At 69.5% G+C, this 52,892-nt stretch carries 65 protein-coding genes and 2 tRNA genes (2 of these 67 cut by a window edge); 39 read left to right on the plus strand and 28 right to left on the minus strand.

Features of this window, described 5'->3' with window-relative positions:
- Nucleotides 1-851: the 5' portion of a DUF192 domain-containing protein gene (locus EPL04_RS14225; protein ID WP_134671861.1), read on the minus strand. The gene continues 616 nt to the left of window position 1, outside the view; the window shows 851 of its 1,467 coding nt (coding positions 1-851); the start codon lies at nt 849-851; the stop codon falls past the left edge of the window.
- Between the two features lie 167 nt (nt 852-1,018).
- Nucleotides 1,019-1,231 carry a hypothetical protein gene (locus EPL04_RS14230; RefSeq protein ID WP_134671862.1) on the minus strand — a complete coding sequence of 71 codons (213 nt, stop codon included), beginning with the start codon at nt 1,229-1,231 and terminating at the stop codon, nt 1,019-1,021.
- A 177-nt stretch (nt 1,232-1,408) separates the two neighbouring features.
- On the opposite strand from EPL04_RS14230, the gene EPL04_RS14235 reads away from it, so the two are divergent.
- The 7 genes from EPL04_RS14235 (at nt 1,409) to EPL04_RS14265 (ending at nt 6,021) form a co-directional block, all read left to right on the plus strand.
- Entirely contained in the window at nt 1,409-1,993 is a 585-nt protein-coding gene (locus EPL04_RS14235) for a thymidine kinase (RefSeq protein WP_134671863.1), read from the plus strand.
- A 7-nt stretch (nt 1,994-2,000) separates the two neighbouring features.
- Nucleotides 2,001-2,654, plus strand: coding sequence for a YIP1 family protein (locus EPL04_RS14240; protein WP_134671864.1), 654 nt, complete (start codon nt 2,001-2,003; stop codon nt 2,652-2,654).
- 61 nt (nt 2,655-2,715) lie between these two features.
- Nucleotides 2,716-2,979, plus strand: coding sequence for a hypothetical protein (locus EPL04_RS14245; RefSeq protein ID WP_134671865.1), 264 nt, complete (start codon nt 2,716-2,718; stop codon nt 2,977-2,979).
- Nucleotides 2,980-3,049: 70 nt separating this feature from the next.
- Nucleotides 3,050-3,745, plus strand: a complete 696-nt coding sequence (locus EPL04_RS14250) for an SDR family NAD(P)-dependent oxidoreductase (protein WP_134671866.1) — start codon at nt 3,050-3,052, stop codon at nt 3,743-3,745.
- 86 nt (nt 3,746-3,831) lie between these two features.
- Nucleotides 3,832-4,662: a ZIP family metal transporter gene (locus tag EPL04_RS14255; RefSeq protein WP_134671867.1), complete on the plus strand. Its 831-nt coding sequence runs from the start codon at nt 3,832-3,834 to the stop codon at nt 4,660-4,662.
- A gap of 74 nt (nt 4,663-4,736) precedes the next feature.
- Nucleotides 4,737-5,000, plus strand: coding sequence for a YgaP family membrane protein (locus EPL04_RS14260; RefSeq protein WP_134671868.1), 264 nt, complete (start codon nt 4,737-4,739; stop codon nt 4,998-5,000).
- Nucleotides 5,001-5,058: 58 nt separating this feature from the next.
- A complete protein-coding gene (locus EPL04_RS14265; RefSeq protein WP_134671869.1) occupies nt 5,059-6,021 on the plus strand; it encodes an A/G-specific adenine glycosylase in 963 nt (320 codons plus the stop codon).
- Nucleotides 6,022-6,048: 27 nt separating this feature from the next.
- Here EPL04_RS14265 and EPL04_RS14270 read toward each other — a convergent pair whose 3' ends face one another.
- The 9 genes from EPL04_RS14270 to mbhE all read right to left on the minus strand — a co-directional run bounded on the left by EPL04_RS14270 (nt 6,049) and on the right by mbhE (nt 13,604).
- A complete protein-coding gene (locus EPL04_RS14270; RefSeq protein WP_134671870.1) occupies nt 6,049-6,639 on the minus strand; it encodes a helix-turn-helix domain-containing protein in 591 nt (196 codons plus the stop codon).
- Between the two features lie 66 nt (nt 6,640-6,705).
- Nucleotides 6,706-7,380, minus strand: coding sequence for a class I SAM-dependent methyltransferase (locus tag EPL04_RS14275; RefSeq protein WP_134671871.1), 675 nt, complete (start codon nt 7,378-7,380; stop codon nt 6,706-6,708).
- 63 nt (nt 7,381-7,443) lie between these two features.
- Nucleotides 7,444-7,776 carry a monovalent cation/H(+) antiporter subunit G gene (gene mnhG / locus EPL04_RS14280; protein ID WP_134671872.1) on the minus strand — a complete coding sequence of 111 codons (333 nt, stop codon included), beginning with the start codon at nt 7,774-7,776 and terminating at the stop codon, nt 7,444-7,446.
- 121 nt (nt 7,777-7,897) lie between these two features.
- A complete protein-coding gene (locus EPL04_RS14285; RefSeq protein WP_134671873.1) occupies nt 7,898-8,194 on the minus strand; it encodes a monovalent cation/H+ antiporter complex subunit F in 297 nt (98 codons plus the stop codon).
- Nucleotides 8,184-8,804 (minus strand): Na+/H+ antiporter subunit E, encoded by a 621-nt coding sequence (locus EPL04_RS14290; protein WP_167599490.1) that lies wholly within the window; start codon nt 8,802-8,804, stop codon nt 8,184-8,186. Before EPL04_RS14290 ends, EPL04_RS14285 begins: the two co-directional genes overlap by 11 nt.
- Nucleotides 8,804-10,411, minus strand: coding sequence for a complex I subunit 5 family protein (locus tag EPL04_RS14295; RefSeq protein WP_134671874.1), 1,608 nt, complete (start codon nt 10,409-10,411; stop codon nt 8,804-8,806). The genes EPL04_RS14290 and EPL04_RS14295 overlap by 1 nt, the downstream gene beginning before the upstream one ends.
- 1 nt (nt 10,412) lies before the next feature.
- Nucleotides 10,413-10,754: a sodium:proton antiporter gene (locus tag EPL04_RS14300; RefSeq protein WP_134671875.1), complete on the minus strand. Its 342-nt coding sequence runs from the start codon at nt 10,752-10,754 to the stop codon at nt 10,413-10,415.
- Nucleotides 10,755-10,791: 37 nt separating this feature from the next.
- Nucleotides 10,792-11,256, minus strand: coding sequence for an MnhB domain-containing protein (locus EPL04_RS14305; RefSeq protein WP_134671876.1), 465 nt, complete (start codon nt 11,254-11,256; stop codon nt 10,792-10,794).
- Nucleotides 11,253-13,604, minus strand: coding sequence for a hydrogen gas-evolving membrane-bound hydrogenase subunit E (gene mbhE / locus EPL04_RS14310; protein ID WP_134671877.1), 2,352 nt, complete (start codon nt 13,602-13,604; stop codon nt 11,253-11,255). The genes EPL04_RS14305 and mbhE overlap by 4 nt, the downstream gene beginning before the upstream one ends.
- Before the next feature lie 122 nt (nt 13,605-13,726).
- Here mbhE and EPL04_RS14315 point away from each other — a divergent pair, with 122 nt between their 5' ends.
- From EPL04_RS14315 to EPL04_RS14325, 3 genes are all read left to right on the plus strand, one after another.
- Nucleotides 13,727-14,056, plus strand: a complete 330-nt coding sequence (locus EPL04_RS14315) for a hypothetical protein (RefSeq protein ID WP_134671878.1) — start codon at nt 13,727-13,729, stop codon at nt 14,054-14,056.
- 123 nt (nt 14,057-14,179) lie between these two features.
- Nucleotides 14,180-14,884, plus strand: a complete 705-nt coding sequence (locus EPL04_RS14320; RefSeq protein WP_134671951.1) for an RNase P subunit p30 family protein — start codon at nt 14,180-14,182, stop codon at nt 14,882-14,884.
- Nucleotides 14,868-15,479, plus strand: a complete 612-nt coding sequence (locus tag EPL04_RS14325) for a class I SAM-dependent methyltransferase (RefSeq protein WP_134671879.1) — start codon at nt 14,868-14,870, stop codon at nt 15,477-15,479. Before EPL04_RS14320 ends, EPL04_RS14325 begins: the two co-directional genes overlap by 17 nt.
- 1 nt (nt 15,480) lies before the next feature.
- Here EPL04_RS14325 and EPL04_RS14330 read toward each other — a convergent pair whose 3' ends face one another.
- Complete coding sequence (locus tag EPL04_RS14330; protein WP_134671880.1) at nt 15,481-17,739, minus strand: PGF-CTERM sorting domain-containing protein; 2,259 nt, start codon at nt 17,737-17,739, stop codon at nt 15,481-15,483.
- Between the two features lie 202 nt (nt 17,740-17,941).
- A complete protein-coding gene (locus EPL04_RS14335; protein ID WP_134671881.1) occupies nt 17,942-18,100 on the minus strand; it encodes a ribbon-helix-helix protein, CopG family in 159 nt (52 codons plus the stop codon).
- A 135-nt stretch (nt 18,101-18,235) separates the two neighbouring features.
- Here EPL04_RS14335 and EPL04_RS14340 point away from each other — a divergent pair, with 135 nt between their 5' ends.
- Both EPL04_RS14340 and psmA read left to right on the plus strand, forming a co-directional pair.
- Nucleotides 18,236-18,715, plus strand: coding sequence for an Rpp14/Pop5 family protein (locus tag EPL04_RS14340; RefSeq protein WP_134671882.1), 480 nt, complete (start codon nt 18,236-18,238; stop codon nt 18,713-18,715).
- 4 nt (nt 18,716-18,719) lie between these two features.
- Nucleotides 18,720-19,484, plus strand: coding sequence for an archaeal proteasome endopeptidase complex subunit alpha (gene psmA, locus EPL04_RS14345; protein WP_134671883.1), 765 nt, complete (start codon nt 18,720-18,722; stop codon nt 19,482-19,484).
- A gap of 70 nt (nt 19,485-19,554) precedes the next feature.
- On the opposite strand, the gene EPL04_RS14350 is transcribed toward psmA, so the two are convergent.
- The gene (locus tag EPL04_RS14350) at nt 19,555-20,352 is read right to left on the minus strand and encodes a succinylglutamate desuccinylase/aspartoacylase domain-containing protein (RefSeq protein WP_134671884.1); all 798 of its coding nucleotides are present in this window, start codon (nt 20,350-20,352) and stop codon (nt 19,555-19,557) included.
- A gap of 45 nt (nt 20,353-20,397) precedes the next feature.
- Nucleotides 20,398-21,060, minus strand: coding sequence for a DUF7344 domain-containing protein (locus tag EPL04_RS19075; protein WP_209019637.1), 663 nt, complete (start codon nt 21,058-21,060; stop codon nt 20,398-20,400).
- Nucleotides 21,061-21,275: 215 nt separating this feature from the next.
- Between EPL04_RS19075 and EPL04_RS14360 the strand changes: the two genes are divergently transcribed.
- Entirely contained in the window at nt 21,276-21,860 is a 585-nt protein-coding gene (locus tag EPL04_RS14360) for a MaoC family dehydratase (protein WP_134671885.1), read from the plus strand.
- A gap of 6 nt (nt 21,861-21,866) precedes the next feature.
- Here EPL04_RS14360 and EPL04_RS14365 read toward each other — a convergent pair whose 3' ends face one another.
- A complete protein-coding gene (locus EPL04_RS14365) occupies nt 21,867-23,057 on the minus strand; it encodes an MFS transporter (RefSeq protein ID WP_134671886.1) in 1,191 nt (396 codons plus the stop codon).
- A 96-nt stretch (nt 23,058-23,153) separates the two neighbouring features.
- Complete coding sequence (locus EPL04_RS14370; RefSeq protein WP_134671887.1) at nt 23,154-23,636, minus strand: DUF309 domain-containing protein; 483 nt, start codon at nt 23,634-23,636, stop codon at nt 23,154-23,156.
- 145 nt (nt 23,637-23,781) lie between these two features.
- Between EPL04_RS14370 and sugE the strand changes: the two genes are divergently transcribed.
- From sugE to EPL04_RS14385, 3 genes are all read left to right on the plus strand, one after another.
- Nucleotides 23,782-24,102 (plus strand): quaternary ammonium compound efflux SMR transporter SugE, encoded by a 321-nt coding sequence (gene sugE / locus EPL04_RS14375; RefSeq protein WP_134671888.1) that lies wholly within the window; start codon nt 23,782-23,784, stop codon nt 24,100-24,102.
- Between the two features lie 168 nt (nt 24,103-24,270).
- Complete coding sequence (locus tag EPL04_RS14380; RefSeq protein ID WP_134671889.1) at nt 24,271-24,528, plus strand: HalOD1 output domain-containing protein; 258 nt, start codon at nt 24,271-24,273, stop codon at nt 24,526-24,528.
- 66 nt (nt 24,529-24,594) lie between these two features.
- Nucleotides 24,595-25,365: a PHP domain-containing protein gene (locus EPL04_RS14385; protein WP_134671952.1), complete on the plus strand. Its 771-nt coding sequence runs from the start codon at nt 24,595-24,597 to the stop codon at nt 25,363-25,365.
- 207 nt (nt 25,366-25,572) lie between these two features.
- Here EPL04_RS14385 and EPL04_RS14390 read toward each other — a convergent pair.
- Nucleotides 25,573-25,656: transfer RNA gene (locus EPL04_RS14390), tRNA-Leu, on the minus strand.
- A gap of 237 nt (nt 25,657-25,893) precedes the next feature.
- On the opposite strand from EPL04_RS14390, the gene EPL04_RS14395 reads away from it, so the two are divergent.
- The 5 genes from EPL04_RS14395 (at nt 25,894) to EPL04_RS14415 (ending at nt 29,860) form a co-directional block, all read left to right on the plus strand.
- On the plus strand, nt 25,894-26,802 hold the full coding sequence (locus EPL04_RS14395; protein ID WP_134671890.1) for a prohibitin family protein: 909 nt from the start codon (nt 25,894-25,896) through the stop codon (nt 26,800-26,802).
- A gap of 27 nt (nt 26,803-26,829) precedes the next feature.
- Nucleotides 26,830-27,258, plus strand: a complete 429-nt coding sequence (locus EPL04_RS14400) for a hypothetical protein (protein WP_134671891.1) — start codon at nt 26,830-26,832, stop codon at nt 27,256-27,258.
- A 101-nt stretch (nt 27,259-27,359) separates the two neighbouring features.
- Entirely contained in the window at nt 27,360-28,157 is a 798-nt protein-coding gene (locus EPL04_RS14405; protein ID WP_134671892.1) for an inositol monophosphatase family protein, read from the plus strand.
- A 64-nt stretch (nt 28,158-28,221) separates the two neighbouring features.
- Nucleotides 28,222-28,683 carry an Lrp/AsnC family transcriptional regulator gene (locus EPL04_RS14410; RefSeq protein WP_134671893.1) on the plus strand — a complete coding sequence of 154 codons (462 nt, stop codon included), beginning with the start codon at nt 28,222-28,224 and terminating at the stop codon, nt 28,681-28,683.
- 52 nt (nt 28,684-28,735) lie between these two features.
- Nucleotides 28,736-29,860 carry a DUF63 family protein gene (locus EPL04_RS14415; RefSeq protein ID WP_134671894.1) on the plus strand — a complete coding sequence of 375 codons (1,125 nt, stop codon included), beginning with the start codon at nt 28,736-28,738 and terminating at the stop codon, nt 29,858-29,860.
- On the opposite strand, the gene EPL04_RS18845 is transcribed toward EPL04_RS14415, so the two are convergent.
- The 4 genes from EPL04_RS18845 to EPL04_RS14430 all read right to left on the minus strand — a co-directional run bounded on the left by EPL04_RS18845 (nt 29,857) and on the right by EPL04_RS14430 (nt 35,351).
- A complete protein-coding gene (locus tag EPL04_RS18845) occupies nt 29,857-30,030 on the minus strand; it encodes a hypothetical protein (protein ID WP_167599487.1) in 174 nt (57 codons plus the stop codon). The two genes, EPL04_RS14415 and EPL04_RS18845, sit on opposite strands and share 4 nt — an antisense overlap.
- Before the next feature lie 100 nt (nt 30,031-30,130).
- On the minus strand, nt 30,131-31,867 hold the full coding sequence (locus EPL04_RS14420) for a YcaO-like family protein (RefSeq protein ID WP_134671895.1): 1,737 nt from the start codon (nt 31,865-31,867) through the stop codon (nt 30,131-30,133).
- A 104-nt stretch (nt 31,868-31,971) separates the two neighbouring features.
- Nucleotides 31,972-32,796 carry a transcriptional regulator TbsP gene (gene tbsP, locus EPL04_RS14425; RefSeq protein ID WP_134671896.1) on the minus strand — a complete coding sequence of 275 codons (825 nt, stop codon included), beginning with the start codon at nt 32,794-32,796 and terminating at the stop codon, nt 31,972-31,974.
- A 449-nt stretch (nt 32,797-33,245) separates the two neighbouring features.
- Nucleotides 33,246-35,351, minus strand: a complete 2,106-nt coding sequence (locus EPL04_RS14430) for a hypothetical protein (protein ID WP_134671897.1) — start codon at nt 35,349-35,351, stop codon at nt 33,246-33,248.
- 103 nt (nt 35,352-35,454) lie between these two features.
- Here EPL04_RS14430 and glyA point away from each other — a divergent pair, with 103 nt between their 5' ends.
- Together glyA and folD are read left to right on the plus strand one after the other, a co-directional pair.
- Nucleotides 35,455-36,702: a serine hydroxymethyltransferase gene (gene glyA, locus EPL04_RS14435; protein WP_134671898.1), complete on the plus strand. Its 1,248-nt coding sequence runs from the start codon at nt 35,455-35,457 to the stop codon at nt 36,700-36,702.
- A gap of 89 nt (nt 36,703-36,791) precedes the next feature.
- Nucleotides 36,792-37,685, plus strand: a complete 894-nt coding sequence (gene folD, locus EPL04_RS14440; protein WP_134671899.1) for a bifunctional methylenetetrahydrofolate dehydrogenase/methenyltetrahydrofolate cyclohydrolase FolD — start codon at nt 36,792-36,794, stop codon at nt 37,683-37,685.
- Nucleotides 37,686-37,690: 5 nt separating this feature from the next.
- Here folD and EPL04_RS14445 read toward each other — a convergent pair whose 3' ends face one another.
- Both EPL04_RS14445 and EPL04_RS14450 read right to left on the minus strand, forming a co-directional pair.
- Nucleotides 37,691-38,077, minus strand: coding sequence for a hypothetical protein (locus EPL04_RS14445; protein ID WP_134671900.1), 387 nt, complete (start codon nt 38,075-38,077; stop codon nt 37,691-37,693).
- Between the two features lie 46 nt (nt 38,078-38,123).
- Nucleotides 38,124-38,846 (minus strand): DUF7117 family protein, encoded by a 723-nt coding sequence (locus EPL04_RS14450; RefSeq protein ID WP_134671901.1) that lies wholly within the window; start codon nt 38,844-38,846, stop codon nt 38,124-38,126.
- Nucleotides 38,847-38,957: 111 nt separating this feature from the next.
- Between EPL04_RS14450 and EPL04_RS14455 the strand changes: the two genes are divergently transcribed.
- From EPL04_RS14455 to EPL04_RS14485, 7 genes are all read left to right on the plus strand, one after another.
- The gene (locus EPL04_RS14455) at nt 38,958-39,209 is read left to right on the plus strand and encodes a hypothetical protein (RefSeq protein ID WP_134671902.1); all 252 of its coding nucleotides are present in this window, start codon (nt 38,958-38,960) and stop codon (nt 39,207-39,209) included.
- 112 nt (nt 39,210-39,321) lie between these two features.
- Nucleotides 39,322-39,759, plus strand: coding sequence for a DUF7528 family protein (locus EPL04_RS19455; protein WP_134671903.1), 438 nt, complete (start codon nt 39,322-39,324; stop codon nt 39,757-39,759).
- Nucleotides 39,760-39,805: 46 nt separating this feature from the next.
- A complete protein-coding gene (locus EPL04_RS14465; RefSeq protein ID WP_134671904.1) occupies nt 39,806-40,732 on the plus strand; it encodes a DUF1028 domain-containing protein in 927 nt (308 codons plus the stop codon).
- Nucleotides 40,733-40,802: 70 nt separating this feature from the next.
- Nucleotides 40,803-42,119 (plus strand): 3-phosphoshikimate 1-carboxyvinyltransferase, encoded by a 1,317-nt coding sequence (gene aroA / locus EPL04_RS14470; RefSeq protein WP_134671905.1) that lies wholly within the window; start codon nt 40,803-40,805, stop codon nt 42,117-42,119.
- A gap of 121 nt (nt 42,120-42,240) precedes the next feature.
- On the plus strand, nt 42,241-42,861 hold the full coding sequence (locus EPL04_RS14475) for a trimeric intracellular cation channel family protein (protein ID WP_134671953.1): 621 nt from the start codon (nt 42,241-42,243) through the stop codon (nt 42,859-42,861).
- Nucleotides 42,862-42,956: 95 nt separating this feature from the next.
- The gene (gene aroC / locus EPL04_RS14480; RefSeq protein ID WP_134671906.1) at nt 42,957-44,159 is read left to right on the plus strand and encodes a chorismate synthase; all 1,203 of its coding nucleotides are present in this window, start codon (nt 42,957-42,959) and stop codon (nt 44,157-44,159) included.
- Between the two features lie 79 nt (nt 44,160-44,238).
- Complete coding sequence (locus EPL04_RS14485; RefSeq protein WP_134671907.1) at nt 44,239-46,287, plus strand: hypothetical protein; 2,049 nt, start codon at nt 44,239-44,241, stop codon at nt 46,285-46,287.
- Here EPL04_RS14485 and EPL04_RS19365 read toward each other — a convergent pair.
- The gene (locus tag EPL04_RS19365) at nt 46,284-46,418 is read right to left on the minus strand and encodes a DUF7503 family protein (RefSeq protein ID WP_280178003.1); all 135 of its coding nucleotides are present in this window, start codon (nt 46,416-46,418) and stop codon (nt 46,284-46,286) included. The two genes, EPL04_RS14485 and EPL04_RS19365, sit on opposite strands and share 4 nt — an antisense overlap.
- Nucleotides 46,419-46,614: 196 nt before the next feature.
- Here EPL04_RS19365 and EPL04_RS14490 point away from each other — a divergent pair, with 196 nt between their 5' ends.
- Genes EPL04_RS14490 through EPL04_RS14505 form a run of 4 tightly spaced genes read left to right on the plus strand, consistent with a single transcriptional unit; the run spans nt 46,615 to nt 48,535 of the window.
- Nucleotides 46,615-46,929, plus strand: a complete 315-nt coding sequence (locus tag EPL04_RS14490) for a HalOD1 output domain-containing protein (protein ID WP_167599488.1) — start codon at nt 46,615-46,617, stop codon at nt 46,927-46,929.
- A 1-nt stretch (nt 46,930) separates the two neighbouring features.
- Nucleotides 46,931-47,521, plus strand: a complete 591-nt coding sequence (locus EPL04_RS14495) for a DUF7504 family protein (protein ID WP_134671908.1) — start codon at nt 46,931-46,933, stop codon at nt 47,519-47,521.
- A gap of 53 nt (nt 47,522-47,574) precedes the next feature.
- Entirely contained in the window at nt 47,575-47,847 is a 273-nt protein-coding gene (locus tag EPL04_RS14500) for a hypothetical protein (protein ID WP_134671909.1), read from the plus strand.
- Between the two features lie 55 nt (nt 47,848-47,902).
- Complete coding sequence (locus EPL04_RS14505; protein ID WP_134671910.1) at nt 47,903-48,535, plus strand: uracil-DNA glycosylase; 633 nt, start codon at nt 47,903-47,905, stop codon at nt 48,533-48,535.
- Nucleotides 48,536-48,542: 7 nt separating this feature from the next.
- Here the strand turns inward: EPL04_RS14505 and EPL04_RS14510 are convergent, their stop codons facing one another.
- On the minus strand, nt 48,543-48,743 hold the full coding sequence (locus EPL04_RS14510) for a hypothetical protein (RefSeq protein WP_134671911.1): 201 nt from the start codon (nt 48,741-48,743) through the stop codon (nt 48,543-48,545).
- A gap of 58 nt (nt 48,744-48,801) precedes the next feature.
- Nucleotides 48,802-49,170 (minus strand): hypothetical protein, encoded by a 369-nt coding sequence (locus tag EPL04_RS14515; RefSeq protein ID WP_134671912.1) that lies wholly within the window; start codon nt 49,168-49,170, stop codon nt 48,802-48,804.
- Nucleotides 49,171-49,314: 144 nt separating this feature from the next.
- Here EPL04_RS14515 and EPL04_RS14520 point away from each other — a divergent pair, with 144 nt between their 5' ends.
- From EPL04_RS14520 to EPL04_RS14530, 3 genes are all read left to right on the plus strand, one after another.
- Nucleotides 49,315-50,070: a TIGR04282 family arsenosugar biosynthesis glycosyltransferase gene (locus EPL04_RS14520; protein ID WP_134671913.1), complete on the plus strand. Its 756-nt coding sequence runs from the start codon at nt 49,315-49,317 to the stop codon at nt 50,068-50,070.
- Nucleotides 50,071-50,112: 42 nt separating this feature from the next.
- A tRNA-Ser gene (locus tag EPL04_RS14525) sits at nt 50,113-50,195 on the plus strand.
- 393 nt (nt 50,196-50,588) lie between these two features.
- A complete protein-coding gene (locus tag EPL04_RS14530; RefSeq protein ID WP_134671914.1) occupies nt 50,589-50,909 on the plus strand; it encodes a DUF5785 family protein in 321 nt (106 codons plus the stop codon).
- Here the strand turns inward: EPL04_RS14530 and udk are convergent.
- Nucleotides 50,906-51,646 (minus strand): uridine kinase, encoded by a 741-nt coding sequence (gene udk / locus EPL04_RS14535; protein WP_134671915.1) that lies wholly within the window; start codon nt 51,644-51,646, stop codon nt 50,906-50,908. The two genes, EPL04_RS14530 and udk, sit on opposite strands and share 4 nt — an antisense overlap.
- 122 nt (nt 51,647-51,768) lie before the next feature.
- Between udk and EPL04_RS14540 the strand changes: the two genes are divergently transcribed.
- Nucleotides 51,769-52,530 carry a GTP cyclohydrolase III gene (locus EPL04_RS14540; RefSeq protein WP_134671916.1) on the plus strand — a complete coding sequence of 254 codons (762 nt, stop codon included), beginning with the start codon at nt 51,769-51,771 and terminating at the stop codon, nt 52,528-52,530.
- 95 nt (nt 52,531-52,625) lie between these two features.
- Nucleotides 52,626-52,892, plus strand: the 5' end (the start) of a protein-coding gene (locus EPL04_RS14545) for a CBS domain-containing protein (RefSeq protein ID WP_134671917.1). It continues 345 nt past the right edge of the window; only the first 267 of its 612 coding nucleotides appear in the window; it begins with the start codon at nt 52,626-52,628; its stop codon lies beyond the right edge, outside the window.

Below are 52,892 nucleotides of genomic sequence, written 5' to 3' on the forward strand. Positions count from 1 at the left end.
GCCGCCGCGCTCACGGCCGACTCGCCGTCGGCGTCGTACCCTCGCACCGAGACGTAGTACTCGCCCGGCTTCACGTCGTCTGCCGGACGTACCACCGCCGAGACGGTCGTCGACTCGCCGGGCGCGAGCGGTTCGGTCGAGAGCCACTCGGCGTTGCCCTCGCTGAAGTTGACGTTCTCCCCCGACGACTGGTCGACGATCGCCCAGCCGGCTGGTACCACGACGCCGACGGCGGGCGCCGTGCTGTCGGCCTCGCCGTCGTTTCGCAGGGTCACGTCCATCGTGACGTTCTCGCCCTGCGCGACGGTGTCGGCGACGCCGGTCTCGAGTGTCAGGTTCGCCTCGGCCCGATCGACCGGGAACGTCACGACCGTTGTGTCGGACCCGCCCCCGGCGTCGCTGGCCCGCGCCGAGACGTAGTACTCGGTCGGCGCCTCGTCGGCCGCGAGCCGGAACGTCGCCTCGACGGTCATCGACTCGCCGGGCGCGAGCGACTCGGTCGAGATCCACGCCCGCTCGGACTCGCTGTAGGTGACGTTCTCCCCGGCCGACTGGTCGACGACCTCCCACTCGCCCGGCACGCTGACCAGTTCGATCGCCGGACTCGCGGCCGGCTCGTCGCCGTCGTTCGCGAGCGTGAACGTGGTCGTGACGTTGTGATCGGGCACGATCACGTTCGACCCCGACGCGGTCAGGTTCAGCCCGTCCGCCGACGTCTGGACCGCCGCCGGTCCGGCCCCGTCGGCGTCGCTCTGGCTCACGACCGACCCCTGTACCCCCAGCGCCCCCATCGACACCGCCAACAGCACTGCGAACACGACTGCGAAAACTCTCCCCCGATTCGTTGTCATTTCCCCAGCACCACAGACAATACATCCGCATATAGTGATTCGGCATGTTCTCACCCAGCAGTCTTTCAGAATAAAGCGGTCGCTCGGCGACGCCGGCGTTCGCGCCCGAGACGGTCGTGCGACGCGGTTCCCGCCCTCGACACCGCCCGGCCCGACGCGCCCGTCGCTTACCGCCGCGGGCCGGTCGGGGCGTGGACTCGCAGGGCGCCGGCGGGCAGCGAGGCGTCCGAGTTGAGCCGGACGAACCCGCAGTCCCGACAGTAGACGGCGCCGGCGTCGCTCGACGCTCGCTCGCCGTCGGCGTCCGCGGGCACGCTGAAGTAGCGGTCGACCGACCCGTCGAGCGATCGGCCGCAGTCCGAGCAGACGTCCGCCCGCATACGTGCCCGCTCGACGCCGCGGGGCTTCAGTATACGCCGCCTGCGACGGTCCGTAAGTGGGTAACCACTCCCTGTGACCGCGCGCCGACGCCGGGGCGGGTCGGGCCGTCCCCGATATCGCCGGCGACGCGGCCGAATCGACAACAGTTTTGAGGCAGGCTTGAGCGCACTCTCGACGTGCACAAGATAACGAACAGCGGGTGGGTCGAGGTCGTCACTGGGTGCATGTTCTCCGGGAAGACCGAGGAACTGCTCCGCCGGCTCCGCCGGGCCGAGATCGCCGGCCAAGAGGTCGCGGTGTTCAAGCCGGCTCTCGACGACCGCTACGGTGACGCCACCGTGGGCTCGCACAACGGTCGCCAGTGGGACGCGACCGTGGTCGACGCCGAGGCGGGCGTCTGGGAGATCGCCGAGAGCCTCAACGGCGAGCAGGTGGTCGCGATCGACGAGGCGAACTTCTTCTCCGAGGAGTTGGTCGAGGTCTGCGAGGCGCTTGCGGCCGACGACCGCAGAGTGATCGTCTCGGGCACCGACCAGACGTTCCGGGGCGAGCCGTTCGAGCCGGTGCCGCGGCTCATCGCGCTCGCTGAGTACGTCGACAAGTATCAGGCCATCTGTGCGGTCTGTGGCGAGCCCGCGACCCGAAACCAGCGGCTCATCGACGGCGAACCCGCCCACGTCGAGGACCCGACCATCATGGTCGGCGCCGAGGAGTCCTACGAGGCGCGATGTCGCAACTGTCATACCCTTCGAACCGAGTAGTTCGACTGTGACCCAATGGGTCGAGAACCCCACGGGCGGGCGCGACCGCGGGCCGGCCGCGATCGCTCGCGCGTGGATCGAGGTACTGCGTGCACCCACCCGGTTCTTCGAGCGCGGCGTGGCCCCCGGCGATCAGGCGCCGGGACTGGTGTTTGCGATGACGGTCGTGCTCGTCGAGGAGGCGACCCGGTTCGCGCTGGTCCCGGGCGCGGCGCCGGTCATCGGCGGTCAGCCCGGCCTCTCGGCACTGCTCGGCCTGCTGTTGGCGGTCCTGTTCGTCGCGCCCGCCGCCCTCCACCTCACCGCGGCGCTCCAGACGCTGTTGCTCATCGCGGCGGTCCCCGATCGGGGCGGAATCAGCGAGACGGTGCAGGTCATCGGGTACGCGACCGCCCCTTGCGTGCTCGCCGGCGTCCCGAGCCCCACGCTCAGGGCCGCCTGCGCGATATACGGCTCGGTGCTGTTCGTGATCGGACTCCGGACCGTCCACGCCACCTCGACGCTCCGGGCGGTGCTCGCGGGCGCGATCCCGGCGGCGCTGGTGTTCGGCTACGCCTTCCGGGGGATCGCGGCGTTCGAGGAACTGCTCGTCGTGCGGGGCGACGAGATCTGTCTGCGCGCGGTCGAACTCGGATTCGAACTCTGCCTGCCGGTGGCGTGAGCGCGGGCGGCGTCGGTCCGTCCGCCCATCTATAAGGCCGCGGCCCGCGAACTCCGGGCGCATGCTCAATCTCATCGTCGAGGACTTCATGGTCGAACTCAAGGACGGCGCCATCCAGAACGTCGGCCCCTCGAACAAGACCGCGAGCGCGAAGCTGTTCGACGTCGAGTCGGCCGAGGCACGGGAGTTCGGCGACAAGCGCGTCAAGATCGTCTGCGAGGACGAGGAGGGCAACGAGGTGCAGGTCGCGCTGTTTCCCGAAGAGGTCCGGGAGATCGCCGCCGACATCGAGGCGATGGAAGACGACAGCCCGGTCTTCGAGTGATCGCGGCTGACGCCGGGCCACCCACCCCGGGACGGAAACCGGTTTGGGGCCCGAGCCCTTCCGAGACGGTATGGACGGACAGACTGCGGTCGTGACCGGCGCGAGTCGTGGCATCGGCGAGGCGGTCGCCCGACGGTTCGCCGAGGAGGGCGCGCGAGTGGTCGTCTGCGCCCGCGAAAGCGACGGGCTCGACGAACTGGTCGCGGACGTCGAGGCGGCGGGCGGCGACGCCGAGGCGCTCCGGGCCGACGTGCGCGACGAGTACGACGTGGAGCGACTGATGGAGACCGCCGCCCGGGGGAGCGAGCGCGGCATCGACGTGGTGGTCGCGTGCGCGGGCGTCTATCACGGGCGCCCGGGCGAGACGCCCCTCGACCGGGAGTCGTACGCCGCCTTCGACGACACGCTCCGGACGAACGCGCGCGGGGTGTTCACCGCGATCCGAGAGGCGATACCCCATCTCGCGCCGGACGCGCGGGTGCTGGTGCCGTCCGGACGCGTCGCTCGGGAGGCCAAGCCGGGCTACGGGGCTTACGCCGTCTCGAAGGCCGGCGCCGAGGCGATCGCGCGCGGGTTCGCGGCCGAACTCGACCGGACGGTCGGGATCGTCGATCCGGGGCAGGTCGCGACGGACCTCACCGGCGGCACGGGCCGTGATCCCGCCGATGCGGCCGGCCTCGTCCACTGGGCCGCGACCGACGCGCCGGCCGAGGACCTCGACGGCGAGATCGTGGGGCTCCGCGAGTACAAGAAAGCGACGGCGTGAGCCGCCCGTCGCCGCGAACTCCTCGGCGCCGGTCGACCGGGCCGCGACCGACGGCCTTATTAACTTCTCAGGTCTGGTTAACAACAATGCGATTCTCTCGACTCGGCGTTCTGGGACTGCTCGCGCTCGTCGCGCTGACGCCGCTCGCGATCCGGGGCGGCGCCGGGAAGGTCGTCGTCATCGCGTGGGTGGCGTTCGTCGCGATGGCGGGGGCCGGACTGCTCGGCGAGCGCGCCGCGGCCTCGACCGACGCGGGGCGGCTGGTCTGGGGGTACGGGCTGGCGAGCGGCGCGATGATCACGAGCGCGGCGGTGTTCATCGTCCCCGACGCGATCTCCCACCACGCCAAGTTCGGCGGGTTCGGCATTGCGCTCGGCGTGCTGGTCGGGTTCGGCGCCCACACCCTCGGCCACCGGGTGACCCACGTCGACCTGCCGTTCGACCGCACCGCGGCCGAGCTCACCGCCCACTCGCTTGCCGCCGGGGCGATCATCGGGCTCGTCTACGGCAACATGCCCGATCCCGGTCTCCTGCTCGGACTCGCCATCGTCTCGCACAAGGGGCCGGCGGGCTACGCCGCCGCAAACCGGCTCCGGCGGGCGGACAAGCACGTCTCGATGCTGTTGCTCCCCGCGGCGGGGGTCGGCATCACCGCGATTCCGGCCGCGCTCCTGACTCTGCCGAGTAGCGGCCCGGTGAACGGCGTGGTCTTCGGCTTCGCGGCGGGCGTGTTCCTCCACGTCGCGATGGACTTCCTGCCCGAGTGCGAACTCGGCGGCGAGGTCTACGAGGTCGCGCAGGTCGACGACCACGCCCACTCGCTGCTCGACCGGCTCCGGACGCAGGCGGTCCTGAGCACGACCCTCGGCGGGGTCGCGGTGTTCGCGGCGTGGTCGGCGCTCAAGTACGGCGGGTAGGTGGCCTCGCGTTCCCGGGGTCGGTTTTCGCGGTAGCTTCAAGTGATCCGGCGTCGTCGCTCAGTCCGAGACACATGAAGCGAAACGTCGGCGGACTCGATCAGGGCGTCCGGATCACCCTCGGGCCGCTCCTCGTGGTCGCCGCGGTCGGATCGGCGCTCGGGAGCCTCCGACTCAGACCCGCGGTCGCGCTCGCGGCGTTGGGCGTCGGCGGGGTGCTCACCGCCACCGGACTGACCCAGCGGTGTCCGGCCAACGAGGCGCTTGGCATCGACACGTACGGCTCGGGCGAGCTCTCGGAGGCGGCCCGGACGGTCCGAGACCGGGCGCGCCAGTAACGCTCCGCCCGGCTCCGAACCGCCGCGCCTTTAGTCGACTCGTTCCTATCGGGGGCCAATGAGCGACGCCCAGTCCGACTGGTCGCTACCCGACGACCGCGGGGCGGTCCGGGACGCCCTCGTCTCGTGGTACGAGGCCGACCACCGGTCGTTCCCGTGGCGCGAGACCGACGACCCCTACGAGATTCTGGTCTCGGAAGTCATGAGCCAGCAGACCCAGCTCGGCCGAGTCGTCGAGGCGTGGGCGGCGTTTCTCGACCGGTGGCCGACGCCGGCCGACCTCGCGGCGGCCGACCGGGCCGACGTGGTCGGGTTCTGGACCGACCACAGCCTCGGGTACAACAACCGCGCGAAGTACCTCCACGAGGCCGCGGGTCAGGTGGTCGACGAATACGACGGCGAGTTCCCGACGACGCCCGAGGGCCTTCAGGACCTGATGGGCGTCGGCCCGTACACCGCCAACGCGGTCGCGTCGTTCGCGTTCGACAACGGCGACGCCGTGGTCGACACCAACGTCAAGCGGGTCCTCCATCGGGCGTTCGACGTGCCAGACGACGACGCGGCCTTCGAGGCCGCCGCCGGCGCGCTCATGCCCGCCGGCGAGTCCCGGGTCTGGAACAACGCGATCATGGAACTGGGCGGCGTCGCCTGCGAGAAGTCACCGAACTGCGACGCGGCGGGCTGTCCGTGGCGCGAGTGGTGTCACGCCTACGAGACCGGCGACTTCACCGCGCCCGACGTTCCCACCCAGCCGAGCTTCGAGGGGTCGCGCCGCCAGATGCGCGGGCGCGTGATCTCGGCGCTGAAAGAGTACGAGGAACTGCCGCTGTCGAAGCTCGGGCCCCGCGTCCGGGTCGACTACGTCCCGGGCGGGGACGACGGCTCGGCCGACGAGAACGGCGATTCGGACGCCGAGTACGGCCGCGAGTGGCTCCGAGGGCTGATCGCGGACCTCGAAGACGACGGGCTTGTCGAGGCCGTCGAGTCCGACGGCGAGACCCTCGCCCGACTCCGGCGGTAGCCCCCGAGTCCGACCCGGGGTCGAGGCTCAGTCCGACAGGAGTTCCGAGAGGAGGTTTCGCTCGGCCCGCTGGAGGTGCTCGCTGACCGTCGAGCCGTCCAGACCCAGTTCGGCGGCGACCGCGCTCGCCGGCACCTCGCGGGGGACCTCGTAGTAGCCCATCTCCCACGCCGTCTCGACGACCTCGCGCTGTCGGTTGGTCAGGCAGTAGAGCGGACGACCCCGACCGTCCGACTCGCCGGCCGCCCGGAGTTTCGGGGCGGCTCCGGCGTCCCCGTCGTCGCCGAGCCGCCCGGCGACACCGCTCTCGGGTCCGACGCGGCCCTCGCTCGGATCGCGTCGCCGTTCTGGGGATGGCGGTGCGCTCACGGAGACGACGTACAGGTGCGAGCCCTCCCGGTCGGCGACGTGAGTCCACTGATCGACGTACTCCAGCGACGAGAGGCGCCGCTCGTCGCACCGCGACTCGACTCGCATCTGGACGACCCCGTCGTCGCCCTGCCCCGAAAGCTCCTCGAACTCGAGGAGTCCTGCGTCGCGACCGAGCGCGAGGAGGGCTTCGTCCCCCGCCTCGAAGTCGGCGTCGGCGTCGGCGACCTTGATCTCGGTCTCGTGCATACGGTGGGTCACCGGAGAACCCACATTAGCGTTGTACCTACCATGGAAGGGTCGGCTCCGACGGGGCTACTCGCCGGGCTCGGCTCGGATGCCGGTGAGGATCCCGAACGCCCACGTCGCGTACTCTCGGACCGCGAGTTCGGACCCCGAGACGAGGTCGAGCGGTTCCTGATTCCACCGGCAGTTGTGCTTCTCGAAGTGGGCGTCGGCCCGCCAGTCCTGAAACCGCGCGATCGCCCCGACGTCGCTTCGGCCGTGTTCGAGCAACAGGACCTGTCCGTCCGGCGCACACACTCGGCTCATCTCCGCCAGCGCCGCGAGCGGGTCGGGGAACGTACAGGTCGACAGCGAGGAGACGACCGTCTCGAAGCTGTCGTCGGGGAACGCGAGCGACTGGGCGTCCATCTCGAACAGCGTCTCTCCGCGCTCCAGTTCGGGGTGGCGGTCGGCCGCCGCGTCGAGCATCTCCGGGCTGAGGTCGATCCCGACGTACTCGGTCCCGTCCGGGAGGGCGCGGTAGTTCGTCGCGGTGCCACAGGCGACGTCAAGCACGCGGCCCTCGGCGGTCCGGAAGGCAGAGCGCCGGTAGCGCCCCGTGATCAGTCGGTCGAGCCATCCCAGCCGCGCCATCGTGGCGGCGTTCTCGGCGTAGGTCTCGCGGATGTCCGCGAGCGACTGGCGGTGGCGGTCGGCGGTCGGCGCCGACGCGATCGAGTCGTCGGTCGTCGGTTCTCCGGCCATGAGCGTCTCTTTCTCTCTGGAACCCCGTAATCGTACTGTCGGGACGGCCGGTGGGCTCGATCGCTACTCGTCGTCGGACTTGCCCGGCCACGTCACGTTCCCGAGGAAGGGGACGCCGGTGCGCTGGGCCGACCGCGAGATCATGTGAGCGCCGGTCGGCACCGTCAGGAACAGGAAGGCGATCCCGACCAGCGAGGTGAGTCCGGCGCCGCCGGGACCGAACCGGACGAACCCCGCGAGGAAGATCGAGGCGGTCCCGAGCGTCGTCGGCTTGCTGGTGGCGTGCATCCGGTTGTAGACGTTCGGGAGCCGGAGCAGTCCCAGCGTCCCCACCGCGAGGAAGAAACAGCCGACGGCGACGAGCCCGACCGCGATCGCGGCGCGTACCGCGACCATCCTCACGCGCCTCCCGGACCCCGCGGGTCCGGAATCTCGGTGGCGGTCGGGAGCGGTGCGTCCGGAGTCGCTCGATCGCGGCGGTGTGAACTCGCCGATCTGCTGTGGTTTCGGAGCATGATTACTCGCGTCGCTCGATGATGTCGCCTTCGGTGACGAACTTCGCCACGATGACCGTCGAGAGGAAGCCGATGATCGCCAACACGAGGCTGACGGTCACGAACAGCCCCCGGCCGGTCTTGAGCGCGAACAGCACCGCGATGGCGACGACGTTCGTCGCGATGGTGTCCAGCGCGACCACCCGATCGGGGACGGTCGGGCCGCGGATCGCACGGTAGCTACAGAGGACACAGAGCCCGCTCACGACCACCAGCCCGACGTCGGCGGCCGCGTTCAACAGGCCGGCTTCAGCGGCCACCGTCGCCACCTCCTTCGTCGGGCACCTCGGGGTGGTCTGCGGGCCGGGGCGGGTTCCGGTCCTCCGGGTGGACCGACACCGCCGGCGCGGGGTCGGCCGGCGACCGCTCCTCGTCGAATATCACCAGCGCGTAGTCCTCCCACGTCCGGATCGGGTCGACGATGGCTCCCACGTCTCGGCCGTCGATGACGTGGACGTACAGCGCGTTCTCCTCCTGATCGTGGTCCAGCGTGAGCGTGCCGGGCGTGATGGTGATGCTGTTTGCGATCGTCGTCACGCCGAGGTCGGTCTCGACCCGCAGGGGCACGAAGATCACCTGCGGTTCGATCTGGTCCCCGGGCGCGAGCACCCGGTAGGCGACGTCGAAGTTGGCGACGACGATCTCCCGGACGAACACGATGGCGTACAGGACCGCGTACGGGACCGACTGGACGGCCGCCCGGAGGTCGATCCCCTCGGAGTAGAGCCGGCGGAACAGGTACGCGACCGGCAGGCCGACGGCGATCCCGATCAGGAACTCGCCGACGACGGCGTCGACGGTGAGTTCGACGCCGCGCACGAACAGCCACAGCACCCCGAACGCCACCCCGGCGACCAGCCAGCGACGGATCACGCGTCCTCACCTCCCGTCGGCGCGACGAGGTCGACGTACCCCTCGCGGTCGAGCGCCGCGTCGGCGGCCGCGCCCGCGAACTCGAAGACCGGATCGAACCAGATCCCGACCCCGACGATCGCGAGCGCGAGCGCCGCGAGCACCGCGGTCTGGCGCGGGTCGACGCCGGCGTCCTCGACCGCGGGGGTCCGCTCGCCCCAGAAGCTCGCGGTCCAGATCCGCGTCGTGTAGAGGATGGTGAGCACGGCGCCGGCGAGTAAGGCGATCAGGACGATCGCCCCGAGCGGGCCCGGCGCGGTCGCGAACCGCCGAGCCGCGGCGTCGAACACGAGGAACTTCCCGAAAAAGCCCGTCAGCGGCGGGATTCCGACGAGCGAGAGGCTCGCGAGGAAGAAACACGCCGACAGGACCGGCGCGCGCCCGCCGAGCCCGCCGAGGTCGGCCAGCCGGTTGGTGCCGGTGGCGCTCCGGATCGCGGCGGTCGCGAGAAAGAGCAGCGGCTTGGCAAGCGCGTGGTGGAGCGCGTACACCAGCGCGGCCGCGAGCCCGAGCCTGCGGAGCGACCCCGGCGGCGCGGCGGCCGCGAGCCCGACCGGGACCGCGACGAACCCGATCTGGGCGACGCTCGAGTACGCGAGGGTCTCCTCGATCGTGTCCCGGACGACGGCGCCGACCCCGCCGACGAGGATGCTGGCGATGCCCATCGCCAGCAACACCGGCGCGAGAAACGACAGCGGCGACGAGCCGGCGACGCCCGCGATCGAGGGCCCGACGGTCGCCCCGCCGAACACGGTGAAGTAGACCCTGACGATCGCGTACATCCCGACTTTCTTCGTCACGCCGGCGAGCATCGCGGTCACCGGTAGCGGCGCCGACCGGTATGCCCCGGGGACCCAGAACTGGAACGGCACCAGTCCGGCCTTGAGTCCGAACGTCACCAGCGCGAGCGCCGCCAGCCCGACCGCGGGCGCGGGATCGACGCCGTAGGCGCCCGGGGCGGCCATCCGCCGCGACACGTCGGCCATGTTGAGCGTGCCGGTGACCGCGTACAGCCCGCCGACCGAGAGCAACAACAGCGCGCTCCCGACGACGTTGAGCACGAGATACCGGAACCCCGCCGCGGTGTGTTCGGGCCCGCCGTAGAACGCGACGAACACGTAGCTCGCCAGCAACATCACCTCGAACCAGACGAAGAGATTGAACAGGTCGCCGGTGAGAAACGCCCCGGTAACGCCGAGCAACAGGCAGTGAAACAGGACGTGGTAGAACACGCGCTGGTTCGCGCGGTCGACGTACAGCACCGAGAAGACCGCGGCCGAGAGCCCGACGGCCGCCGCGATCGCGAGCATGAACGCCGACAGGGCGTCGACCACCAGCGTGACGCCGAACGGCGCGACCCACCCGCCGACCTGATAGGCCGCCGCGCCGGGCGCGTCGGGCGCGAGGACGACGCTCCACGCGACCGCGCCGACCGCGAGCGCGTACGCGAAACCGCCGCCGACGCTCGCGGACCGCTGGACCCGGGGCCACCGGCGGAGCCCGAGCAGGGCCACGATCGTCGTCAACACGACGAGCATCGGCGCGGCGACGAGCTGGTCGGTCATCTCACTGCCACTCCTGGACGTCCATCGTCTCGTTTTCCTCGTAGGCCCGGTAGGTCAGCGCGAGCGCGAACGCGGTCGTGCCGAAGCTGATGACGATCGCGGTCAGGACCAGCGCCTGAACCAGCGGGTCGGTGGTCTCGGGCACCGGCTCGCCGTGGCCCGCCAGCACCGGCACCGAGTCGTGGGTGCCCGGGGCGACCCCGCCCATCGAGATCAGATAGACGTTGGCGGCCTGCGAGACCACCGCGACGCCCCACACCACCCGGACGAGGTCCCGGCGGAGCAACAGGAAGGTCCCGAGCCCGAACAGCCCGCCGACGACGAACGCGAGCGCGACGCTCACGGTCCCACACCTCCGTCGACGGGGTCGGCGGTAGCGATCATTCGGCTCCCACCACCGAGAGGATCGTCAGGAGCACGCCCACGACGACGCAGTAGACCCCGAGGTCGAACGCGAGCGCGCTCGCGACCTCGATCTCGTGGTAGATCGGGATCGACTCGACGATCACGAACGTCTGGGAGAGGAACGGCTCGTCGAACGCGAGCGCCCCGAGCCCGCTCGCGACCGCGATCGCCAGCCCCAGGATGAACGTCCGGCGGAACGCGGTCACCGACCGGTGCTCGAAGATCCCGCGGCCCGGCTCGACGTCCCGACCGAGCACGCCGGCGTCGAGGTAATCGAGCCCGTAGGCGACGTACACCAGCGCGAACGCGACCGTGGTCAACACCCCCGCGATGAACCCGCCGCCGGGGAGGTTGTGGCCCTGCAACAGCAGCGAGATCGCGAGCACGAGGATGATCGGCACCACGATCCGGGCGGTCGTCTTCATGATCACCGTCGTCACCGCGTCTCACCCCGGTTTCGCATCGCGATCAGCACGACGACCGACATCGCCGCGATCGAGACCACGAACAGTTCCCCGAGCGTGTCGAACCCCCGGAAGTCGACGAGGATCACGTTGACGACGTTGGTCCCGCCGCCCGCCGGGACCGCCTCGGTGGCGTAGAACCGGGCGATCGCCGTCGGCTCGGCCCCGATGTCGGGGCTCGCGAGCATCACTGTCAGGAACGCGGTCGCCCCGACGACGACCGACAGGACGGCGTCGCGGGCGGCGACCAGCCGGTCGGTGTCGGCGTAGAAGGCGGGTAGCTGTTCGAGCACGAGCAAGAAGATGAGCAACACGAGCGTCTCGACGACGAGCTGGGTCAGCGCGAGGTCGGGCGCGCTCGCGAGGATGTAGAAGATCGCGACCATGAACCCGAGTATCGATAGCGCGAGCACCCCGACGACGTGGGAGGGCGCCGAGACCACCGCGACCGCGGCGACGACCGCCACGAGCAACACGAGCGTGATCCCGGGCGTGACCCGGACTCCCTCGACCGCGGGGACCAGCCCCGTCGTCGCGGCGTAGCCCGCCAGCGCGAGCGCGCTCGCGGCCGCGAGGACCCACACGACGTACGTCCGGAGCAGTCCGTTGTGGACGGTGCGGGCCACCCGCGGGCCGGCGGCCTCGGTCCCAGACAGCAGTCGGTCGTACCACCAGTTGGGCCGCGCGATCGGCGTCGCCCCGACGACCGCGCCGATCGCCCGCTGGAGCCGGCCGAGAACGGGGTAGGCGGCCGCGCCGGCGACGATCGTGACCGCCGACATGGCGACCGGCGGAGTGAGGTGGGTCGGGAGGCCGACGTGGACGTCGGGGCTCTCGGCGGCGGTCGCGCCGATCGCCGCCTCGACGACGGCGTCGACCGCGAGCTGGGGCGCGACGCTGACGACCGCGGTCGCGACCCCGAGCACGGCCGGCGGCGCCACCAGCGCGGCCGACGGCCGATGGACCGACGCGACCGCGCCGGGTCGCTCGCCGACGAAGATGGCGAGCAAGCGAAGCGAGTACAGCACCGTGAGCACGCTCGCGAACACCGCGACCGCGGGGTAGAGCCACGCGAGCCCGCCCGCGGCGTGGGCCGCCTCGTAGGCGGCCTCGAAGAGGAGCTCCTTCGAGTAGAAGCCGCTGAACGGCGGGATGCCGGCCATGCTGAGTCCGGTCACGCCCGCGACCGCGGCGGTCACCGGCAGGTCCCGCCAGAGCCCGCTCAGTCCGGCCAGCCGACGGGTGCCGACCTCGTGGGCCACGATCCCGGCCACGAGGAACAGCGCCGCCTTGAACAGCGCGTGGTTGAAAAGGTGGAAGGCCCCGGCCTCCGCGCCGTAGACCGACTGGAACCCGAACCCGGCCACCATCAGCCCGAGGTGGCTCGCGGTCGAGTAGGCGAGCAGTTCCTTGATGTCGGTCGCCACGACCGCGAGCGCCGCGCCCGCGGTCATCGTCGCGAGCCCGACCGTCGCGAACAGGACCATCCACTCGTCGCCGCCGAGTAGCGGCCGGAGCCGGCCGACGAAGTAGACGCCGACCTTCACCATGGTCGCCGAGTGGAGGAACGCCGAGACCGGCGTCGGCGCCGCCATCGCGTTCGGGAGCCAGAAGTGAAGCGGTACCTGGGCGGATTTGGCGCCGGCGGCGACGGCGACGACCGCGAGGGTGGGGACGAACAGTCCCAGTTCCCGGAGCGACGACTCCATCGCGTCGGCGTTCGCGAGCATCGCCGCGAGGTCGAACGACCGGGCGCCAAGCGCCTCGGTCGCCGCGATCGACAGGAACGCGATCCCGACGAGCAAGAAGAGCCCGCCGCCGACGGTCACGATCATCGCCATCCGGGCGGCGTACCGCGAGTCGGCCTCGTCGGTGTGGTGGCCGATCAGCACGAACGAACAGAGGCTCGTCAGCTCCCAGAACAGGAAGACCGCGAGCAGGTCGGCCGCGAACGCGACCCCGAGGATCGAACCCATAAAGGCGAGCAGGGTCGCGTAGTACCGCGCGAGGGTGTGCTCGTCGGCCATGTAGCTCGCGGAGTAGACGAACACGAGCGCCCCGATGGCGCTCGCGAGCAGTGCGAACAGCACCGCCCAGCCGTCGACGTAGAACCGCAACGAGACGTCCATCGAGGGGACCCACGGCACGCCGACCGCCCCGCGGCGGCCGAGTTGCGACCCAGCGAGCGCGAAACACGCGATCGCGACCGCCGCGCCGAAGTAGCCGGTCCGGGCTCCGACGAGCCGGTAGACCAGCGGCGTGGCTCCGGAAGCGACGAACGGCAGCGCGACCGCAGTGGCGACGAGTGCCAGCTCGGGGGCCATCCAGCACTCTACCGAACGACCACGCCGGACTTAGTCGTGGTGCCCGTCTCGGTCCGAACGCCCTTCGCGGACGGTTCGACCGGGTCGAAAGGCGTTTCCCGCCGGCGCCCGACGCTTCGGGCATGAGTCTCGACGACCTTCAGGACGAACTCGAAGGCGAGTACGCTGACCTCGGCGACGAGGTCGGGGTCGCGCTCGACCGCGAGACAAGAAACGAGCTCGCGATGCTGAACGCCGCGTTCGACCCGGACGACACCGACGAACTCCTCCGGCGGGCGGTCCACATGCTGTTCCAGACCGCGGTCGAGACCGGGAACCTCGACTTCCACCTCCGGAGCGCCTACGACACGACCTACGACGAGTACCTCTCGGGGATGACCTTCGACGAGATGACCGGCGCCGATCAGTTCCCCCAGCAACAGCAGAAAGACGACCGGCGATACCAGTTCTGAGCGGTCCGCGCGACCGGGCCGCCGAGAGTCGGCAGTTCCGGTCGGCGAGTCGGACACCCCCGACCCCGATCGGGGAAAGACAACATCCAAGCCCCGCCCCCGAGTACGAACCGACAGAGGATGATCTACGAGGGCGTCTACGCCCACCCCGACGGGGACAGCACGGTCTCGCGCCTCGCGGCCACCGCCGCCGACTACGGCTTCGACGGCGTCGTGGTGTGCAACCACAGCGACGCGCTCGCCGACTACGACCCCGAGCGGGTCGCCGGTGAGTACGGCGTGGACGTGGTCGACGCGGTCGAGATCCGGGCGGACAACCCCGAGGTCGCGGCCGGCCACCTCGGCAACTACCGGCCGAAACACACCGTGCTGGCGGTCCACGGCGGGACGACCGCGCTCAACCGCTTCGCGGTCGAACACGACCGGGTGGACGTGCTCGCCCACCCGATGGCCGATCGCGGGGACTTCAACCATGTCCTCGCGAAGGCGGCCGCCGACCACGGGGTCCGCGTGGAGTTCGACCTCTCGCGGGTGCTCCGGGCCGACGGCGGCCGCCGGGTGCAGGCTCTACAGGATCTCCGGAAGCTCCGGGAGATCGTGACCTACTACGACGCGCCGTTCGTCGTCAGCGCGGGCCCGACGAGCCACCTCCAGCTCCGGGCGCCCCGCGAACTCGTCGCGGTCGGGAAGACCGTCGGGTTCTCCGAGGACCAGATTCGGGCGGGCCTCGAAGAGTGGGGTCGGCTCGCCGAGCGCAACCGCGAGCGACTCTCCGACGACTTCATAGCGCCGGGGGTCAAACGCGGCAGGTATGAAAAAGAGCATTGAGACCCACGCGGCCCGGTTCGACGAGATCGCCGGCGAGTACGACGACAGCCAGAACGACACCGAGGAGTACCGCGCCTGCGTCTCGCTGGTCGTCGAGCACGCCGACCCGCGACCGGACGACGTCGTGGCGGATCTGGGCACCGGCACCGGCGCCATCGCGCTGGCGCTGGCCGGGGACGCCGGCGAGGTCGTCGCTCGGGACATCAGCGACGGGATGATGGAGCGCGCCCGCGAGAAGGCCGACGAGCGCGGAATCGAGAACGTCGACTTCGCCGAGGGCCGGTTCCGGGAGCCAAACGTCGAGGCCGCCGACGTGGTGGTCTCGAACTTCGCGATGCACCACCTCGGCGACGAGGAGAAACGCGAGGCGATCGAGGCCGTCGCCGACCTCGGGCCCCGGAGGTTCGTGCTCGGCGACGTGATGTTCTTCGGCGAGCCCGACCCCGACGAGCCCTTCTACAGCCCCGAGGTCGACGACCCCTCGACGGTGGGCCACCTCGCGGACGCGCTCACCGACGCGGGGTTCTCGCTGACCGCGGTCGAGCGCGTCCACGATCAGGTCGGCGTGCTGGTGGCCGAGCGCGCCGACGAGTGAGCTACCGCTCGCGGCGACTCCCCAGCGCGGCGGCGGCGACGAGCGCGACCACCGCGGCGACGACGCCGAACCCGGGCGTGCCGGTCGACTGGTCGGGGGTCGCCCCGTCGCGTTCGGCGTCCGTCTCGTCGGACTCGACCCCGTCGTCGGAGTCGCTCTCGTCGGATCGAGTCGTCTCGGTCGACGCCGACTCGGCGGTGACGTTCACGGTGTCGAGCACGGTGTCTCCGGATCGAACCTCGTGTTCGCCCGGTTCCTCCAAGGAGAACGTCGGGTCGACGTAGACCTCCATCGGACCCCGGACGCTCCCGGGGACGGACTTCGTCTCGCCCGAGACATTCAACGGAAGGTGGAACACGCCGCCACACTCCTCGGCGGGCATCAGATTGATGATCCATGTCACGTCGTCGCCGGGGTTGATCGCCGACACGTTCTCGTACTCTACCGACCCGGACTCCGCCGAGTAGACGCGGGAGATCGAGACGGACGTGACGGTCGCCGAACACGCCCCGGCCTTGGACTCGATCTCGATCTCCGCGACTCCGATCTCCTCTTTCACTTTGAGCCGCGGTGCGTACCCGGTGATCGTGACGGCGCTGTCGTTCGACGGCGTCGTCGACCGGACCCGGTAGGTTCCGAGTTCGGACGGCGCGGTGAAGTTGAACCGGACGCCGCTCGTTCCCGACCCGACGGTCACGGTTCGACTGGCGACCGTCCGATCGTCGACCCGAAGCGCGACCGTCCGGGTGAGGTTCAGGTTCTCCCCGCCGGCGCTGATCTCCGCGCGGACCGACACTCGCTTGCCCGGCTTGACCAGCTCGTTCTCGATCCAGCCCTCGGTCCCGTTCGGCACCGAGACCGAATCCACCTCCAGCGAGACCTCCGGCTCTCGGACGTACACGGTTTGGGTCTGGGTCCGATTGCCGAACGCGATCTCGTAGTCGTAGGCGCCGGGTTCCAGATCGGCCGGGATCGCGTGGTCGAGAGAGATCTGGCGGGTCTCGCCGGCGTCGAGGGCGAGGCGCTGTGAGCTGACTTGCCGGTCCGCGAAGCGCACGTCGACGGTCTCGGTCCCCGCGATCCCGCGGTTGTGAACGGTCAGGTTCAGCGACACCGTCGCGCCAGCAAACGCGCGATGGTCGGCGTCGCGGTCGGCGGGGTAGGTGAGTCCCGCCCCGCGCTCCACGTCGGACACGTCGAAGACGGATTCGCGCGCGGTCCGATCGAGACCCATGCTGGCGTCGAGTAGATCCTGTTCGGCCCGGCGTCGCTCGCCGTCGACCGTGACGTACAGCGTGACCGTCGCGTTCGCGGGATCGTCGACGGTCCGGGTGACGGTCGGCCCGGTCGCCTCGATCTGACCGTCGCCGTCGAAGTCCCACTCGTACGAGTCGGCCTCGCCGTCGTACCACGACCGGCCCAACTCCTCTATCGCGGCGGGCGTCCGCGCGTCGAACGTGACCTCTTGGCCGGGCTCTGGCAGGAACGGGTCGTAGGTGAACCCGACCAGCGGGGCTCCGCCGTCCTCCATTCGGGACTGCTGTTCGGGGAGCTGATCGTAGAACTCCTCGATGAGTTCGGGGTAGTCGCCGTCGGACAGGCTAGCGACCTCGCGGGGGTCGGAGGCGGTGTACAGCACGTCGAACCCCTCTCGACCGTACTCGTGGAGCACGAACTCCGCGAACAGCGCGAGGTCGTCGTACTCGTCGAACGTCGCCTTCTTGGTCGTCATCGGAACGTCTTCGGCGCGGAACGACGCGCGCTCGGCTATCTCCTCGGGCGACGCGCCGAGGTAGCGGGCGGTGCCCTCGACGAACACCTCGTGTTTGTCGAGGGCTCCCGGCGGGTTTATCCAGGTGGCTCCCTCCATCGATTTGGCCTGGAACCGGTGGGCCAACTCGTGGTAGAACACCGACCGGTCGTCGTCGGTGACGTAGATAGTCGCCTTGATCCCGCTCTTGTAACAGCCCTCGGCGTCTCCCAACTCGCAGTCCACGTCGTCGACGACCCGGACCGGCACCTTCTCGTCGACCGGTTCGACGCCGAACCGCTGGAACAGCACCTCGTAGTAGGCGTCGGCGTACTCGGCGACCGCCTCGGCGTCGTCGCGGTTCCCGTCCTCGTAGCTGATGGCGAAGTAGTCGGTCTGGATCGTCGCGTTCGCGTCTTGGGCGGTTCCGGCGCCCGACGCGCCTGCGCCCGCGATCGCGACCAGTCCGACCACCGCGACCAGCGTCGCGAGCCGTCGCGCGCCGATCATCGAGGCGCACCCGCGTTGGGGTCTCTGCGTCGGTTCGCTGTCGGTGCGGCCGTCTCCGTCGCCAGTCCGAATCCGTCACTCATCGGTGTACGAGCGAGTGGTGACAGGAAAACGACTTAATTGTGTTCCTCTCTGAACCCAGATACGACGCGCGAGCGCCGGCGTGCCGAACCGGCCTTCGAACGGGCGCTCGGCGTCGGATTCACTCCTCGCGGTCCTTCAGCCACTCGTCGAGCAGGTCCCGGACCGCCGCCTCGCGGCTGTCGCGGTAGTCGGCGAACGCGAGGTCGTCGAGCGCCTCGATTTCGGTCTCCTCGAGTTCGATCGCGACCTCCTCCATGTCGAGGTGGTCCAGTGTCATCTTCCCGAGAGTGCACCCGGGAGGCACATATACGTTCGTCAGACGGTCGTGCGACGCGGCCGCGAGCCCGCCCGGACCGTCGATCGAACAACCGACCTTTCAAGCCGACGCCGACCCAAGCGTCGACGAGTACCCGTGAAACACCTCCCGAAGCACCTCCGGCCGCGGTGGCGCTACCTCGCGGTCCGGCTCGACGCCTGGCCCGACGCCGACTTCGACCGCCGCGACTTCCAGCGGTCGGTCTGGTTCGCCGCCCAGAACCTTGTGGGCGACGCCGCCAGCGCCGACGCCGACCTGAAAGTCCTCCGATTTGACTTCGCCGACGGGACCGGGGAGGCCATCGTCAGAGCCCGACGGGGCCACTCGGAGCCGGCACGGGCGGTGCTTGCCTGCATCGACGGGGTTAACGGCGACCCGGTCGGGGTGCGCGTCGTCGGTATAAGCGGTACGGTACGTGCCTGTGAAGAAAAGTATTTACGGCGAGACGGCCAATTTCGTGACGAGAGAAAAGTCGTGTTCGAGGACGCTCGACGCTCCGCAGTCGTCCGAGGCGACCGCCTCGACGTGCGGACCGACGGCGCGTTCGCGGGCGCGACGGAACTCGATTTCGAGTGATACTATGCAGGGACAAGCCCAACAGCAGGCCTACGACCGTGGGATCACCATCTTTTCCCCGGACGGACGGCTCTATCAGGTCGAATATGCCCGCGAGGCCGTCAAACGCGGCACGGCGAGCATCGGCGTCCGAACTGACGACGGCGTCGTGCTGGCCGTGGACAAGCGCATCCGCTCGGAACTCATGGAGCGGACCAGCGTCGAGAAGATTCACAAGGCCGACAACCACATCGGCATCGCCTCGGCGGGCCACGTCGCCGACGCCCGCCAGCTCATCGACTTCGCCCGCCAGCAGGCCCAGGTCAACCGCCTGCGCTACGGCGAGCCCATCGGGGTCGAGACGCTGACGAAGGAGGTCACCGACCACATCCAGCAGTACACGCAGGTCGGCGGCGCGCGCCCGTTCGGCGTCGCGCTCATCATCGGCGGCATCGAGGACGGCGAGCCCCGCCTCTACGAGACCGACCCGTCGGGGACTCCCTACGAGTGGAAGGCGCTGGCGGTCGGCGCCGACCGCGGCGAGCTTCAGGACTACCTCGAAGAGAACTACACCGAGTCGATGGACCTCGACGGCGGCATCGAGCTCGCGCTCCGCGCGCTTGGCTCGGTCAACGACGGCGAACTCAGCCCCGAGGGCGTCGGCGTCGCCACCGTAGACGTCGAGAGCGAGTCGTTCATCGAGCTCTCGAACGACGAGGCCGAGGAGTACCTCGCGGAGCTCGAACTGCTCGGCGGCGGCGACGACGACGAGCAGGAACCCGAGGAGTAACGACCCCTTTCTTCCCGCGGTTTCGACGCCTGCACAGCCGTGGCGCTCCGGATCGAAACGCCGCCGGCGACTACCCCTCCAGAACGCCGATCCGGTCGCTCCGGTAGCCGAAGATGTCCTCGTAGCCGTACGCCGACAGCAGGATGGGGTAGAACGGCTCGTCGGCGACGAGCCGGCGGTCGTCGGCGGCCGCGAACGCCTCGCCGCCCTCGACGCGCTCGAAGTTCTCGGCGAACACCTCGTACTCCGTGGCCGGTGACTTGGAAATCCGGCTGTCGAGTCGGAACACCTCGACGGGGTCGGCCCCCTCGTCCGGGAGCGACTCGCCCGCCGGGAGGACGCCGGTCGCCCGCAGGAACCCGCGGGTCAGCTCGACCGCGTTCTCGGCGGCCTCGGTCGAGCCCTGATAGCCGCACTCGACCTCGACGGTGTGTGGGTACTCGATGAGCCGGCCGTCGGTATCGTTCTGGGTGTCGACGAGCTCCGAGATCGGCAGGTGGGGACAGACCGTTCGGGCGACCGCCCCGACCTCGTCGGTCACCGCGAACGGCTCGCCGTACGACTGGGTGGAGTGGAGCGCGAGCGTAGTGCAGTCGCGGACCTCGCGGGCGAGGTCGGTCGCGAGCCGGCCTTCGTGGGTGTCTGCGTCCGGGTCGCCGGGGAACGCGCGGTTGAGGTCCTCGTCGACGTACCGGACCTCTCGTTCGAGTGCGAGTTCGTTCGCCACGATGAACTTCACGGGGCGCTCGGTCTCGGGGTCGTCGGCCAACAGGCGCTCGACGGCGTGGACGCCGCAGGGCTCGTCGCCGTGGATCGCGGCGACGACCGCCACCTCCGGCGTGCCCTCGCCTAGCTGCTCGATTCGCATCTCCCGGAACAAAGGGCGGTTCGGCGTTTGAGCGTTTCGGAACCGCTACTCGATCGAGGAACACAGCGACCGGACCGCGGGTTCGAGTTCGCGGCCCGCGTCGGTCAGCGCCACGAGGTCTCGCTGTTGGTCGTACGCGACCAGCCCCGCGTCCGAGAGCTTCGGGACGTGGGTGTGGTACAGCGAGAGGTACACCTCCAACACGGTCTGGGCGTCGACCGACGAGAGCGGCCGGCCCCGCTCCTCGACGGTCACCTCGTCGGCGAGGTCCGCAAGCGGGAGGTCGGCGTGTGAGAGTAGCGCCGCGAGGACACACCGCCGACGGAAGTCACCGAGAGCGTCCAACAGCGCGTCGAGGCCGACCTCGGCGAGTTCGTCGAGATCGTCGGTCGCCGCGAGGACGGCTTCGAGGCGGGGCTCGGACCGGTAGCTGACCGTCCGGCTCTCGGCGTCGTAGTCGAGGAAGCCGGCGTCGTCGAGTTTCGGCAGGACCGCGTGGTGGAGGCAGTCGACGTCGACCTCGTCGGCGAGGTCCGCGACGGCGGTCTCGATTCTCTCGCCGTCCGCGCGCTCGGCGAGGTGGTCGAGGAGGCTTCGACAGCGGGCGTCCGCGACCGCGTCGAAGACCGCGTCGGTCGGGGCGTCGGGCTCGGCGCCCCGCGGGCCGGCGTCGGCGAGCATGTCGTATCTGCGTTCGATCGTCGTCACGTAGATCCCTCCGTTTGGACGGGGCGGTCCCCTACGTTCGAACCGTGTTCGGCCGAGATGTATAAGGTGTCGATTTCGCCCGACCGGCTCGATCGGCGGGATCGACGCCGTCGGAGCTCGCGCGATCGACCGACACCGACGTGGCTCACACTTCCGCGAGGAGACCGTTGGCGGCCGCGTGGTACTAAGTGTCGCTGTCGCGTCGGCTCGCACGCATGGCCGAAGACGACACCTCCGAGGGCGACGGCGCCCCGACCGACGACAGGCGGCTCGTCGCCGGCTGGCAGGGCCGCTACTACGAGGACTTCGCGGTCGGCGACGTGTACAAACACCCGTACGGGCGGACGGTGACCGAGACCGACAACGTCTGGTTCACCAACCTGACGATGAACGTCAACCCGATGCACTTCAACGAGGCGTACGCCGCCGACACCGAGTTCGGCGAGCGCCTGGTCGACGGCACGTTCGTCATCGCACTGGCGGTCGGGATGAGCGTCGTCGACGTGTCGGCGAACGCGACCGCGAACCTCGGCTACGACGAGGTTCGCCACCACGCCCCTGTCTACCACGGCGACACCATCTTCGCCGAGAGCGAGGTGCTCGACAAGCGCGAGAGCGACTCGCGGGACCACGTCGGCATCGTCACCACCGAGCTCCGGGCGTACAATCAGGACGACGAGCTGGTGCTCTCGCTGGAGCGGACCCCGATGGTGCTCAAACGCGACCACGTCGAGCCCTCGCCCGCCCGGCCCACCGGCTGGCCCGAGGGCGTCGGCACCCAGCCCGAGGACCTGGAGTGAGCCGGCTCACTCCGCGGCCGGGGTGACGTCGCTCGGGGGCTCGGTCGCGATGACGCGGGCGACGAACCCCGCCGCGACCAGCGCCAGCGCCGCGAGCATGAGCCAGCTCGTCCGATAGCCCACCGCGTCGGCGAGGTAGCCGAACGCCGGCGGCGCGAACAGCGCGCCGCTCGTGAGCGCGAGCTGGCCGCCCGCGGTCGCGCCGCCCATCTCGTCGGCCGAGACCAGCGTCGCCAGACAGGAGTAGTAGACGCCGGTACATCCGAGGATGAAACAGCCGAGGACGACGAACGCGCCGGCCGCGAGGAGTCGCCGGTCGACGACCGCGACGCCGACGAACGAGGCCGCGCTCAGAAGCGACTGGACGAGCAGGACCGCGCCGATACGCCTGCGGGGGTCGCCCGGCAACGCGTCGCTCAGCCAGCCGGTGACGACCCGGCCGACGCTCCCCGAGACCTGCACCGCCGCGAGCACGAGCCCGCCGAAGGCGACCGACGCGCCGACCGACTCCTCGACGTAGATGATCGTGTACCCGGTGGTGGTGAACAGCCCGGCGCCCAGACAGACGCCGGCGCCGGCGAGCGCCCGGTAGGGCCGATTCGACGCGAGCCGCCGGAAGTCGGGGTAGCTCGCCTCGCCGGCGCCCCCGGAGCCCCGGTAGACCGCCCAGAAGGCCGCCGCGACCGCCAGCCCGCCGGCCGCCGCGACGTAGAAGCCCGCCTCCCAGTACAGGACGCCCGCGATGCCGGTGACCAGTAGCGCGCTCGCGCCGCTCCCGGCGGTGACGCCGACCTGCTTGATCCCGACCGCGAGGTTCTGGCGGCCGGGCGGCGTGGTGTCGAAGATCGCCTTGTTCGTCCCGGGCATCGCGGTGCCGTACAGCGACCCGAGCAGGAAGGTGCTGACCAGCAGGGTCGGGTACGACCACGATCCGGTGACGAGGATCGCGCCCGTCGAGAGCCCGAGCAGGCCGGCGGTGAGCGTCCGGCGCTCGCCGTACCGGTCGGTGATGGCCCCCAACGGGAGCAGAAACGCCGCGTAGCCGAGGGTCAGCGACGTGACCACCAGACCGACTTCGGTCCCCGAGAGCCCGAACCGATCGCGGAAGAACGGCGTCGCCGCGAACACGGCGTAGTAACAGACGCTGGCCGCCAACTGCCAGACGAAGACCAGCGACACGACGCGATACAGACCCATCTACTCCGGCGAAGGTCTGGGACCGGCTAAAGCGGTCCGGTCGCGGAACCGCTCGCGCGGTCTGGCCCGACCGCGCGGCCGCCTCGCCCGGCGCGATCAGTCGAGCGCCTCGGCGTACTCGAAGTCCGTGGGGCCGGCTTCGGGGCGATCGCCGTCGAGGCGAATCGCCCACCCCTCCAGCGCGGCGGGATCGTCGAGCGCGTTCGTCGCCGTCGCTCGCACGTCGGTCACGTCCACGCCGTAGAAGTCCGAGGGCACGCCGTGGAGGTACTGCAGGGCGGTCTCGAACAGCGACCGCATGCCGGCGTCGTCCTCGAAGTCGAAGTGCTTGTACGCCCCCGCCGCGATCTGGACCATCCCGTGGCAGAACTGCGATTCGGGCGCGCCCGTCCCGTAGTTGTACCACTCGTCCTCGAAGCAGTCGTGGGCCTCGTGGAACGCGCCGGCGTTGAACAGCCGAACGCCGTGTATCGTCGCCCGGCGGAGCGTGCCGTGCTCCCACCGGCGCTCGTCGGGGCGCCACCCCGACGGTTCGCCGGCGGGCGGGCCGACCGTCCGATCGCGGGTGTGGTCGTCCATAGTCGGCGTACGCGTCGGAGCCGGATACCGTCGTCGGACTCCGAGCGACCCGTTCGGGGCTCCGAGGCGGGGAGCCGGCGTCGGGCGAGGGGCCGGGCCGTCTCGAAGAGCAAACTATACGCCCGGGCCGGCCCGAGACGGCGGTATGTCGTGGACCACGCTGGTCGTGGCGGGACTGTTCGAAGTGGCGTGGGCGGTCGGGCTGACCTACTCGGAGGGGTTCACGAACCTCCGGGCGTCGGTCGCGACTCTGCTCGCGCTCGCGATCAGTATGGGACTGCTCGCCCGCGCGGTCGAGACGCTCCCGGTCGGGACGGCGTACGCGGTCTGGACCGGCATCGGCGCGGTGGGGACCGCGATTCTGGGGATCGTGCTGTTCGAGGAGTCGGCCGACCCGGTCCGGCTCGGCTTCGTCGGCGTCATCGTCGTCGGCATCGTCGGCCTGCACGCCACGTCCGGACACTGACGCGGGGGTTCCGTTTTCGACTCGAACGAACTCAGACGCAGTGACCCCCGACTGTCGACGCCTGCGAAGCGAGGTACGACGGCCGACGCCGGGACTCGCGGCGAGAGTGGTTGGCTCGGTTTCACTCTCCGATACGTTTTAGGACGCCCGTTCTGTACCCCTCGGACAATGCAAGCAGCACGCGCACCACTCGACAGCGACGACAGCGTCAGCCAGTGCGTCGTCGAGGCGGTCGCAGAGGCCGAGGGGGTCGCGCCGACGGAGCTCTCGCCGCCGCTCTACGAGGTCGTCGACCCCGACGCGCTCGATCGACTGTTCGCTCCCCGACCGGCGCCGTCCGGCGGTCGTGTCGTCTTCTCCTACAACGACTACGAAGTCATCGTCGACGCCGCGGGTGACGTCTCGGTCTCGGCGGCCGACGCCTGAGTTCTCGGTCCCGGCTCGTCCCGAATAGCTACGTTCCTCCCGTTCGAAGGGGCGAGCGTGTCGGTCATCCACGACTACCACGTCCACTCGAACTACTCCGACGGCTCGGGCATGCCCCTGATGGTCGCGGCCGCGGCCGACGCCGGCCTCTCGGCGGTCGGGTTCGCCGACCACTGCAACGTCGCCGAGCGCGACCGGCTGATCCGCGCGAAACGCGAGTACGGCTTCAACCTCGATCGGACCTACCCGCTCCGGCGCGAGGGCATCGAACTGCTCCGCGAGCGAGCCGACCTCGACGTCTACGACGCCGTCGAACTCGACTACGCGCCCCGCGACGAGGACGATATTGCGACCTTCCTCGACGAAGCGGGCTTCGACTACGCGATCGGTAGCGTCCACCGGGTCGGCGACGCAAACGTCCAGCGCAGTCGGCCGTTCGAGGACAAGTCGCGGGCCGAGCGCCGCGCGGTGGTCGACGACTACTACCACCGACTCGTCGACCTGATCGACTCGGAGCTGTTCGAGATCGCCGCCCACGTCGATCTGATCGAGCGGACGCCGGAGCTCCGCGGGTACACGACCGACGACCACCGCACGATGGTCGCCGACGCGTTCGAGCGCTCCCGGACCGTCCCGGAGCTGAACGCCGGGCGAGTGCTCGACGACTACGGCGCGTTCCACCCCGAACCGGGGTTCCGGGAGACGCTCCGGGAGCGCGGCGTGGCGTTCGTCGCCGGCTCCGATTCGCACGCCCCCGGCGAGCTTCGGGACCGGATTCCGGCGATCGCCGAGGCGTTCGACGCCCGGGACGCCGAGCCGGCCACTCTGTTCGAGTGAGAACGCCGTCGCTCGCCCAGCGGCGCCGAAAGGAAGTTGCGAGGGCCCGCGTGGGCCGAGTTTTGCGAGGGAAGAGCGCCCCCTGAGGGCGTCTTCTGCACTCGTGTGAGTGCGAGGGAAGGGATTTGAACTTCAGCCGGACTACGTCCGACAGCGTTCAAATCCCTTCCGTCGTGCAGTCACGCGCTCACTGTCTTCGCGCGGACATGCGAGGGAAGGGATTTGAACCCTTGGACCCCTACGGGAGCGGATCTTGAGTCCGCCGCCGTTTCCAGGCTTGGCTACCCTCGCACGCACGACGACGTACGCGCTTTGCGGGTTTTAACCCCTGTGTTTCGATTCGGTGGGCCGTCTGGGGACGTCGGGCTGGGTCGCCCGACGTCGTTTTCGCGGAGGCCGACCCCGTTCCGGTATTCAGGACCCGCCGCGGGAGTCGAGTCGGACCGTCCGCCGTCCTCCGAACGTAGACCTGATAATATCGGTAAGTAGCCAGAATTATATGCGTTTGATTCCCACGCCGACACGAAGATGAGCAGTGACCCTCCAATCGACACCGGCGGACTCGCTCAGTCCGCCACGGTAATCGGTCTCGTACTAGTGCTTATCGTCTCGCTTATCGGCGGCGTGATGGCGTTCGAAGGCGTAGACGAAGGCGAAGTGAAGGTCGTCAAGAATCAGGGCGCGGTGACGGGCGACATCCTCGAACCCGGCTGGCACTTCATCACGCCCCTCGTCGAGGGCGTCGTCAGCGTCCCCACCCGACCTCAGACCTATACGATGAGCCACCAGAGCGGCGAAGGAGCTAACGCGGCTCAGGACGACTCGGTGCGCGTCCTCACGCAGGACGGCCTGCACGTCGATATTGACGTGACCGTCCGCTACCGGGTCACGCCCCGCGACGCGCCGCGGTTCCACGAGGAGTATCGGGACCTCCCGACCGCCGAAACGCGGCTCATCCGCCCGACGGTCCGGTCGGTCCTGCGCACCGAAGGCGGGAACATCGACGTGACCGACATCTACACCGGCGAAGGGCAGACGCGGCTCAAAATCGCGGTCGAACGGGCGCTCAAGAACGAGACCGGTGGCGGCGGTATCGTCATCGAGAGCGTCCAGATCCGGAACGTCCGACTCCCCGACGAGTACGCCAAATCCATCGAACAGAAGAAGGTCAAACAGCAGAAGATCGAGGAAGCAGAGTACGAGATCGAGGTCGCCGAGAAGAACAAAGAGCGTCAGGTCATCGAGGCCGAGGCCGAGTCCGAACAGATTCGGATCAAGGGCGAGGCGCTCCGGGAGAACCCCGAAGTGCTCGATCTCCGGTATATCGAGGCGCTCCGCGAGAACAACAACACGATCTACGTCCCGGCCGAGGGCGGGGTCACTCTCACGCGCGACGTGACCGACGACGCCAGGTCCGGGAACCAGAGCGAAAGCTGACGGACAGACGAACACGGGAGCTTCGAGATGCGACGATACCTTACGTTCGCGCTGGTCACCGCCGTCGCGTTCGCGCTGTTAGCGGCGATGGCCCGCGTCTCGGGCTTTCTGTTGGTACCGCTCCTCCTCGCGGCTCTCCTCGGGCTCGGATACGTGGGCGTCCGGATCGCGACCGGGACGTCGTCGCCCTACCCGCGGATCGCCTCGGGCGTGGTCGAGCGGACCGAGTCGACACCGATTCGGCTCTCCGAAGAGACTCCCTGTGATTCCTGCACCGACTGGGAGGGGCCGGGCGAGCGCCGCATCACGCATCGAGAGGTCGTCTTTCTGGGCGTCCCGCTGGTGCGGCTCTCGACGACGCGGACGGTCCTCTGTGAGGTGTGTGCCGATCCGCTCGCGACCGTCGAGGACCCGACCCGGGACGCGATCGACCGCGAACTCGAACGCGATCGGTGAGACGCCGTCGCGGGGCGGCGATACGACGGGGCTCCGGGACGTCGGACCGCCCGGTATTTCGAACCGACAACGCTTTTCCCGACACGCTCTACCGCTGGCACATGAGCGACGCCCAGACCGACCCCCGACTCGCGGTCGCCGAGCGCGCGGCGCGAGCGGGCAGCGAGGTCGCCGCCGAGGGGTTCCGCGACGACATCGACGTCGAGATCAAGTCGGGCAAGACCGACGTGGTCACCGAGGCCGACCGGGCCGCCCAGCGACGGGTCATCGAGGTCATCCGCGAGGAGTACCCCGACGACGCCGTCGTCGGCGAGGAGGAAGACGAACTCAAAGCGGTGCCCGAGGCCGGCGACGTCTGGATCATCGACCCGATCGACGGCACGAACAACTTCGTGCGGTCGACGCCCCTCTGGACGACCAGCGTCGCGGCGGTCCGGGACGGCGAACCGGTCGCGGCCGCCAACGTCTCGCCGGCGCTCGGCGACACCTACCTCGCGGGCCCCGACGGGACGCGGCGCAACGGCGAGCCCGCGTCGGTCAGCGACAAGACCGACCCCGAGACGTTCGCGGTCGCGCCCACGATCTGGTGGGACTTCGACCGCCGCGACGAGTACGCCGCCGTCTGCCGGGAGATCGTCGAGCGGTTCGCCGACATGCGCCGGCTGGGGTGTGCCCAACTCACCCTCGGGATGGTCGCCACTGGCGGGCTCGAAGGCGCGATCACGAACGTCGTCCCGAACCCGTGGGACACGGTGGCCGGCGTCTACATGATCCGGCAGGCCGGCGGGGTCGTCACCGACCTCGACGGCGAGCCGTGGCGACACGACAGCGAGGGGCTGGTGGCTTCGAACGGTGAAGCCCACGAGGAACTGCTCGCGGCCGCCCGAAACGTCCCATAAGGAATCGCTCGAGACCGCGGCCTGAATCTAAGGATATTTAGTCTGAAAGAATCAGATACTACGTATGGAACTCGACGACACCGATCGTGCGATACTGGAAGCGCTGCAGGAGAACGCGAGAACGCCGTTCAGCGAGATCGCGCGCCGGATCGACATGTCGAGCGCGACGGTTCACGATCGGGTCAACCGAATGGAGGAAGCGGGGGTCATCGAGGGGTACCACGCGAAGGTCGACCCGAAGGCGCTCGACTACGGCATCTCGTCGATCGTCGGGCTTCAGGTCGAGCAGGGCCAAGAGCAAGAGACCCTGGAGCGACTCGAAGACATTCCTGGCGTCCAGGAGGTCCACCTCACCACCGGATCGTGGGACGTTCTGATGCGCGTCTACGCCGAGGACGCCGACGAACTCCGCCGGCTCATGTTCGACAACGTCGCCCAGATGGAGGGGTTCGCCCGCTCGCAGACGATGGTGATCCTCGGGACCCCCTACGAGGCCGAGGAGCTCCCGGTCGACGGCGTCGAGTGATCCGACGGCCGATACCGGAACCGTAAAACCGCCCCGATACGCCACCTAACCCATGGTCACCGCTATCGAAGAGCTTGATTCCGAGCGGCTCTGGGTCGGCGCGGTCGCGGCCCTGCTGGTCGCGCTGATCGGCGGGTCGATCGCGTTTCCCGAGCGGGTCTACTACGGGTTCGTCTGGCACTACTTCTGGGGGCCGGTGCTGGCGGACGCACAGAGCGCGGCGTGTGCGGTCTACGCCGACGGATCGACGACGTACCTCTCCGACGCCGCGTCGTGTGCGGCCGCGGCCGAACCGGTCGCGTACCCCGGCTACACGATCGTCTCCGAGATCGGCTACGCGGTGACGCTGCTGGTCGCGTTGATCGGCGTGGTGTTTCTGCTGCGCCGACTCGACGTCGGCCGGGACCGCGAGCTGTTCTACGCGCTGTTCCCCTACATGCTGGTCGGCGGCGCGCTACGCGTGGTCGAGGACGCGTTCGACGCCGTGCCCGAGGGCGTCGACATCGCGATCGCGTTCCCGTGGAACACGCTCATCATCAGCCCCGTGATCTACTTCACGATGTTCGCGATCACGCTGGTCGCGCTCGTCGCCAGCGTCCGGCTGACCGGCGGCGACGCGAACTACCGCTATCCGCTCGCGGGCGTCGGCACCGCACTGCTCGCGGTCATTCTCGGCTATCTCACCTTCCTCGCGTTCACGACCGACTACGTCCAGTTCTACCCCCAGATCACGGCCGTCGTCGTGGTCGCGGCGACGCTTTTGACCGCCGGCGTCTGGTGGGCGATCGAGCGCTACGCCCCCCAGATCAACCGCGGCACCCGGAACATGGGCATCGTGGTCCTCTGGGCCCACACCGTCGACGGCGTGGCGAACGTGGTCGGGATCGACTGGGCGCGCGAACTCGGCCTGCCCGCCGATCTGGTCCCCAAACACCCCGTCAACCGCGCGCTGATCGGCGTCGGCGAGCAGTTCCCCGAGGCGGTCCAGCAGGTCATCGGAACCGCGTGGCCGTTCCTGATCGTGAAGCTGATCGCCGCGGTGTTCGTCATCTGGGTGTTCGACGAGCGCATCTTCGAGGAGAGCCCGCGCTACGCGATCTTGCTACTCATCGCCATCGTCGCGGTCGGGCTCGGCCCCGGGAGCCGGGACATGCTCCGGGCGACGTTCGGCATCTAAGGTTCCAGGCGTCTGAGCGCGGCCTCCGGGAAGTAGCGCCCGCCGCAACTGGGACACTCCGCCACCTCGATTTCCGTCTCGCCCCCGAATCCGAGCCGCTGGGCCGCTACCGTCCGTCTGGCGAGCGACTCGTCGCACTGGACACAGCCGAGGTCGAACTCGGTCGTCATCGGTCCCCCTTCGGCGGCCGGCGCAGAACGATCCGTGCCATACGCTACCAGCCACAACGGGCGGGACGATAAAACTCCCCGACGTCCGGAGTCGACTTGCTCAGGGGTACGGGTGGAACGGGCGGTCGGGTCGGAACTCGAACCCGAGCGCCGCGGGCACCTCGCGGGCGCGCTCGCCGAAGAACGACTCGCCGGTGAAAAGCGGCTGGGCCTCCGGAACGAGCGTTCGCACCGCCTCGAAGTCCAGTCGCTCGACGTCCCGTGTGGTCGTTGACGCGGCGTAGGCCGACAGGTCGGCGTCCGCGAGCCTGTCGAGGACGGCGTCGAGTTCGGCGAGGCCCTCGGGCGGGTCCGCGGGGCCGACGCTGGCGCTCGGGACGGTCGTCTCGGTCCGGACGAACTCGCGGGCGGCCTCGGGGAAGTCGGCGTACCGGCCGATCGCGCCGTCCTCGTCGGCGGCGTCGGCCTCGCCCATCGAGCGCAGTTCCATCCAGTTTTGGAGCGCCTCGGCCAGCGCCGACGCCGCGGCCGCGTCCGGGTCGAGGTCGGCGTCGGATCCGACCGCGAACCGGGGCCACGCCCCCTCGCGGTGGACCGCGACCGCGACCACCGGCACGTCGACGTTTTGGGTGACCAGCAGGGGCGTCACGTCGAGGCCCTCGGCCCGGGCGCGCTTCGCGAGCGCGTCGAACCGTTCGGTGTCGACCGCGAGCCCGAGCGGTTCGAACGTCGAGTACCACGCCAGCATGGTCGCGTCGCGCTCGATCGCCTCGTAGAGCCCGGACAGCGTCGCCTCGACCCCGGAGTTGCCGAGCCCGAGCCCGGTCGTGATCGAGGGCCTGTGGCGGACGTCCGGGGGCGGGAAGTGGACGAACTCGGCGGGGAGCGCGACCGGGTCGCCGGTCTGCAGGTCCTCGCCGTCGACCCACGCGAGTTCGTCGTCCGGGCCGGGGTCGGTCCACCCGTCGGGGCGGACGAACGCCGCGGGCGGAACCGGCGCGTCGAGGTCGACCGACCGGGCGATCCGGAACGACGACTCGCGGTAGACGCCCGCGGCGTACCGTTCGAGCGCCTCGCCGAGCGCCTTCATCAGCGCCTCGTTCCAGTCGACGGCGACCCCGGCGGCCTGCTCGGCCGATCGCGCGTCGCTGAAACCGGTCGTGTCCGCGAGGGTCGCCAGGTAGTACGGCGCGGGGAACGACTCGGCCTCGCCGAGCGTCGAGACGATGCCGACCCGGTCGTCGACCGCCAGTTCGGCGCGTGTCAGCGACGCCTCGAGGGTCGCGTCGACGAACTCGCGATCCAGCCCGGGCTCGACCTCCGGGTCGGCGCCACAGATCGAACAGCCCGGAACCGGAAGCAGGCGCCGCTCGGCGTGGGGGACTTCGAGGACGCCGCCGAGGACCGCCGAGTCCTCGCCGTCGAGGAGCCTCGCCGCCTCTCGGCCGGCGAGCGCGCCCGCAAACCGGGCGGTGGCCGGCGCGGTCCCGGCGCCCGACTCGGCGTCTCCGTCGTCGGCGTTCGCCGCCACGCGCGCTTCGAGGCACTCGTAACAGGCCGTCCGGACTGTGAACCCCGAAACCGCGGCGTCGACGGCCGATATCGGCCGACCGCCGACACCGCCCAGCTCGACGGCGAGCCACGGCGTCTCGCCCGCCCGGGCCGCGCGGTTCGCCCGCGAAAACGCGGGGGCGCCGGCGTCGTCGACGACCACGCCGAAGTCGGCGCGGCCGAGCTGTTCGGGGTCGAGCGCGACGATTTCGGCCCCGTCGATCGCCGCGCGAACGGCCTCGACCGCGCGACCGGCGCCCGCGATTCCGACGGTCGGTGTGCTCATGGGTCGACGGACGGACCCGGGGACCGAAAAGACCGGTGCTATCGCTCGGAGGTGACGCGAGAAAAACCGAACCGAGAGCGAAGCGCCTCCGTGCTCGGGCGGCGTCAGTGAAGCAGGCTCTGGGCGACGCCCGCGAGCTGGTCGGTGTCGGCGTCGCGGAGGTCGTCGTTCGCGAGCTTGAGACGGAGACGCGGGCGTCCCACGTCGATGGGGACCTTCTCGGTGCCGATGAGCCCCATGTCTTCGAGCTTCGTTTTGGTGCGCGAGAAGGTGGCCTTGCTCGCGATGCCGACGTCCTCGCCCCACTTGCTGATGTCGTACAGCAGGGCCTCGTTTTTCGCCGCGACGAGGAGGCTGATCGTGACTTCGTCGAGGCCGTCGCCGTCCCCGCGGGCCGTCTCCATCGAGGAGAGCACCGCGTCGAAGTCCTCCTGGGCGTCGGGGCTGATCTCCTCGCCGAGGGTCTCTCGCACCCGGGTGATCGGGGGCGTGCGAAGCGAGAACTCGTCGGCGGCGTCCCACTCGTCGGTGTACGAATCGAACGCGTCGCCGACGAACGCCTCGTCGGTCGCGGTGAGGCCGCCGACGTGGTCGTCGGCCGTCACCAGCGCGACGACGACCTCGTCGGTGACGAGCAGGGAGTTGCTCGGCACTTCGTCGCTGGTCCGAAGCGACAGCGCGCCCTCGTCGATGAGGTCGGCGGCGTTGCTCGCGACGATGAAGTCGTCCATCACGTCCTTGAGGCTACCTTCCTCGGCGAGGAGTCGAAGCGTCGGGAGCTCGCCGTCGTAGTCGGTGGCGACGGAGACGAGATCCTCGATCGCGTCCGCAGACGGATTAATTACGAGCAGCGACTCCGGAGCGTCATCGATAACCGCCCGGAGGATTTCAGCTATCTCTCGGTCGAGTAAATTCGATCCAGTTTCCATACGCGCACAAAGGCTCTTACCCTACTTAATTTTAACGTTAGTAACGGGGGGAAATCACGGATTATTTCCGGATATGAAGTCGCAGGTCGGATAATTCTAATCGGACGCCGGTCGCGGCCCGAGTTCCGTGAACGTCGTCGGTTCGTGTGGGCCGGCGAACCGGAATCGACCACCGGCGGTCCGGTTCAGGTATCGAGGGGTCGAACGGCCGCCGGTTAGGAGTCGGTTTCTCAGCGCAATCGTATCATACTAACGTATAGTCACCCCGAAACAATAAAGTAGTGTCACTGTATAACACTGCACAAGCCATGCGAGCCAAACTTCGACAGTGGTTGATGGATAATCCGCGCGCGCTGAACGCCGCGTTCGCGCTCACCGCGGCCGGAACGGTCGTGGTAGAGGTCGGAACGAACGCGTCGGCGGGAGCGTCGACGGGCCCGTAATCTCGACTACTCGGTCACTATTTTCGCGAGTTCGTCCGACCAGTAGAGGTCGCCGTCGTAGACGAACGGCGCCTCGGCTCGACCGAGGAACGATCGGAGTTCGTCGGTGTCGAGCGTGAACGTCGACTCGTTGCCGTGGAGGCGCATCTCGTCGCGGTCGGGGAGATACACCTGATAGCCCCCGCCGATCGACCGGGACGCGAGCTGGTTGTACGTCACCTCGAACGCGCCGTCGCGCTCCTCGATGCGGCCGGCGCTCGAATACCGGTTGTCGGTCTGGGTCAGCGTGTGCGTGCCGTCGCCGACGACGGCGTAGTCTTTCCCCATCATGATCCGGCGGCGGGCGAACTGGAGCGCACGCTGGATGCTGAACCCGTGGATCAGCAGTCGGGCGAACGCCGCCCCGACCGTCGCGGCCTGCTTGTTCAACACCTTGGTGAACGTGACCGCTCCGGCGGCGCTCCCCTTTCTGACGAGCTCTCGGCCCTCGTAGTAGGAGCCACAGGCGTTCAGGAAGAACGTCTGGACGTTGCTCTCGCCGATGTCGGCGACCGAGAGGTTCCCGCCCCGACACCGCAGTCCGTCCTCTTCACAGTGGCCGATGTAGTGGACGAAGTCCCGCGACGACTCGAAGACGTCGGCGAGCTCCCCGGTCGTGAGCCGCTCGTGGAGGGTCAGATCGATCGGGAGGTCCTCGCTTCGCTCCCGGTAGATCTCCGAGACGGTCGCGCGCTCGTCGGCCATCTCCTCGTCGTTGAGGACGACCGTCACGTCGATGTCACCGGTCGTCTCGTCGAGGTACTTGAACCGGTTCTCGTAGGCGTCGGGCACCGCGTTGAACACGTCGATCGGCACCCCGTCGGCCAGCCAGCCGCTGATGCGAGCGTCGTGGAGCACCGGGTCGCGTCGGTCGACCGACTCGACCTCGCCCGCGGTCGACCGGGCGAACCCCTCGGCGGCCGTCGGCGACGCCGCCGTCGCGTCGGCGGCGTCCGACCGATAGAAGTCGTCGATCGACCGGCTGAGGAGCTCGCTCTTGTCGAGTTCCGTGGACTCGGGTCGGTAGACGAGACTCAGCGAGTCGAGCAGGTACGGGAGCACGCCGGCGTTGGCCGGCTCGTCGGCGACGTGGACCGCGAGGTGCCACGCCGGGAGATCGCCGTCGATGCGCCCGTAGTCGGCGTCGAGATACGTCCCGAGCTGTTCGGCCGGCGTCGCCTCGTAAGTCGCCGCGGGGTCGAGCGCCAACTCTTCGAGCAGGTCGAGTTCGGCGAGTTCCCAGCTGAACTCCCCGGCGTTCCGGACCAGACAGTCGAGGAAGAACACCCGACGAAGCGTGTCGGCGACCTCGTGTTGGAACGCGGGCAACGGGGAGAACTCCCGATCGACGCCGGCCGACGGCGCGCGCAATACCGGTCTGGATCTGTCGGCAACGGTGAGTTCGGCCTGCAGGTAGTGGGCCAGCGGGGCCGCGACGTAGACGGACGCGAACTCGTCGGGGACCACCAGTTCGATCCCGACCTCGGGGCGGGCCCGAGCGAGCCCGTCGGGAATCTCGGTTCGGTCGCCGAACGCGATCCGGGGCGGGTGACCCCGGAGGTTCGGAAACGACCGGTCCGGGCCGGTGGTCTTGTGGGCCGCCGACGAGTAGGTGACCGCCGTCGCGACCCCGGCGGGAGTCTGGGGGACGGTGACGGTTCCGATCGGCTCCTCGTGGTGACTCCGGAATCCGAACGTCACTAGCGTACGCTCGGGGAACGAGACGTAGAGGTGGTCGTAGTCCTCGGACTTCCAGACGGTCGCGGAGCCCGAGAACTTCAAGTACGTCTTGATGTTGAGAGTGACGTCCAGCAGGTACTCGTCGTCGGGGAGTTCCAGCGGGTCGGCGTCACTGCCGTGGGTGTACTCGGCGTCGGCCTTCCCGCCGTGGGCGAAGACGAGCCCGGGCGGGAGCCGGATTTCGGAGGCGTAGCCCGCGAGGCGCTCGTCCAGCGGGCGCTCGATGGCGTCGACCGCGTCGGCCGGCTCCCAGTCGTCGGCGTCGACTCGCACCTCCGTCTTCGTGCTGTCGAGCACCCGCAACCCCGAGTCCGTCTCCTCCCAGTCGAGCATGTCTGCGTCACGAATCGTATCCCACGCGTCGTTTATAGTTTTGTCGTCCTCCAGAAGCGCCGCGAAAGGTAAGCTTATACGCCGGGACATACCGATTTCGTGCATGGAGTACGACCGCGTCCGTGCCGCCGACCCGGAGGTAGCAGACGCCCTCGAGGCTGAAGTCGACCGCCAGCGCGACACGCTGGCGATGATCGCGAGCGAGAACCACGTCAGCGAGGCCGTGATGGAAGCCCAGGGGAGCGTCCTCACGAACAAGTACGCCGAGGGCTACCCCGGTTCGCGCTACTACGGCGGCTGTGAACACGTCGACACGGTCGAGAACCTCGCCATCGAGCGCGCCAAGGAGCTTTGGGGCGCCGAGTACGTCAACGTCCAGCCCCACTCGGGTTCGCAGGCGAACATGGCGGTCTACTTCGCGATGCTCGACCCCGGCGACAAGATCCTCTCGCTCGATCTGACCCACGGCGGCCACCTCAGCCACGGCCACCACGCCAACTTCACCGGCCAGCTCTACGAGGTCGAGCAGTACGAGGTCGACCCCGAGACGGGGTACGTCGACTACGACGCCCTCCGGGAGCACGCCGAGGAATTCGACCCCGACATCGTCGTTTCGGGCTACTCGGCGTACCCCCGCGAGGTCGAGTGGGAGCGCGTCCAGGCGGCCGCCGACGCCGCCGACGCCTACCACCTCGCGGACATGGCCCACATCACCGGGCTGGTGGCGTCGGGCGAGCACGCCTCGCCGGTCGGGATCGCGGACTTCGTGACCGGGTCGACCCACAAGACGATCCGTGCGGGTCGGGGCGGCATCGTGCTCGCCGACGAGGAGTACGGCGACGCCATCGACTCCGCCGTCATCCCGGGGATGCAGGGCGGGCCCCTCCTGCACAACATCGCTGGCAAGGCGGTCGGCTTCCGAGAGGCGCTCGACCCCGAGTTCGACGAGTACGCCGCCCAGACGGTCAAGAACGCCGAGGCGCTCGGCGAGAGCCTCCAGGAAGACGGTTTCTCGCTGGTTTCGGGGGGCACCGACACCCACCTCGTGCTGGTCGACCTCCGGGAGTCCCACGAGGACGTGACCGGCAAGCAGGCCGAGGAGGCCCTCGAAGACGTGGGCATCGTCCTGAACGCCAACACCGTCCCCGGCGAGACGCGCTCGCCGTTCGTCACCAGCGGCATCCGGGCGGGAACCCCCGCACTCACGACCCGGGGCTTCGACGAGGACGACTGCCGGTACGTGGGCGACCTCATCGCCCGGGTCGTCAACAACGTCGACGACGAGGACGTCAAAGCCGAGGTCGCCGAGGACGTCAAAGCGCTCTGCGAGGCGAACCCGCTGTACGAGTAATCCACGGTCGTGAATAGAAACTGATTTTCCACCCGGGAAATACGCACGAACCCGAGGGTTGAAATGGCTCGGCGCCGATCCGATACGTAATGACCGAGATAATCGACGGGGACGCCGTCGCCGCCGAGATCCGCGACGAGCTTCGAGAGGGCATCGAGGCGCTCGCCGACGCGGGCGAGCGTCCCGGGCTCGCGACCGTCCTGATGAGCGACGACCCCGCCAGCGAGACCTACGTCTCGATGAAACAGCGCGACTGCGAGGAGGTCGGCATCGAGGGCGTCCACGTCGAACTCGACGCCGACGCGCCCGCCGAGGAGCTGTACGACACCGTCGAGGAGCTGAACGACGACCCCGACGTCCACGGGATCCTCGTCCAGATGCCGGTGCCCGACCACGTCGACGACCGGCGGGTCCTCCGGTCGATCGACCCCGAGAAGGACGTCGACGGCTTCCACCCCGAGAACGTCGGCCGGATGGTCGCCGGCGACGCCCGGTTCAAGCCCTGCACGCCCCACGGCGTCCAGAAGCTCCTCGAAGCCGCCGACGTCGAGACCGAAGGCGCCGAGGCGGTCGTGGTCGGGCGATCGGACATCGTCGGCAAACCGATGGCGAACCTCCTCGTCCAGAAGGCGCCGCTTGGCAACGCGACGACCACGGTGTGTCACTCCCGGACCGAGGACCTCGCGGCCCACACCCGACGCGCCGACGTGGTGATCGCCGCCGCCGGGGTCCCGGAGATGATCGACGGCTCGATGCTCACGGAGGGCGCGACCGTGATCGACGTGGGCGTCAACCGCGTCGAGGCCGACACCGAGAAGGGCTACGAACTGGTCGGCGACGTGGACTTCGAGTCGGCGACCGGGACCGCGGGCGCGATCACGCCCGTCCCGGGCGGCGTCGGCCCGATGACCCGCGCGATGTTGCTGTACAACACGGTCAAGGCCGCGAGCCGGCAGTCGGGCGTCGCGGTCGACCTGCCCTGAACGGCCTACGGCCGGTCGCGGCCCTCGCGGTCGGCCTCGGCGACCTCGGCCGCCCGCTCGCGGATGCGCTCGCCCTCCCGGCGCGCTCGCTGTTGGTTGTTGTAGGCGTACGGCGCGTACACCTCGCCGGTGCCTTCGGGCTCGCGGTCGCGTCGGTGTTCGGGCGAGTCTGTGACTTCCCGGCCCCGAGCCCGGCGCTTCTGTGCGACGAGCACCGCGAGGACCGCGAGCACCGCTCCGGCCCCCGTCAGTCGCGCGAGCAGGGCGGTATCGAGCGCGACCGGGAGCGCCTCGACGGCGTCCGCGAACGGAACCGCGACCGGGACGACCACGAGGACGAGAAACAGGAGTCTGAACGCCCACCCCAGCCGCGAGGTGTCGTCGGTCGCCATGGTCGATGGTATGGCACCGAGTAACAAAAGCGTTCGCCGGCCGGCGCTACTCGGCGAGTCGGTCGAGGCGCTCGCGGGCGCTGGCGAGCGCCTCGGCGTCGTCCTCGCGCAGGAATCGGGACGCGTCGCGGGCCGCGGCCACGAGCGCCTCGGCGTCGGTGGGGTCGACCTCGCCGTCGAGCGCCCGCACACGCTTGAGGTGCGAGCCGATCGTTTCGAGGACGGATCGGTCCCGGGTCTCGGGCTGTTCGTCGAGCCAGTCGAGCATCTCTCGGCGGTACTCGCGCACGGCGTTCGCGTACGCCAGCCCCCGCACGCCCCGCATCGACGCGGGCACCTCGTCGGGCGCGGGCCGGTCGGGCTCGGCGGCGTCGGCGCCACGCAGGAGCGCGAGGAAGTACCACTCCTCCTCGTCGCTTGGGTCCATCCGCCGACCGATCGCGTCGGCGGCGTGTCGGAGTTCGTGGGCCGTCAGATAGCGGTCGTCGAGCGCGCGTAGCTCCCCGGCGTCGACGAACCCGCGCTTGCGGACGTACTCGCGGGCGACCTCGCCGGCCCGGTCTGCGGTCTCGCGGAGCGACTCGTCGTCGAGCGCCGCCCGGGCGTCGCTCAGGTCGAGTTCGACCGGCGCGTCGGTGTGGAGGCGCCGCTCGTCGTCGACGCCGACGCTCCGGAGGCTCTCGCACGACGGGCACGCCACGCTCCCGGTCTCGTAGTAGGACCACCGGGCCCCACAGTCCTTGCACTCGCGCTCGCCGCGGACTTTCATGGCCGCGGGTACGGCCCGGGAGCACAAAACGACCGCGGACTCGCGGCTCGTTCCCGTCCACGCCCTTCCGGCGCCTGAAGACTTATGTCCGCGGGGTGAGAGGTAGCGCGCATGCCTCGGGATTCCGAGGAGTCGGTCGTCAGGCTCCGCCTCCCCGTCTCAGAAACCTACTGGCGGGAGTTCGGCCCGCCGGTAGCCGCCGTGGCCGGCGGCCTGCTCGCGTTCGCGGTCGCGCTCGCCGAGACCGCGACCGAGGCCGCGATGCTGGCGACCGTCTACGTCGGGCTCTCGGTCGGCGCGATCGCGGCCGGGCTCGCGGTGTACAACGTCGTCGTCGCCGTCCTGCTGGTCACCCGGCGGTGACCGGACCGCCCCGACGCTTATGTCGGGGCGGTGCGTATCGACTCTCACATGACGCCACGACCTTCGTCGCCCGGGGACCCGGAGGATAGGGGAAGTCGCCAGCCGGCGGCTGATCGAGAAATTCCGCGCCGAACGTAACGTCGACGCCGACCGCGTCGCGGTCACGCTCGCGGGCGAGACGCACGACCTCACCAGAGCCGAGGCCGATCGGCTTCGGACCGCGCTCGGCGAGGCGCTGACCGAGCGCCGGGCGTTCGAGCAGACGGCGGGCGAGCACCGCGAGGACGGTAGCTACGTCGTCGCGCGCTCGCGAGCGGACTCGTCGGGCCACCGGAAGGTGTTCGAGAGCTTCGAGGAACTGCGTCGGTTCTACGACCGACTGCCTCGAACGTTCACCGCCGAGGACGTGGGTCGGCCCGGCCTGACCGGCGGCCGGCGCCACATGCTCGTCCACCACTTCGCCGAGCATCCCGCGTTCGACTGCGAGCTGGCCCGCCGCCAGCCGCTGACCGCGCGAAAGCGGGCGAGGGACGGCGAAACCGGTGATTGACGCCGCCGCGCGAACGCTTTTTCTGGTCGGGTGCCAGTCGTGTCGCATGGAACCACGACCAGCCACGTTCTCGATCGTCGCCCGCGACCCCGAGACCGACGCGGTCGGCGTCGCGGTCCAGTCGAAGTTCGTCTCGGTCGGCGCGGTGGTCCCGTTCGCCAGCGCCGACGCCGGCGCGGTCGCCACCCAGAGCTTCGCAAACGTCGCGTACGGGCCCGACGGTCTCGACCTGCTTCGGGAGGGCCGCTCGGCGGCCGAGGTCGTCGACGAACTCACCGACGGTGACGACCAAGCCCCCCAGCGACAGGTCGGCGTCGTCGGGCAGGACGGCTCGGTGGCCGCGTTCACCGGCGAGGAGTGTCTCGACTACGCGGGCGACGTGCAGGGCGACACCTACACCGCGCAGGGCAACATCCTCGAGAACCGCGAGACGGTCGAGGCGATGGGCGAGGCGTTCGAGTCGGCCGACGGCGGCCTCCCCGAGCGGCTCATCGAGGCCCTCCACGCGGGCAACGCGGCGGGCGGCGACAAGCGCGGCGAGCAGAGCGCCGCCCTCTACGTCGCGAAGGCCGAGGGCGGGTACGCGGGCAACAACGACCGGTGGATCGACGTGCGGGTCGACGACCACGAGTCGCCGATCGACGAACTCGAACGCGCGTTCAAGGTGTACGACGTGACCCTGCTCGAACGCGAGGCGCCCGACGACTGCCGGGAGCTGTCGGGCGCGACCGCCGAGACCGTTTCTGAGACGCTCGTCGACCTCGGGTTCTACGACGGCGAGCCGACCGCCGACTTCGGCGAGGCCGGACGCGAGGCGCTGGAGTCGTTCCGCGGGATGAACAACTTCGAGAACCACGACCTCTCGGTGCTGGAGGACGCACTCGCCCGCGGGTGGGACGACGCCGACGGGGAGGGCGAAGACAGGCTGGTCGATGCGATCTGGCACGGCCTCTCGCGGCTCGACCGCAAGTGAGCTCCGGTCGGCGGGCGCCAGACCTGTCACGTCCGGTATCCTGATACGGGACCGGGTCCTCTGGTCGCGCATGAACGTGGAACTCTCGCCGTCGACGCTCTCGGGGGCCGCCCGGGCGCCCTCCTCGAAGAGCTACACCCACCGCGCCATCCTCGCCGCCGGCTACTCCGGGGGCGCGCTGGTGTACGATCCGCTCGTGAGCGCCGACACGGAGGCGACGATGCGCGCGGTCGAGGCCTTCGGCGGGGCCGTCACCCGCGAGTCGGACCACCTCGACGTCGACGGCTTCGACGGTCGTCCCGACGTGCCGGCCGACGTCGTCGACTGCGCCAACAGCGGGACGACGATGCGACTCGTGACCGCGGCGGCCGCGCTCGCCGACGGCGCGAGCGTCCTCACCGGCGATAGCTCGCTCCGTTCGCGCCCCCACGGTCCGCTACTCGAGGCCGTCGAGTCGCTCGGCGGCCGGGCCGAGAGCACCCGGCGAAACGGGCGGGCTCCGCTGGTGGTCGAGGGACCGATCTCGGGCGGGCGCGTCTCGATGCCCGGCGACGTCTCCTCGCAGTTCGTCACCGCCTTGCTGATGGCGGGGGCGGTCACCGACGACGGGATCGAGATCGAACTCGAAACCGAACTCAAGTCGGCGCCGTACGTCGACATCACCCTCGAACTCCTCGAGGAGTTCGGGATCGACGCCGAGAAGCGCGGCCCCGACGCGGCCGGGCCGGCCGGCGGGACCTACAGCGTCGGTGGCGGGCAGTTCTACGAGCCGACCGACGGGGAGTATCACGTCCCGGGCGACTTCTCGTCGATCTCGTACCTGCTGGCGGCGGGCGCGGTCGCGGCCGACCCCGACGAGGCGGTCCGGGTCGAGGGCGCGTACCCGAGCGCGCAGGGCGACTCGGAGATCGTGGGCGTCCTCGACCGGATGGGCGCCGACGTCGACTGGAACCGCGAGGACGGCGTCGTGACCGTCGAGCGCTCGACTCTCTCGGGCATCGAGGTCGACGTGGGCGACACCCCCGACCTGCTGCCGACGGTCGCGACGCTCGGCGCGGTCGCCGACGGCGAGACCCGACTCGTGAACTGCGAGCACGTCCGGTACAAGGAGACCGACCGGGTGAGCGCGATGGCCGAGGAGCTGTCGACCCTCGGCGTCGAGACCGAGGAGACCGCCGAGACGCTGACGATTCGGGGCGGCGACTCGGAGCTGACCGGCGGCGCGGTCGACGGCCGCGGCGACCACCGAATCGTGATGGCGCTGTCGGTCGCCGCGCTCGCGGCCTCGGGCCCGACGACCGTCTCGGACGCCCAACACGTCGACGTCTCGTTCCCGGAGTTCTTCGACGTGCTGTACGACCTCGGCGCGACGCTCGACCGGGAGTGATCCGCCGATCCCGGCGCGAGCCGGGCAAACGGATGCGTAGCGCTCAAGACGCTCGCTTTCGTGGGCTGAGGTAGTGACGCAGTTTCTCGGAGCGCTCCCGGCCGTCGACCCGTTCGCCGTGATGAACGCGGTCGGGCTGGTCGCGTTCGCGCTGGTCGGCGCGACGAAGGCGATCCGCGAGGAGTTCGACGTGTTCGGCCTCGCGGTGGTCGGGCTCGCGACCGCGTTCGCGGGCGGGGCGACCAGAGACCTCCTCGTGAACCGCGTCCCGCTGGCGCTCAGGGCGCCCGGCGAGATCGGTCTCGGCCTGTTGGGCGTCGGACTCGCGGTCGGGCTGAGCGTCGTCCTCGACTCGCCGGACGACCACCCGGTCGCGCTGTTGTCCGACGGGGTCGGGCTCGCGGCGTTCACCACGACGGGGGCCATCGTCGCGACCGAGGCCGGGCTCCCGGGGTTCGGCGTGGTCGCGGTCGCGACGATCAACGCGGTCGGCGGCGGGGCGTTCGCCGACCTCCTGCTCGACCGCTCGCCGTTCATCCTCCTGGAGGACTTCTACGCGAGTTGTGCGGTGCTCGGCGGATGCGCCTACTGGCTGGCGACGGCCGTCGGGGCGACGGGGAGCACCGCCGCGACGGTCTGTGCGGTCGCGACCCTCGGAATTCGCGGCGTGGCGGTGTCGCTGGGCTGGACCCTTCCGACCGCACAGTCGCTCGGGCTGGCGCGGACCGACGAGGAGCGGTAGCGAGATGCGAGCCGGCCGTCTGACTCCGGAGCCTCGCGGACACAGCCTTGCGTCTTCTGCAAACCCTAAATAGGCCGCCCACACAACAACTGCCAATGAACGGCAACAGCTTCGGACGCCTGTTTCAGGTGACCACCTTCGGCGAGAGCCACGGCGACGCGATGGGCGTCACCGTCTCGGGCTGTCCGGCGGGGCTCGAACTCTCGGAAGACGACGTGCAGGCCGACCTCGACCGGCGCAAACCCGGCCAGTCGATGATCACGACGAGCCGCGGAGAGCCCGACGCTGTCTCGATCAAGTCCGGGGTCCAGGACGGCTACACCACCGGCACCCCGATCGGGATGGTCATCGAGAACAAGGACGCCCAGTCGGAGAAATACGAGCCGTTCGTCACCGCGCCTCGGCCCAGCCACGGCGACTTCACCTACTCGGCGAAGTTCGGCACGCGAAACTGGGGCGGGGGCGGCCGGTCGTCGGCCCGCGAGACCGTCAACTGGGTCGCGGCGGGCGCGATCGCGACCAAGATCCTCGCCGAGGCGGGCGTCGAACTCAAGGCCCACGTCAACCAGATCGGCGACATCGAGGCGCCGGAGGTGTCGTTCGAGGAGATCAAAGCACACAGCGAGGACAACGAAGTGCGGTGTGCCCACCCCGAGACCGCCGAGCGGATGCGCGAGCGCATCGACGAGTACCAGACCGAAGGCGACTCTATCGGCGGCTCCATCTACTTCGAGGCCCGCGGAGTCCCGCGCGGGCTGGGTGCGCCCCGGTTCGACTCGCTGGAGGCCCGACTCGGACAGGCGATGATGAGCGTGCCCGCCTCGACCGCCTTCGAGTTCGGACTCGGCCGCGAGGCCCGCGAGTACACCGGCAAAGACCGAAACGACGACTGGGAGTTCGGCGATAGCGAGGCGCAGGGCGCCTCGGAGGATTCGAGCGGTGACGAACCGCGAGAACGCGGCGACCCGAAGCCGGTCGAGAACGACCACGGCGGGATTCAGGGCGGGATCACGACGGGCGAGCCCATCTACGGCGAGGTCACCCTCCACGCGCCCACCTCGATCCCCAAGACCCAGACCACCGTCGACTGGGAGACCGGCGAGCAGAAGGAGGCCAAGGTCATCGGACGCCACGACCCCGTGCTTCCGCCCCGGGGCGTCCCGGTCGTCGAGGCGATGCTGGCGCTGACGCTCGTCGACTTCATGTTGCTCGGCGGCCGGATCAACCCCGACCGGCTCGACGACCGGCCCGGCGAGTACGACACCGACTACCACCCGAGTAGCCCGCGAAACGAGTAGCGCCCGGCGCCGGCCGCCGACAGGAGACTTTTGGAGGTCGAACGAGTGGCCGCTGGTAACGCTCGCTCCGAGGTGAAACGTGGTTACGTTCGAACCGTGCGACGACGGACTCGACATCGTCGACCCCATCGAGCGGCGCCGCTACCGGCTCCGGACCGGCGGTCCGGTCGCCCCGTCCGAGATCGACGAGGCGGCGTTCTACTTCCCGGTCGACGCCGCGGTCGCGGTCAACGCCGCGACCGTGAGGGTCGCGGGCATCGCGGACGCGTACGTCCGTCGCGAGGACGGCGGGATGGTGGCCGCCCTCCGGCCGGGAGCAGAGATCGAACTCCCGGCCGACAGCTACGAACTCGAACTCAACGGGCCGGTGAAGTGCTACTTCCGGGTCGAGGGCGCGGTGGCGGCGAGCGCCGACGGCGATCGGATCGCGTTCTCGTTCGACGCCGACGAACTGCTGGTCGGCGCGCGGTCGTACCACCAGCGGCCCGCGGCGACGATGACGATCACCTCCGACCCGGCGGACGCGCTCCGGGCGCTGTCGTATCTCGGCTCGGCGCTCAAGACCACCTCGCCCGAGCGGTCGTACCCGACCCTCCGGGGTCACCCGCCGACCGTCGAGGTCGGCGCGACGCTGTCGATCCCGGACGGCCTCTCGACGCCCGACACCGGCGTCGAGATCGAGGTGCCGCCGACCCACCGCGCGGCCGCGATCGCCGCGCCGCTCGCGTTCTACCTCGGCGCCGAGCTCGTCCCGGGCGAGTCGGGCCGGCTCCGGTGTGTCGACCGGGAGTTCGCGCTCGACGAGCCGGACCTCCAGACGGGCGTCGAGCGCGCGCTCAAGCAGTCGTTTCTGTTCGACTGCCTCGTCCGGACCGAGGGCTACTACCGGGTCGACCTCCACGAGCGGGCGGCGCTGGCGCCCCGCCTCGACCTCGATCTGGCGGCGCTGTACGACCGACCGCTTGCCGACCGGCTCGGGGCCTACCTCTCGGTGCCGTTCGAGACCGTCGCCGACCACGTCCCCCGGTGGAACCTCGCGGCGTACGTCGACGCCTCCCCGACCGGCCTCGAAGCGCTCCCGTTCGTGGTCGGGGACCTCGCGATCGTCCGGCCCGCGACGGGCGAGCGCGTCTCCCCGGCGGCGTTCCGGGAAGGCGTCCTCGACGACTTCATGGGCGCGACCCGGGGCGACCGCGTCCGCGGACCGGACCGAGACGCGGGCGCGCTCGGGCTGATCCGACCCCCCGAGACCGACGCCGTCGAATCGGCGTGGTTCGGCGACGGCACGCCGATCGGGGCGACGAAGGCGACGCTGGCGGCGTTCCGAAACAAGCTCGATCGCCGGCCGGACGCCGGCGACATCGAGATCGCGGTCGTCGGCAACGACCGCGAGATGCGGGCGGAGAACGACGCGGTCCGGGCGGCCTACGGGTCGCGGACGGAGCTCCCGTTCGACGTGACGGTCCGGCGGGACCTGACCACCGGCGAACTCCGAGGGCTTCTGGGGCAGGACGTCGACTTCCTCCACTACATCGGCCACGTCGACGACAGGGGGTTTGAGTGTGCGGACGGCTACCTCGACGCCACCGACATCGACTCGGTTGGCGTCGGCGCGTTCCTGCTGAACGCCTGCCGGACCTACGAGCAGGGGATGGCGCTCGTCGAGGCCGGAAGCGTCGGCGGGGTCGTCACGCTCAACGACGTCGTCGACAGCGGCGCGCTCAGAGTCGGGAAGACGATGGCTCGGCTCCTCGATCTCGGATTCCCGCTCCGGGCCGCGATCGAGATCGCTCGCACCGAGAGCGTCGTCGGCGGTCACTACACGGTCGTCGGCGACGGGCGGGCCGCGGTCGTCCAGGAGGACGACGGGCTCTCGATGCTCTGTCGGATCGCGGACGCAGACGACGGGTACGAGCTCACTATCGACGCGTTCGTGCCCAGAGAGCGCGGGATGGGCACGATGGCGAGACCGATGGTGGGCGGGGCAAAGCGACACTATCTCGCACCCGGCGTGATCGGACAGTTTCAGCTCTCTCGCGAGGAGCTTCGCGAGTATTTGGACCAGCACCGGTACCCGATCAAAAAAGACCGATGTCTGTACTGGCAGAGCAGTTCTCTGGACCTCTAAGGGCCGTACGTCGCGGTCACGCCGGTCGCGGCCGCGCCGCCGACCTGAGCGAGCAGGAGGGTGATCGTGAACAGTGCGCCGACGAGTCGCGGTCGGTCCGCGATCTCCGAGCGTAGGGTAGTGTCTGACATAGTACGGTAGTCGGCGGGATCGCCGACGTTCTGTTCGACGAGCGGCGACTATTTTGATATGTGGGACCTACCGCGGAACAAACTCGGATTACCGTCCGGTATGGAGTGGATACGAGTCGATCGCGCCCGCCGTTGTTACAGCAATAGTTTTATTAAGCGAACATCGAAACCAATCCGAGAGGTCGGGAAGATGTCAATGAGTCACTGGGGGGACGACGATTCGGGGTTCGTCGAAGCGGCCGACGAACCCGGCGTGTACTACGCTCACCACGACCCCGACGGCCCGCTGACCGTCAGCGGCACCGTCGTCCGAGCGGTCGCCGAGATCGCGGGCGTCGATCCGATGACCACCAAGATCCCCCTCGACGAGAGCGTCGATCCCGACGCGCTCGACGAGCTGTTCGCGACGGCCTCGAGCGAGGCGAGCGTTCGGTTCGACGTCTGCGGGCTCGACGTCGTCGTGAGAAGCGACGGGACCGTCCGAATCAGCAACGCGGTCTCCGAGTCGTAGCATGACGACGGCCTACGAGGCGAAACTGATCCGGACCTGCGTCGACGCCGACCCCCACACGCTCGTTTTCCGGCGGTCGCACCGCGACCGAACGCCGTTCGCCCTGCTGGCCGACGACGATCCCGACGACGTGCTCGGGGTCACGTTCGATCGGCCCGCCGGCTTCCTCGAAGACTGGACCGCACGCGTCGGAACGCGACCGCGACGCGTCGGGGTCGTCGGCGTCGGCGACCGGATGCGATCGACCGCGGCGTCGGCCGGTTCGGACTCGAACGCGGTCCGGGGCGTCGCGGATCCGACCGACGGAGCGGCGATCCGCGCCGCCGCCGCCGACTACCTCGACGCCTGGCCCGACGACGGCCGCGCGGTCGTCTGCTTCGACTCGGCGACCGCGCTGCTCGAACACCGCCCGGTCAACGAGGCGGCCGATTTCCTCGTCGACTTCCGCCAGCTGTTGGACGAACACGGCGCCGCTGGCTACGTCTGTCTCGACCCGTCGGCCCACGACTCGGACGCGGTCCGGACGATCGGGTCGCTGTTCGATACGGTCGTCGAGTGTCTCGACGGGGGCGCCACCGGCGGCTCGGAGTGAGTCGCCGAGCCGGGACTACAGATTTATGCCGAGGGGCGACGAACCGCCACTCGATGAGCGACGATTCTCGATCGACGGCTGATCGTCTCGACGCGTTCGCGGCGGCGAGCGAGTTCGACGTGGACCGTCACGGCGAGGAGGTGGCAGTCAGGGTCGTCGTCGACGCCGACGGGTTCCGGACCGATCTCTCGGACCTTTTCGACGCCGCGGCCGAGCACGGACTGGTGGCGTTCGACGGCTGGGTCGGCGGACAGGGCGTGGCCTCGATCCGGTTCAAGCCGGCCGAAGGGGCGGACGGCGTCACACTCGACGCGGACGCGAACTGATTCGGTCGGGGCCGTTCGACCGGTTTTTCCCGCTCGACTCCCTATCGGACGGACGATGGACGCGAACCAGCAGACCGCCTCGAACCCCTTCGGCATGGACGCCGACTGCGAGAACTGCCCGGCGCTGTGTGAGACCCGCGAGCGCGTCGTCCACGGCTACGGGGACGTGGGCGCTGACTTCCTGTTCGTCGGCGAGGCGCCCGGGTCGGGGGCCGACCGAACCGGCGTCCCCTTCACCGGCGACGAGCGCGGCGAGGCCCTCCAGGACGTGCTCGGGCGACTCGGGCTCAACAGGTCGCTACCGAGCGCCGACGAGCCCGAACTCGACAACGCCTTCGTGACCTACCTCGCGCGGTGTCGGGACCCCGAACGACCGCCGACCGACGCCGAGGTCGGGACCTGTGAGCCGTACCTGAACGCCGAGATCCGGATGATAAACCCCGAAATCCTCGTCCCGGTCGGCGGGCGCGCGCTCCGCGAGCTCGCGGCCGAGTACACCACCTCGCCCGCCGAGTCGTTCGCGTTCCCCGACGCCCACGCGACCACGATCCGGGGCCGGGGGTTCGAGCTGGTCCCGCTGGCCGATCCCGTCGACCTGACTGGCGAGCGCAAGCGGGCGTTTCTCGACCACTTCGAGTCGCTGATGGCTCGGGACTACCGCCAGACGAAGGGCCGGCGGAGCCGCTGAGTCGAGCCTACCAGTAGGAGGTCGATAGCCGACTCGCGGGGCCCGAGCCCAGCCGGCCCGCCGCCAGCACGCACGCGGCGACTACCGCGATCACTGCGAGCGCGGCGGTGCTCGCGGTCACGGTGTCGAGGAGTCTGACGAGGCTACCGACCGCCACGAACGCGACCGAGACGGCGCCTACCACGGCGAGGAGTCGCCACCAGTACATACCCGTGCCGACGCATCCCCGAGATAAAAGCGTGTAGGAATCCGGGTCGCGGGTCGGCTCACTCGGCGTCGTCGCGGTCGTCGTCGACCGGTTCGCCGCTCTCGACGTCGATCCGGTACACCTCGGTCTCGTCGCCGTGCGTCTGGTCGCCGAACAGCTTCGACCGGAGGTCGTCGGCGACCGACTGGACCTGATCGCGGATCGTCTTCATCTCGGCCTCGAACTCCTCGACCGACCGCTCGACGTAGTACACCCGGTTCGCGGGAATCCGCCGGACGACGTCGTGGTCGGCGTCGTGGTCGTCGGTCTTGACGAGCCAGTGATCCTGAAAGTAGGCGACGTGCTCGTTCTCGACGGTGCGCTCGACGGTGCCGTCGTCGGGATCCTCGTAGACGATCGTCGCGTGTCCGAGTTCGCGTTCGACCATACGGTGGGTAGGGGCTCGGGCGGCGTAGGTGCTGTGGCCCGTCGACCCGTTCGACCGCTCGATAGGGGGTCGGCGCCCAGTCCGTCGCCCGACCGGACGCGACGAATGGCGGCTTTCAAGACCGCGGCCGCCCGAGGTACTCCCATGACAGTCATCGCGGTCTTCGCCGACCCGCCGCGACCGGGGCTCGTACTGCCGGAACTCGCCGAGTCGTCGCCGCTCTCGGCCGAGGAGGCCACAGAGCTCTACGCCGCGTCGCTCAAAGACACCTTCCGGGCCGCCGAACGGAGCGGGGGCGAACTCCTCGTGAACTACCGCCCCGACGACCTGCTGGCCGACGAACACGTCGGCGAGGAGAGCGCCGAGGCCCAACTCCGGGCGCTCGCGGCCGACGCGCTCGCCGACCCCGGTGAGGCGCGCTTCGAGGTGCAGGCCGGCTCCACGTTCGCCGCGCGGGCGGGCAACACCGTCACCCACCTGCTCGACCGCGAGGAGGTCCAGTCGGCGGCGGTCGTCCCGGGCACCGCCCCGATGCTCACGCGCAAGGAGATCGACAGCGCCGCGATGAAGCTCCGGCGCAACGAGGTCGTGCTCGGTCCCAGCGAGCGCGGTCGGGTCTACTTCGCGGGGTTCACCGATACCGTCGACTTCGAGGGGGCGTACGCGACGCCGGCGATCGAGACCCTGACCAACCGCGGCGTCGACGCGGGCCACGACGTCGAGTATCTGGACCGCGAGACAGGCATCGAGACCGGCGAGGACCTCCGATCGCTGGTGCCGACGCTGAACGCCCGGGTCGCCGCGGGCCGCATCGTCCCCGAACACACCGCGACACTCCTCCGGGAGTGGGGGCTCCGGGTCGTCGAACGCGACGGGGAGCCGACGCTGGTCCGCGAGTAGACCGACAATCCTTATACGGGTCGGGCGGTTACGCCGAGACGTGGTGGGATGGCAGAGCGGCCTATTGCGCCTGCCTTGAAAGCAGGTGGCGTCAAGCCTCCTGGGTTCAAATCCCAGTCCCACCGCATTCTCCGACGAGCGACACCGCGAGCGGTTCGTCCGCTCGCGTCGCCGTGAGGAGGGATACGGTTTCGGCGCGGATTTTACCCCCTGTCAGTCGCATGCCCGCGCAACGAGCGACCGGAGAGAGCGAAGTGAGCAGGACCGTCTGGCTCTGGGTTCAAATCCCAGTCCCACCGCATTTTCCGACGAGCGACACCGCGAGCGACCGGAGTCGTCGCCGTTCGAGATCGAACGCTCGCCGTCTCGTTCGGTGATAACGCGCCGCTGTTGTCAGCGACGCCACTGTTCCCGACCGGTAGCGTGCGCGGGTCGAGTCGTCCCGCGGAGTCGAGCGAGCCCAAGCGGATCGCCAGCGAACGGTAAACCCTTTTAGCGACCCCTCCCACGTATCAGGCATGGACTGGCCGCACGATCCCGACGGCGAAGAGGGAAGCGAAGGCGGGCGCAAGTACGGCATGGCCGTGCTCGCGAAGAAACTCGACGACGAGGAGGACTTCCCGCTGTCCCGCGAGGAGTTCGTCGAGTCCCACGGCGACGAACCGGTGCGGATCAACTACCAGCGGGTCGTCAGCGTCGCCGACATCTTCGAACACGTCGAACAGGCGGAGTTCGAGTCGATCCTCGACTTCCACAAGGCGGTCGGCCCGGCGATGCGCGCCGGCGGGTTCTGGGACTACCACCCGAAAGGCGACGATCCCGAGAAAAAGAGCGCCTAGTCGTCCATCGGAAACTCGTCGTTGTCCTCGGCCTCGTCGCCGACGCCGCCCGTCACCGCGTAGCCGCCCCGCTCCTCTCGCTCGACGCCGTCGTCGCCGAGTCGCCACCCCGATCCCGAGTCGGTGTAGGTCTCGGCTCGGACCTTCTCCTCTAGTAGTCCCACCGCGACCGCGTTCGCCCCTTCGGGGATGATGATGTCGGCGCGCTTCTTGGTGGGTTCGACGAACTGCTCGTGCATCGGCTTCACCGTCGAGAGGTACTGGTCGATCACGCCTTCGAGGTCCCGCCCGCGATCGACCACGTCACGTTCGATGCGTCGGAGGATACGCACGTCCGCGTCGGTCTCGACGTACACCTGCAGATCGAGCATGTCGTTGAGCTCCTCGTCGTAGAGCGCGAAGATGCCTTCGAGGACGATGACGTCGGTCGGCTCGACCGTCACGGTCTCGTCCTTTCGGTTGTGCACCGAAAAGTCGTACTGGGGCATCTCGATCGGCTGGCCCGACAACAGCGAGTCGAAGTGCTCGCGGAGCAGTTCCCACTCGAACGCCGAGGGGTGGTCGTAGTTGACCTCCGCCCGCTCCTCGTAGTCGAGGTGCGAGAGGTCCTTGTAGTAGTTGTCCATCGGAATTCGGGTCACCGAGTCGTCGACCTCGTCGGTGATCTCGCGGGCCACCGTCGTCTTTCCTGCCCCGGTCCCGCCGGCGATGCCGACGACGAAGGAGGGGATGGTCATTAGCGGGGTGGAGGGGAGACTGTGGTTTGAATCCCCCGGAACGGGCGGGACGTTCTCAGTTCTGGAAACCCTATCACGATTAGGATAGCTTATAAGCCGGGGCTCCTAAACTCGAACCAACAGTGACGAACACGCAGGTCACCCTGATCCAGATCGACAACTACGGACCGTGGACAGTGACGCCCGAGCCTCGCCGAGAGGTCGACCTCCAGACCCTGCAGTCGCGGCTCTACGCCGACCTCTCGCAGCTCGTCGGCAACCGGGAGGGGTACGTCTTCTTCACCCGGTTCGACAACATGATCGCGGTCACGAACGGGATCGACCGCGACGACCACGCCCTGATGCAGGAGTCGGTCGCGAACCGCTACCCGGTGACGGTCAGCTTCGGTATCGGCGTCGACCCGAGCCCGGCCGAGGCCCTCGAAACGGCGACCGCCCACATCCAGGACGCCGGGAGCGCACAGGACGGTTCTCGGACAGAGATCCTCCGAGGTGAGACCCTCGACACCGACGACCGGGCGGGCGACGACGTCCAGCTCGCGCACTTCGACGTGAACGACGCCACCGGCAAGTACACCGATCGAATGAACGCCTACGACTCGTTCATCCGGATCGAACAGGGGTACGCCGAACTGATGCGGTACCTCCGGAAGGCCCACGACGGGCTGGCCTTCTTCGTCGGCGGCGACAACATCATCGCGACGTGTCCGGATCTCGACCGGGCGGCCTACGAGGACGCCCTCGAGCACGTCCAGGAGACGGTGTCGGTCGAGCTCAAGGTCGGAGTCGGACAGGCCCGGACCGCCCAGTCGGCGGGGATGGCGGCGAAACACGCCCTCGAAGTGTGTCGGGACGACGGCGACCGCGTCGTCATCGACCGGTGAGATCGGACCGGGTCAAACAACCGTTAACGTAGGGCCGTCACCGGCTTAAGCTTGCCGGGGATACTTTTTAGAGAGACTGTGGCAATGGTTCGCATATGGAAACCGAAGTGACTGTCAGGGACGTGATGTCCCGCGAATTCGTCGGGGTCAGCGAGTCGGACACCGTGCTGGGCGCGGTGGGGCTCATGGACGAGGAGGGGGTCGGGAGCGTGGTGGTCCTCCGGGGGAGCGAGCCGGTCGGCATCATGACCGAGTCGGACGTGCTCGGGGTGGTCGCCGACGAGGCCGATCCCGCCGACACTCCGGTTTCGGAGGTGATGTCCGAGCCGATAATCTCGGTCGAGGCCGACCGCGGGCTGGCG

The organism is Halorussus marinus (genome assembly GCF_004521895.1).
Classification (GTDB): Archaea; Halobacteriota; Halobacteria; order Halobacteriales; family Haladaptataceae; genus Halorussus; species Halorussus marinus.

What these genes read in the sequence shown, in the direction of transcription:
- EPL04_RS14430 (WP_134671897.1), bottom strand. Translation starts at nt 35,351, where the DNA reads ATGCTCGACTGGGAGGAGACGGACTCGGGGTTGCGGGTGCTCGACAGC.
- EPL04_RS14255 (WP_134671867.1), top strand. Translation starts at nt 3,832, where the DNA reads ATGCGATTCTCTCGACTCGGCGTTCTGGGACTGCTCGCGCTCGTCGCG.
- EPL04_RS14325 (WP_134671879.1), top strand. Translation starts at nt 14,868, where the DNA reads ATGAAAAAGAGCATTGAGACCCACGCGGCCCGGTTCGACGAGATCGCC.
- EPL04_RS14510 (WP_134671911.1), bottom strand. Translation starts at nt 48,743, where the DNA reads ATGTACTGGTGGCGACTCCTCGCCGTGGTAGGCGCCGTCTCGGTCGCG.
- EPL04_RS14465 (WP_134671904.1), top strand. Translation starts at nt 39,806, where the DNA reads ATGGAACCACGACCAGCCACGTTCTCGATCGTCGCCCGCGACCCCGAG.
- EPL04_RS14455 (WP_134671902.1), top strand. Translation starts at nt 38,958, where the DNA reads ATGCCTCGGGATTCCGAGGAGTCGGTCGTCAGGCTCCGCCTCCCCGTC.
- EPL04_RS14450 (WP_134671901.1), bottom strand. Translation starts at nt 38,846, where the DNA reads ATGAAAGTCCGCGGCGAGCGCGAGTGCAAGGACTGTGGGGCCCGGTGG.
- folD (WP_134671899.1), top strand. Translation starts at nt 36,792, where the DNA reads ATGACCGAGATAATCGACGGGGACGCCGTCGCCGCCGAGATCCGCGAC.
- EPL04_RS14395 (WP_134671890.1), top strand. Translation starts at nt 25,894, where the DNA reads ATGAGCAGTGACCCTCCAATCGACACCGGCGGACTCGCTCAGTCCGCC.
- EPL04_RS14315 (WP_134671878.1), top strand. Translation starts at nt 13,727, where the DNA reads ATGAGTCTCGACGACCTTCAGGACGAACTCGAAGGCGAGTACGCTGAC.
- EPL04_RS19365 (WP_280178003.1), bottom strand. Translation starts at nt 46,418, where the DNA reads ATGTCAGACACTACCCTACGCTCGGAGATCGCGGACCGACCGCGACTC.
- EPL04_RS14270 (WP_134671870.1), bottom strand. Translation starts at nt 6,639, where the DNA reads ATGCACGAGACCGAGATCAAGGTCGCCGACGCCGACGCCGACTTCGAG.
- EPL04_RS14230 (WP_134671862.1), bottom strand. Translation starts at nt 1,231, where the DNA reads ATGCGGGCGGACGTCTGCTCGGACTGCGGCCGATCGCTCGACGGGTCG.
- EPL04_RS14405 (WP_134671892.1), top strand. Translation starts at nt 27,360, where the DNA reads ATGAGCGACGCCCAGACCGACCCCCGACTCGCGGTCGCCGAGCGCGCG.
- EPL04_RS14490 (WP_167599488.1), top strand. Translation starts at nt 46,615, where the DNA reads ATGAGTCACTGGGGGGACGACGATTCGGGGTTCGTCGAAGCGGCCGAC.
- EPL04_RS14530 (WP_134671914.1), top strand. Translation starts at nt 50,589, where the DNA reads ATGGACTGGCCGCACGATCCCGACGGCGAAGAGGGAAGCGAAGGCGGG.
- EPL04_RS14380 (WP_134671889.1), top strand. Translation starts at nt 24,271, where the DNA reads ATGCAAGCAGCACGCGCACCACTCGACAGCGACGACAGCGTCAGCCAG.
- EPL04_RS14370 (WP_134671887.1), bottom strand. Translation starts at nt 23,636, where the DNA reads ATGGACGACCACACCCGCGATCGGACGGTCGGCCCGCCCGCCGGCGAA.
- EPL04_RS14415 (WP_134671894.1), top strand. Translation starts at nt 28,736, where the DNA reads ATGGTCACCGCTATCGAAGAGCTTGATTCCGAGCGGCTCTGGGTCGGC.
- EPL04_RS14495 (WP_134671908.1), top strand. Translation starts at nt 46,931, where the DNA reads ATGACGACGGCCTACGAGGCGAAACTGATCCGGACCTGCGTCGACGCC.
- EPL04_RS14365 (WP_134671886.1), bottom strand. Translation starts at nt 23,057, where the DNA reads ATGGGTCTGTATCGCGTCGTGTCGCTGGTCTTCGTCTGGCAGTTGGCG.
- glyA (WP_134671898.1), top strand. Translation starts at nt 35,455, where the DNA reads ATGGAGTACGACCGCGTCCGTGCCGCCGACCCGGAGGTAGCAGACGCC.
- EPL04_RS14330 (WP_134671880.1), bottom strand. Translation starts at nt 17,739, where the DNA reads ATGATCGGCGCGCGACGGCTCGCGACGCTGGTCGCGGTGGTCGGACTG.
- EPL04_RS14360 (WP_134671885.1), top strand. Translation starts at nt 21,276, where the DNA reads ATGGCCGAAGACGACACCTCCGAGGGCGACGGCGCCCCGACCGACGAC.
- aroA (WP_134671905.1), top strand. Translation starts at nt 40,803, where the DNA reads ATGAACGTGGAACTCTCGCCGTCGACGCTCTCGGGGGCCGCCCGGGCG.
- EPL04_RS14505 (WP_134671910.1), top strand. Translation starts at nt 47,903, where the DNA reads ATGGACGCGAACCAGCAGACCGCCTCGAACCCCTTCGGCATGGACGCC.
- EPL04_RS14515 (WP_134671912.1), bottom strand. Translation starts at nt 49,170, where the DNA reads ATGGTCGAACGCGAACTCGGACACGCGACGATCGTCTACGAGGATCCC.
- EPL04_RS14295 (WP_134671874.1), bottom strand. Translation starts at nt 10,411, where the DNA reads ATGACCGACCAGCTCGTCGCCGCGCCGATGCTCGTCGTGTTGACGACG.
- mnhG (WP_134671872.1), bottom strand. Translation starts at nt 7,776, where the DNA reads ATGGTCGCGGTACGCGCCGCGATCGCGGTCGGGCTCGTCGCCGTCGGC.
- EPL04_RS14350 (WP_134671884.1), bottom strand. Translation starts at nt 20,352, where the DNA reads ATGCGAATCGAGCAGCTAGGCGAGGGCACGCCGGAGGTGGCGGTCGTC.
- EPL04_RS14265 (WP_134671869.1), top strand. Translation starts at nt 5,059, where the DNA reads ATGAGCGACGCCCAGTCCGACTGGTCGCTACCCGACGACCGCGGGGCG.
- psmA (WP_134671883.1), top strand. Translation starts at nt 18,720, where the DNA reads ATGCAGGGACAAGCCCAACAGCAGGCCTACGACCGTGGGATCACCATC.
- EPL04_RS14260 (WP_134671868.1), top strand. Translation starts at nt 4,737, where the DNA reads ATGAAGCGAAACGTCGGCGGACTCGATCAGGGCGTCCGGATCACCCTC.
- sugE (WP_134671888.1), top strand. Translation starts at nt 23,782, where the DNA reads ATGTCGTGGACCACGCTGGTCGTGGCGGGACTGTTCGAAGTGGCGTGG.
- EPL04_RS14335 (WP_134671881.1), bottom strand. Translation starts at nt 18,100, where the DNA reads ATGACACTGGACCACCTCGACATGGAGGAGGTCGCGATCGAACTCGAG.
- EPL04_RS14500 (WP_134671909.1), top strand. Translation starts at nt 47,575, where the DNA reads ATGAGCGACGATTCTCGATCGACGGCTGATCGTCTCGACGCGTTCGCG.
- EPL04_RS14445 (WP_134671900.1), bottom strand. Translation starts at nt 38,077, where the DNA reads ATGGCGACCGACGACACCTCGCGGCTGGGGTGGGCGTTCAGACTCCTG.
- EPL04_RS14520 (WP_134671913.1), top strand. Translation starts at nt 49,315, where the DNA reads ATGACAGTCATCGCGGTCTTCGCCGACCCGCCGCGACCGGGGCTCGTA.
- EPL04_RS18845 (WP_167599487.1), bottom strand. Translation starts at nt 30,030, where the DNA reads ATGACGACCGAGTTCGACCTCGGCTGTGTCCAGTGCGACGAGTCGCTC.
- EPL04_RS14400 (WP_134671891.1), top strand. Translation starts at nt 26,830, where the DNA reads ATGCGACGATACCTTACGTTCGCGCTGGTCACCGCCGTCGCGTTCGCG.
- EPL04_RS14250 (WP_134671866.1), top strand. Translation starts at nt 3,050, where the DNA reads ATGGACGGACAGACTGCGGTCGTGACCGGCGCGAGTCGTGGCATCGGC.
- mbhE (WP_134671877.1), bottom strand. Translation starts at nt 13,604, where the DNA reads ATGGCCCCCGAGCTGGCACTCGTCGCCACTGCGGTCGCGCTGCCGTTC.
- tbsP (WP_134671896.1), bottom strand. Translation starts at nt 32,796, where the DNA reads ATGGAAACTGGATCGAATTTACTCGACCGAGAGATAGCTGAAATCCTC.
- EPL04_RS14420 (WP_134671895.1), bottom strand. Translation starts at nt 31,867, where the DNA reads ATGAGCACACCGACCGTCGGAATCGCGGGCGCCGGTCGCGCGGTCGAG.
- EPL04_RS14475 (WP_134671953.1), top strand. Translation starts at nt 42,241, where the DNA reads ATGAACGCGGTCGGGCTGGTCGCGTTCGCGCTGGTCGGCGCGACGAAG.
- EPL04_RS14410 (WP_134671893.1), top strand. Translation starts at nt 28,222, where the DNA reads ATGGAACTCGACGACACCGATCGTGCGATACTGGAAGCGCTGCAGGAG.
- aroC (WP_134671906.1), top strand. Translation starts at nt 42,957, where the DNA reads ATGAACGGCAACAGCTTCGGACGCCTGTTTCAGGTGACCACCTTCGGC.
- EPL04_RS14245 (WP_134671865.1), top strand. Translation starts at nt 2,716, where the DNA reads ATGCTCAATCTCATCGTCGAGGACTTCATGGTCGAACTCAAGGACGGC.
- udk (WP_134671915.1), bottom strand. Translation starts at nt 51,646, where the DNA reads ATGACCATCCCCTCCTTCGTCGTCGGCATCGCCGGCGGGACCGGGGCA.
- EPL04_RS14275 (WP_134671871.1), bottom strand. Translation starts at nt 7,380, where the DNA reads ATGGCCGGAGAACCGACGACCGACGACTCGATCGCGTCGGCGCCGACC.